Source organism: Methylorubrum salsuginis (genome assembly GCF_900114375.1).
Taxonomy (GTDB): Bacteria; Pseudomonadota; Alphaproteobacteria; order Rhizobiales; family Beijerinckiaceae; genus Methylobacterium; species Methylobacterium salsuginis.
Genome location: NZ_FOSV01000017.1, coordinates 1 through 55,561 on the forward strand (window position 1 = coordinate 1; position 55,561 = coordinate 55,561).

Genomic DNA, 55,561 nt, shown 5'->3' on the forward strand with positions numbered 1-55,561 from the left:
CCGACCCTCGATGCCATCCCGCCGCTGAGCACGGGCCGGCGCGGTCGACCGCGCCGACGCCCCGACAAGCTGCACGCCGACAAGGCCTACGAGGCCAAGGCGCGCCGCCAGGAGTGTCGGGCGCGTGGGATCGTCCCACGCATCGCCCGCAAAGGCATCGAGAGCAGCCAAAAGCTCGGCCGCCACCGCTGGGTCGTGGAGCGCACTCACGCTTGGTTCAACCGCTTCCGCCGCCTGCCCGTCCGCTACGAGCGCCGCGCCGACATCTACGACGCCTTCACCACCCTCGCAGCCAGCCTCATCACCCTCAACCAGATCAGACGGTTCTGTTAGGCGCTCTTATATCGAATCGCTAAGATTGTCTGGTTCGTCAGGCAGATGTGCGATCTTGCGCAAAGATCTCCGTTATCCCCTCTCTCGACCGCAGGGGGACGAACCCGTCTTCGAAGCCGGGGCACAAGTGCCATGTCGAGCGCATGACGGACGGTAGGACAATCGACGAGGCGGCTTTAATTCAATCATCATGACCGGCGAGGAATGGTTGGCGCCCGCGCGAATGTCCGACGCCGACTGGTCATGCACGAACCGCCTCCGTTCCCGCTCGACGATCCGTATCCCGGCAATGACCGCACCGGCCGCCGGGAGGGCGCCTCCGAGAGCGGGCGAGCCGCCCCGCTCTGGCTTCTGCTCGTGGGACGTGCCGAGGTGCGCCGACACTGGCACCTGCTTCTGGCCATGGGAAGCATCGGCGTCGTCCTCGGTATCCTGACGCTGATCGACTCCCTCGACGGCGCGCTCCACGTCCCGGAGCGCTGGTTCGGCCTGCTGCTTCTGATCGAGGGTGGGGCCTCGCTCATCGTCGCGACGACCGCCCTCGGCGCCGCCCGCCGCCTGCGCCTGCTCAAGGGCGCGGTGTTGCTGGCGTTGGCCGTGCTGATCGTGGCGGCGACGCGCCACAGCACCTTCCTGCTCGCCATGATCTTCGGCACCGTCTTCCTGATCGACGGCGCGATCCGGATCGTCATCGCCGGCGTGCTGAAATTCTCCGGATGGCGGATGTCGGCCGCGCTCGGGGCCTTCGGCGTCGCGTTCGGCGTGTTCCACCTCCAGCCCTGGCCGACATGGTATGCCGGAACGGTGGGGTACTGCCTCGCGACGTTCCTGATCCTCGCGGGGGTGCGTGTCGCGCTGACCGGCGTGCTGATCCGGCGGATGTCCGTGGGTCCGGAAACGGCGTTCGCCGCGACGGGGTCCGACAGCCTGACGGTCTATGTCTGGACTCCGACCGGGCGGGCCACGACGCCGGCCCGGCAGCGACTGATCCGCCGCTACGTCGCCTCCGTCAACGCCCGCGGGATCTTCTCGACGGGGCACGCGGCGCTGGCCCAGGGCGACGACCTCTATCTCAGCCATTATCCGGCCGTGGAGATCGATCGCTCGGCGGGGAACCTGCGCACGACCCTGCGGGCCGGGCCGGAGAACGACGTGCCCGGCCGCTTCCTGCCGTCCTATGCCTTCGAGGCGGACGATTGGTGCGAGGCGACCGTCGCGGTCACGCTCACCGGCATCGACGCCGCCCGATTGCGGGCGTTCTGCGACGCGTATCGACGCGATTCCACCTACAACTTCACCGGCCGCAACTGCTCCACCACCGTCGCGAGCGCCCTCGACGCGGCGGTGGAGGGCGCCTTCGCCCGCGGCGGAACGCCGTGGCGGCGCCTCGCCAAGGCGATGACGACCCCTGAGTTCTGGGCCGCGGCGCTCCTGCGCAACCGGGCTGCCGCCATGACGTGGACGCCGGGCCTGGTGCTCGATTACAGCCGCGCGCTCAGCGCGCTGCTCGATCCCGTCGCGCCGGTGCCGGCCATCGCATGGGCGGACGTCCGGCGACGGCTCCTCGGGCGCGGGCGGGGCCGCGCGATCACCGTCTTGACCCGGCTCGTGCGGCGGCGCCCTTCACCGTGCCCGGAGACGCGAGAGGCATAATATCGATCGGCGACGATCCTGATCCATCGCCGATTGCCCCCGCGACGGTGGGGCGGCGGGCGTCCGTCGGACGCGCGGAACAGGACCATCGGTCCGGTTCCGTGCCGCTCGGCATAAGTGTCTCTCACAAAAGTCCCGCTGCGCCGTCGCGCCCGGAGAGGACACCGACCGTGAACGGGCGTCTTGTGAGGCACTCGAAGCGGCTTCCCCGAGGCCGCGTCGCATGACCCGTCAGGGTCGGACGGTCGTGAGGGCGTCGGCGATCGCCTGCATCACCGCCAGCGTCTCGGCCTCGTCCTGCTCGGCGCCGTGATCGCTGAGCTTCACGATGACCGTGCGGGTCTCGCGGTTCACGTAGACGTATTGGCCGTAGACGCCGATCGCCGAGATATCGCCGTCATCCCCGCCGGGGGCGTGCCACCATTGGGCCGAGTAGTGCCAGCCGTCCACGGCGCGTCGGGCCGGGGTCGTGATCCGCTCGATCCAGCGGGCGGGCACGATGCGGGCGCCGCCCGCGCGGCCCTGATCCGCCACGAGGAGACCGAGGCGGGCGAAGTCCCGCGCCGTCGCATTGATGCAGCAGAACGCCTTCTCGACGCCGCCGGGGCGGTCGAGATTCCACGTCGCCTCGGCTTGCGCGCCCATCGGCTTCCAGATCCGCTCCGAGAGCAGCTCCGCCAACGGCTTGCCCTCGACGCGGGCCAGGATCAGGCCGAGCACCTCGGTGTCGATGCTGCGGTAGCGGCCCTCGCTGCCCGGCTTGAACGCCAGCCGCGCATGGTCGCGCACGAAGGCCGTGATGTCCCGCGTCAGGTACATGCCGGCCGTTCCGGTCAGCGGCTGCCGCGGATCGTAGTTCTCCGGCACGTCGAGCCCGCTCGTCATGTCGAGCAGGTTGCGCACCGTGATCTGTCCGAACACCGCCGGATTGCGCAGTTCGGGCAGGAGGTCGGCCACGCGGTCGGTCTCGGCGAGTTTGCCGCGGGCGATGGCCGAACCGACCAGCAGGGAGACGATGGACTTGCCCACCGACCAGGACGGGAACGCCGTCGCCGGGCCGGTGCCGGGCCGGTGCCATTCGTGGACCAGGACATCGTCCTGCACCACGAGGAAGGCATTGGTGTGCGTCGCCGCCAGCATCGTGGCGAGCGGCACCGTCTGCCCCTTCCACGGGACCTGATCGAGGATCGGGCGGGGCTCGAACGGCAGGGGGCGGGCCCGCGCGGGCGCCGCCACTTTCCGGCTCGCGAACCAGCCGCCGACGGCCGAGGGCTCGATCACGGCCAAAGCCGCGAGGGTGACGGGATTGGGCAGCCCGATCACGGCGGTGGCGCCCCAGGCGCCGCCCGCGGCGAGCGCCGTACCGATCGCGGCGACCGCGATCCGACGGCGCGCGGGCGACTTGCGGGGCGACGGCGCGCGGATCGACGGTTCGGGAAGCGTGGACGCCGCGGACATGGCCACAGGGTGTCGCCCAGGAGGTTGAAGATTCCCTTGCCGCCCTGGGGGCGCGGCGTGGGGCAAACCCTCAAGACATTCCCGGTAGACAAGCGTCGGCCCGCCCGTCGGTCGGGACGCGCGCTCCGGCAAGGACGTCACTGGTGACCCTGCATCCGCTCATGATCCTCGGCTTCGCCATCTGCGCCGAGGTGACGGCCACACTGGCCCTCAAAGCCGCCGACGGCCTGACGCGGCCGGGCCCGACCGTGATCGTGATCCTCGGCTACGGCACCGCTCTCTGGCTCATGTCCAACAGCATGGACATGCTGCCGATCGGCGTCGTCTACGCGATCTGGGCGGGGGTCGGGATGGTCGGCGCGGCGCTCGGCGGCGCCTGGCTCTACGGAGAACCGATCAACACGACGCTGCTGGTCGGCATCGGGGTCGTCGCGCTGGGCGTAACGATCCTCGCGGTCGGGCAGGGCCAGCACTGAAGCGGACCGAGATGGCTGTCGTGAGCGAAAGAGCTCCTGACCGGACGCAGCCACCAAAAGGGTAGCCGCCCTGCTCATGGCCGCGACACGCGAGGTCAGTGTTCAATCCGCCGACCTGCTCCGGTTGGAACGGATCGAGGTGCACCGCAACCGTCGGGGTCTTGCGAGCTGTGCGGTGATGATCGCCTCGAACGTTCCGGCCGGGTTGATCGCGGCCCTGCCGTTCCGCGCGGCCACGACGATCTTACTGGTGCTTGGACTTCTCCGAATGCGCCTGATAGTTGAGCCGGGGGCCACCTGCCGGACTAACCCAGACTCATAAAAATAAAAATTCCGAACACCCAAGGCTATCAAAAGAATCTGGGCGCAAAGAAAAGATCGATCTGGAAACGGGTTCGATAAGGTGAGCCCATCGCACCCCGTTCGTCAAGCTTGATTGGCGTGCGGAAGACGGTAACCTGGGTCGTCAACAGCTTCGGTCACCGGACGATCGGCTTTTCTCACGCATGACCTTGACGGCGGCCCAGATCCTCGACCTCGCGCCCGACGCGTCGAGCCGCAAGGCCGGCCAGGATCAGGCCAAGCCTGCCAAGTGGGGCGGGCTCGGCCGGGCCGGAACGGTGATCTGGGGCGAGATCAAGGGCAGCGGCGCGAGCCCCTACCGCACGGTGGCGGATCTGGCCGGGCCGGCCTCCAAATGCACCTGTCCGAGCCGGAAATTCCCCTGCAAGCACGCGCTCGGCCTGATGCTGGTCGATGCCGCCGCGCCGCTTGCCGAGGCCGAGCCGCCCGACTGGGTGGCGGCCTGGACCAAGGGCCGCGAGAGCCGCGCCGCGGCGGCGGAGACCCGCAGCGCCGAGCCGGCCAAGCCCGTGGACGAGAAGGCGCAGGCCAAGCGCCGGCAGGCGCGCGAGGACCGCGTCGCGGGTGCGCTGGACGACCTCGCGCTCTGGCTCGGCGACCTGATGCGCCGCGGGATCGCGAGCACGCGGGCCGAGCCCTACGCCTGCTGGGACCGCGTCGCCGGGCGCCTCGTGGACGGTCAGGCCCCCGGCCTCGCCCGAAGGGTGCGGGCCCTGCCCGGCCTCGCCGTGGGCGCCGCTGCCCCCGGCGCGCCCCGGCCGGAGGAGGCGATGGCCCTCGCCCTCGGCCGGATCGGTCTCCTGGTGCGGGCGGCGCGGCGCATCGACCGGCTCGCCCCCGAGCAGGCCGCCGCCGTGCGAGCCGCCATCGGCTACCCGGTCGGGGCCGAGGCGATGGCGGAGCAGCCGGATCGCGCCGAGGATTGGGCCGTGCTCGCCCACACGGTCGAGGAGGAGGACCGGCTCACCGCCCGCACGATCTGGCTCGCCGGGCGCGAGAGCGGGGCGCTGGCGCAGGTGATCGATTACGGCGCGGCCGGATCGCCCCTGCCGCCGGTCCCGGCCGCGGGGCAGGATTTCGCCGGATCGCTCGCCTTCCATCCCGGCGCGCCGCCGCTGCGCGCCGTGCTGCGGGAGGGCCGGGCGGCGCCGTCGCCCCCCGGCCCGCTGCCCGGAGGCACCCGCGTGGCGGAGGCGCTCGACGGCTATGCCGCGGCGCTGGCGCTCGCGCCCTGGCTCGAATCCTGGCCGCTGCGCCTTTCCGGCATCCGCTTCGGGCACCTGCCGGAACACGGCGCGGGCGCACCCGCCTTCGGTGTCGGCGACGCCACCGGCTGCCTCGCCCTGCGCGGCGATCCACGCCTGCCGGCCCTCGTCGCGGTGGCCGGCGGCGCACCCGTCGATCTGTTCGGCCTCTACGATGGCTTCGGCCTCGCCCCCTTGGCGCTGGTCGCGGAGGGCCGTCTCTACGCGGTGCCGGCCCAGGACCCGCGGCCCGTGCTGATGCGGGCGGCCTGATGACGGAGCCGTCGGCCGGCCGGGGTTGGGACGCGGCACTCGCCGCCGCGCTGATCGGGGCCGAGCGCGCCCCGCCGCCATCCGGGAACGGTGCGCTCGCCGACCTCGATCCCGGCGGCGAGGCGGGCCCGCGGCTGCTGGCGCGGCTCGCCGCCCATGGGCTGCACCACCTCGCCGGAACGGGACGCGCGGCCGGAGCCCTGACCCCGCTGCCGCCGCGGATGGCACACGGCCCCGAATGCCCTCCGGCCGCGGCGACGCGGCTCGCCCTGCTGCTCGCCGCCGGCCCGTCGCGGTCCCGGCTGGCGGAATGGTGCGACCTTGCCGCCGCCTCCGGCGTGCGCGCCCCCGTGTGGCTGCTACCGGCGCTGGCGCCCCATCGGCCGGACATCGCCTCGGTCGAGACCATTGCCGGCGCGGAACTCGACTGGCTCGCCCAGGCCTGCGGCGGCACGGCCGGGACCGCGCCCGCGCCGGAGGATTGGCAGGAGGGGACGCCGCAGGAGCGCCGCGCCGCCTTCGTCGCCTTCCGCGCGCGCGATCCGGACGGGGCCCGCGCCGCCCTGGAGGCGGGCTTCAAGGCCGAGAAGGCGCAGATGCGCGAGACGCTGGTCTACGCTCTCGAAACGGGCCTGGGCCTCGCCGATGCCGACTTCCTGGAAACCTGCCTCGACGACCGCGCCGCGGGCGTGCGCAGCGCGGCCCAACGCCTGCTGCCGCACCTGCCCGGTTCGCTCTTCGCCTCGCGCATGGCGGTGCGGGCCAAGACCGCGCTGAGCGTCGAGAGCAAGCCGCGCAGGTCGGGCGAACCGGCGCTGACCCTCGCGGTGACGCTGCCCGAGGAATCGCCGACGCTCGCCCGCGACGGCGTAACCCCCAACGCCTACGAGCAGCGCGGCGGCGGGGCGCGGGCCGGGATGCTGCGCGAGATCCTCGCCGCCGCCCCGCTCTCGGCTTTCGCCGAGCACCCGCCGGCCGTGTGGATCGAGCTGGCACTGCGCTGCGACTTCTCGGAACCGGTCTTCGAGGGACTGTTCCGCACCATCGCCCGCGAGCGCGACCCGGATTGGCTGCGCGACACCGCCGCCGTCCTGGCGCAGGCCTATGCCGGCCGGATCGAGGGCGTGCGCCGCACGAAGCCGCTGCGGGATCTCTGGGCCCGCGCCGTCACCCTGCTGCCGCCGGCCGATTGGGACGCCACCGTCCGCGAGGCGATCCGGGCGGGCGGGAACGACGTCGTCCTGGCCTTCCTCGGCACCGGCCCCGCCGCCCTGTCCGAGGGCGTGAGCGCGGCCGTGCTCGACTGGCTCGCCCAGGTGTCCCGCGGCTCGCCGTCCGACCGGCACCAACTCGCCAAATCCTGGCTGCTCGACCGGCTCGGCGAGCGGCTCGAACCGAGCGAGGACGCCGCGGCCGCCGCCGCCGCCATCCTGGCGCGCCTGCCGGAGGATGCCGGCGAACGCCGCCTCGGCGAGCAATTCCCCCGGCTCGTCGAGACGCTCGAGCTGCGCGCCGCGATGAGACGTGAGTTCTCGAGCATCGTCCTGGATATCGGATCCAAGACGATGCTCTAAGTTTCTGTGCCGCATCGTCTTTTTCCGAAAGCCGGTTCCCACCTTTCGGGAGGATGCTCTTGCGGCGCGAATTCGCCTGACCCTCCACCGCACGGGAGATCACCCAAGGATGACGACGAACAAGGGAGCGCAGCTGCGCCGGGCCGCGGAGGATGCCTTCGCCGAGGAGATCGAGGCCCTGCACGCCGCCGACGACCGGCCGCGCCCGCCGAACTGGCAGCTCTCGCCGCAGGCCGTCGTCACCTATCTCCTGGGCGGGCGCCTCGCCTCGGGCTTCGAGGTCACCCCCAAATACATCGGCGAGCGGCGGCTGATGGAGATCGCGGTCGCCACGCTGGCCACCGACCGGGCGCTGCTGCTGCTCGGCGTGCCCGGCACCGCCAAGAGCTGGGTCAGCGAGCATCTGGCGGCGGCCATCTGCGGCACCTCGCGCCTGATCGTGCAGGGCACCGCCGGCACGAGCGAGGAGGCGATCCGCTACGGCTGGAACTACGCGCTGCTCCTCGCCAAGGGCCCGAGCCGGGAGGCGGTGGTCGGCTCGCCGATCCTGCGGGCGATGAGCGAGGGCCGCATCGCCCGCGTCGAGGAATTGACCCGCATCCCCTCCGAGACGCAAGACAGCTTCATCACCATCCTCTCGGAAAAGACCCTGCCGATCCCCGAGCTGAACGAGGAGGTGCCGGCCCGGAAGGGCTTCAACCTGATCGCCACGGCCAACAACCGGGACCGCGGCGTCAACGAGCTGTCGAGCGCGCTCAAGCGGCGCTTCAACACCGTGGTGCTGCCTCCGCCGGCCACCATCGAGGCCGAGATCGCCATCGTCGAGAGCCGGGTCGCCGCACTGGGCCGCGCCTTCGAGATCCCGGCCGAGCCGCCGGGGGCCGACCAGATCCGCCGCGTCGTCACGATCTTTCGCGAATTGCGCGAGGGCGTGACGGTCGATGGGAAGAGCAAGGTCAAGCAGCCTTCGGGCACGCTCTCGACCGCGGAGGCGATCAGCGTCGTCGGCAGCGGGCTGGCGCTCGCGGCGCATTTCGGCGACGGCCGGCTCTCGGCCCACGATCTGGTCTCGGGGATCAGCGGCGCCGTGGTGAAGGACCCGGTGCAGGACGCCATCGTCTGGCGCGAATATCTCGAGACGGTGGTGAAGGAGCGCGACGGCTGGAAGGACCTTTATCGGGCCGCCCGCGAGAGGGCGTGAGCCCGATGCCCGACATCCGCCTGTTCGGCATCCGCCATCACGGCCCCGGCTCGGCCCGCTCGCTGCGGGCCGCCCTCGACGCCTTCGCGCCGGACTGCCTGCTGATCGAGGGCCCGCCGGAGGCCGAGGCGCTGATCCCGCTCGTCGCGCACGAGGCCATGGCGCCCCCCGTCGCGCTCCTCGTCTACCGGCCGGAGCAGCCGCGCGACTGCGCCTTCTTCCCGTTCGCGGCCTTCTCGCCGGAATGGGTGGCGATGCGCCATGGGCTGGCCGCGGGCGTCACCGTGCGCTTCATCGACCTGCCGCAGGCGATCCAGTTGGCGGAAGTCCCGCCCCCGGCGGAGGCGGCCCCGGAAGGTCCCCTCGACGCCGTGCCGGAGGCCATGGCCGAGGAGGCGACCGCCGGGGCGCCCCATGAGGCGCTCCCCGAGGCACGCCACGCCGCGATCCGGCGCGATCCCCTCGGTGAGTTGGCTGAGGTGGCGGGTTATCCCGACGGCGAGCGCTGGTGGGACGCCCTGATCGAGAGCCGCGCGGGCGAGGATGGCGACGTGTTCGCCGCGATCCACGAGGCGATGGCCGCTTTGCGCGAGGGCGCCGGGCCGGACCCCGACGAGCCGGAGCGCGAGGAGGCCCGCGAAGCCCATATGCGCGGCGCCATCCGCAAGGCCGCCAAGGAGGGGTTCGAGCGCCTCGCGGTCGTCTGCGGCGCGTGGCACGTGCCGGCGCTGGCCCGGCACGATGCGCGCGGGCAATCCTCCGTGGATGCCGCGACCCTCAAGAATCTGCCGAAAACCAAGGTCGCCTGCGCCTGGGCGCCCTGGTCCTACGAGCGGCTCGCCACGGCGAGCGGCTACCGTGCGGGCGTGCTCTCGCCCGAATGGTACGACACCCTGTGGCACCACGAGGACAAGGTCGCCGCCCGCTGGCTCGCCCGCGCGGCGGCGCTGCTGCGCGCGGCCGACCTCGACGCGTCGCCGGCCTCGGTGATCGAGGCGGCCCGCCTCGCCGAGGCGCTGGCGGCGTTCCGCGGACGCGCGCGCCCGTCGCTCGAAGACCTCGACGAGGCGGCGCAGGCGACGCTGTGCTTCGCCGACGCCGCGCCGATGGCGCTGATCCGGCGCAAGCTCGTCATCGGCGAGCGCCTCGGCGCGACCCCGCCGGACAGCCCCTCGACGCCGGTCGAGGCCGACTTCGCCGCCCAGTGCAAGCGCCTGCGGCTCAAGCCCGGCGCGGATGCTGGCGAGATGACCCTCGATCTGCGCAAGGAGAACGACCTCGCCCGCAGCCACCTTCTCAACCGGCTGGCGCTCATCGGCATTCCCTGGGGCACGCGGCGGGAGGCGCGAGGGCGCGGCACCTTCAAGGAGGCGTGGTTTCTGAGCTGGCAGCCCGATTGGGTGGTCGAGCTCGTGGCCGCGTCGGCGCTGGGCGGCACGGTGGCCGAGGCCGCCGCGGGCCGGGTGCGGGAGCGGGCGCGGGCGGCGACCCGCGTCGCCGAACTCTCGGGCCTGATCGGCACGCTGCTGGATGCCGACCTCGCCGACGCCACCGCGGACGTGATCCGGGCGCTCGACGCCCGCGCCGCCGTCTCGGCCGACGTGTTCGATCTGATGGACGCCCTGCCGCCGCTGGCCGAACTCGCCCGCTACGGTTCGGTGCGCTCGACTGAGACCGCCCCCGTCCTCGCGGTCGTGCGCGGGCTGGTGCCCCGCGTGGCCGCCGGCCTCACGGCCAACTGCCAGAGCCTCGACGACGATGCGGCCGCAGCGGCCAGGACGCGCATCGTCGCCGTCTCGGGCGCCGTCGCGCTGCTGGAGGAACCCGAACTGAAACAGGCGTGGCAGGAGGCTTTGCGCGGATTGGCCGACCAGGAGCACGTCCATGGCCGCGTCGTCGGCCGCGCCGTGCGCCTGCTGTTCGACGACGGCGCTATCGCGGCGGAGGAGGCCGGCGACCGCCTGCGCCGCGCGCTGTCGCGGGCCGCCGGGGCGCTCGCCGCCGCGGCCTGGATCGAGGGCTTTCTGGAGGAGGGCGGCCCGGCGCTGATCCACGGCCAGGGCTTGCTCGGGATCGTCGATGACTGGCTCGGCGGCCTCGACGACGCCCTGTTCACCGAGTTGCTGCCGCTGGTGCGGCGCACCTTCGCCAGCATGGAGAAGGCCGAGCGCCGGGCGATCGGCGAGGCTTTGGCCCGCCCTGGCGGCGCCGGCCTCGCCGCGGACGAGCCCGGCCGAACCTTCGACGCGGAGCGTGCGGCCAAGGTGCTGCCGATCCTGCGCCTGCTCCTCTCCCCGGACGCCGGAGACGCCGCATGAGCGCCATCACGGACGCCGAACGCCTGCGCCGCTGGCGCCTCGTGCTGGGCGGGGAGGCCGCCGACGGCACCGGCTGCGCCCTGTCGGAGCAGGACCGCCGCCTCGACCGGGCGCTCGGCGCCCTCTACGATTCCGACCGCAAGGGGGGCCTCGGTGCCTCGGCGCCGTCCGTGCCGCGCTGGCTCGGCGACATCCGCGAATACTTCCCGGCCTCCGTGGTGCAGGTGATGCAGCGCGACGCCTTCGAGCGGCTCGACCTCAAGCGGATGCTGACCGAGCCGGAGATGCTGGAGGCGATCCAGCCCGACGTATCGCTGGTCTCGACCCTGATCTCGATGCGGGCGCTGCTGGGCGGTCGCACCAAGGAGACCGCCCGGCTCGTCGTGCGCCGGGTGGTGGACGAATTGATGCGCAAGCTCGAGGAGCCGCTCAAGCAGGCGGTCACCGGCGCCATCGACCGGGCCAGCATCAACCGCCGCCCGCGCCATGCCGAGATCGACTGGAACCGCACCATCCGGGCGAACCTGCGCCACTATCAGGCGGAATACCGGACCGTCATCCCCGAGACCCGGCTCGGCCACGGCCGCAGGAGCCGCGGCTCGCTCAAGGACGTGATCCTGTGCATCGACCAATCCGGCTCGATGGCGCGCTCGGTGGTCTATTCGAGCATCTTCGGGGCCGTGATGGCCTCGCTCCCTGCGGTCTCGACGCGGCTCGTGGTGTTCGACACCGAGGTGGTGGACCTCTCCGACCAGCTCGACGATCCGGTCGAGGTGCTGTTCTCGGTCCAGCTCGGCGGCGGCACCGACATCAACCGCGCGGTCGGCTATTGCGAGGCCCGCATCACCCGGCCCGAGGACACGGTGCTGGTGCTGATCTCCGACCTCTACGAGGGCGGCGTCGAGGCGGGCCTGCTCGCCCGGGCGCAACGCCTCGTCGCCTCGGGCGTGCAGGTTGTGGCGCTGCTGGCGCTTTCCGACGAGGGCGCCCCCTCCTACGACCGGGCGCTCGCCGCCCGCCTCGCGGCGCTGGGCGTGCCCGCCTTCGCCTGCACGCCGGACCTGTTTCCGGACCTGATGGCGGCCACGATCCGCAAGATGGACCTCAACCAGTGGGCGGCGGCATCCGGGATCAGCGCCGTGGCGGCCGACGGCTGATATTTTGCAGCATCGGCCCGAGTGGGATTGCCCGGCTTCCGGGCCGATGGGTCGCTGTTGCCTGAAGGATCGTCCGGGATTTCGGATCCGGGGCGACCCTTCAGCTCCCCCGCGGCGCGAACAGGATCACCGCCATTCCGACCAGGCAGATCACGCCGCCGGCCAGATCGAACCGGTCGGGGCGGTGCCCCTCGACCAGCCACAGCCAGAGGATCGAGGCCGCGACGTAGACCCCGCCATAGGCCGCGTAGGCGCGGCCGGCGGCCTCGCTCTCGACGAGGGTGAGCAGGAACGCGAACAGGGCGAGCGAGGCGAGGCCGGGAAGAACCCACCAGACCGAGCGGCCGAGCCGCATCCAGGCCCAGAAGGCGAAGCAGCCGCCGATCTCGGCGAGTGCGGCGGCGGAAAAGGCGAGGAGCGTACGGGTCATCGCCCCGGCTTGCACCGAGGCGGAGGCGAGGCCAAGCCGGCGTCAGGCATCGTCCTCGGGGGCGAACACCTCGCCGCGCTCGGCCAGGCGCACGTTGCCCTCGTCGGCCCGGAGCTGGCGCGCCGCGCGATACGCGACGGCGGCCCGGTGCAGCCGCGCCTCGTCCGGATCGGCCGGCTCGGGGGCGGAGGGGTCGGCCCGGTCGGCCAGCGCCTCCACCGCGCGGTCGAGAGCTGCCCGCTCGTCGCCGTCGAATCCGGCCGGATCGCCGAACCCGAGCCGGCGCGCGGCGAGCCCGGCCAGGACCTGCCGCTTCGTCTCCCAATCCGCCATGGCGCTCCCTCCGGTCAGCGACCTCTGCCGGACTCAGCGCGCGGGTGCGGGCGCGGTTCCGTTGGCATGAAACCCGTGTTGTGCAACCCGTGTTTCGGGACCCGCTGCGGCGCCTCGCCGGTTGCCCGGCATGACCGACATCCTCGAACGTAGGCCGGACGCCCGCCCAAGGCCGGCACGGCTGTGGCGCCCGCGCCGGGTGCTCGTCACTCCGGCCGCGCTGGAGCACGCCCATGGGCGCGCCATGGCCGAACGGGCGGACGCCGAGGGGCTGCCGGTCGAGCGTCTGGCGAGCAACCGCCTCACGGCGCAGAAGGGCGATCCGCGCCGGGTCTATGCCGAGGCCAAGGCGACGTTGGCCATCGTCGTGGCCCCGCCCTCGAAGCTCAAGCTCCAGCCGATCCCGCCGAGCGCCGACTGGCGCTTCGACCTCGCAGAGGGCTGCCCGGCGCATTGCCAGTACTGCTACCTCGCCGGCTCGCTCTCCGGCCCGCCGGTGACCCGCGCCTACGCCAATCTCGACGCGATCCTGGCCAACTTGCGCGACTATGTCGGCCGCGGCGGCGTCACCAGCGCTTCGCCCGAGCGGGCCGCGGAGGGCACCACCTTCGAGGCCTCCTGCTACACCGATCCGCTCGGCATCGAGCATCTCACCGGCTCGCTCTCGGCGGCGATCCGGCATTTCGGCGCCTGGGACGCCCCGGTGCAGCTGCGCTTCACCACCAAGTTCGCGGCCGTGGCCCCGCTGCTCGACCTGCCGCATCGCGGGCGCACCCGCATCCGCTTCTCGGTCAACGCCGCGCCCGCCGCCCGTTACGAGGGCGGGACCGCGCCGCTTCACGAGCGCCTCGCCGCGATGGGCGCCGTGGCGGAAGCGGGCTACCCCGTCGGCCTCACCCTCGCGCCGATCCTGCCGGTGGAGGGCTGGCGCGGGGCCTACGACGCCCTGCTCACGGAAGCCGCCGACGCCCTCGCTCGCGTGCCGGCGCCGGACCTGACCGTCGAACTCATCACCCACCGTTTCACGCCGGGCTCGAAGACGGTGCTGGAGGGCTGGTATCCGGGCTCCGACCTGCCGATGCGGGAGGCCGAGCGCAGCCGCAAATTCACGAAGTTCGGCTCGGTGAAATACGTGCTGCCGGCGGACACGATGCGGGAGATGCGGGGGTATTTCTACGAGCGCATCGGCGAACGGCTGCCGTTCGCCAAGATCTTGTATTGGACGTGAGAGCCGGCGTTTCCGCCTCACCCCTTCATCCGCGCGTGCCCCGTGGGACACAGGTCGAGCAGCGGGCAAGCATCGCAGGCCGGGCTGTGGTGGAAGCACACCTTCTGCCCGTGCAGCATCAGCACTTCGTGGTTGTCGTAGAGCGCCTGCGCCGACCAGTCGTCCGGAAGCTGGGCCCGCAGGATCGGATGGCTCGGGCCGACATCGACGCTCCGGCCGATCAGCCCGGTGCGCTGCGCCACCCGGTGATGATGGCTGTCGACGGGAAGGGCCGGCATCCGCAGGGTGCTGAACGAGAGCACCGCCGCGCTGGTCTTCGGGCCGATGCCGGGGATCGCCTGGAGCCACGCGCGGGCCTCGTCCACGCGCATCTCGGCGAGAAAACCGAGGTCGAGCGCGCCGTTCCTCTCACGCACCGCCGCCAGCACCGCCTTGATGCGCGGCGCCTTCAGCTCCGGCCAGGTGACGCCCCGGATCGTCGCCTCGATCTCGGTCGCATCCGCGGCCTCGACCGCGGCCCAATCCGGCCAGCGCGCCCGCAAGGCCTTGAAGGCCCGCCCGGACTCGGCGTTGCGGGTGCGGTGGGACAGGAGCGAGGAGATCAGCTCGGAGAGCGGATCGAGGCTGTGGAAGTAGGGGATCGGGCAGCCATAGACGCCGCAGAGCCGGCGGTGGATGTCGAGCGCCTTCTCCTTCAGCGCCGCGCTCGGCGCGGGCGGTTCCGTGCGGCGGGCGCGGCGGGGAGCGGGGATGTCGAGTCCGGGCAGCATCGGCATATGAGCCGAATCCGCCAGCGGACTCCCCGGTTCCTGCGACCTTACTTCGCCTGCTCCTTCGTCGTCTCCTTGGGCAGCGCGTAGATGTTGATGTCGAGCTTCTCGTCCGAGCCGCCCTTGAGGTCGCTGACATATTCCTCGACGAAACGGTCCTGCACGTCGATCTCCTTCACTTCGAGATAGGCCGTCAGGGTCTCGTAGGTGCCGTCGATCTCCTCGTAGGTGCCGGTGTGCCGGTAGCGCAGCGCCTTGCCGGAGGGCGTCGAGCCGAACTTCACCCCGTCGACTTCGGCCCCGCCCGCGGGCGCCGCCTCGATCGGGATCATCGCCTCGTACTGGAAACCGTCCTCCTCGGTCTTGGTGAAGACGGCGAGCGGGCGCCCGGCCGGCTTCACACCCGCCTTGGCGAGCGCCGCCTCGATCCGCTTGAACGACTCGGTGAGGCTCGCCACCGCCTCGTCCCATTTGGTCTGCCCCGAGACGATGGCGGTGGGCTTGGCCGGCAGCGTCACCTCGTCGACGTCGTTGGCTTCGGTGGGCGCCGGCACCAGTGTCGGCAAGGCCGAGGCGCCGGGCTTGGCGACGGGGGCCGGATCGGACCCGCCGGGATCGCGCACGGGCGCCTGTTCGGGGGCGGGCATCGCCGTGCCGGGGCCGGATTTCGACGGGTCGGGCGCCGTCGTGACCGGAAGCGGGTCGGTCTCGGCGGGGGAGGGGGCGTTGGTGGGAGGCGGGGCGTTCTGGGCCAGGGCGGCGAGCGGGCCGAGAAGCAGGAGGCCGGCGGCAACGAGGGCGGGACGGGTCAAGGCGCGAGGCTCCATCGGGTCCGCGGCATGAGGCGGGGTCGCGCTTTAACGTTAGGGCCGAACGCGGGGTTTCGCGAGGGTGCAGACCGGCCGCGCGCATCGATCCCGCGACGCGGACGCCGGATTGGGCTATGGGGCGGCCCAACTCCTCTCATCCGCAAAGAGGTCGCATGAGCCCTCTCGCAGACCGCCGCTTCCTGAAGATGCACGGTGCGGGCAACGCCATCGTGGTGTTGGACCTGCGCGGCACCGCTCTCCGCGTCACCGCGGCGGAAGCCCGCGCCATCGGGGCCGATCCGCGCTCGCGCTTCGACCAGTTGATGGTCGTGCACGATCCCGTGAGCCCCGGCACCGACGCGTTCATGCGCATCTACAACACCGACGGCTCGGAATCGGGCGCCTGCGGCAACGGCACCCGCTGCGTCGCCTACGCGCTCCACGACGACCCGGCCATGGCGCGCCCGGCCGAGGGCGGGCGGCTGACGCTGGAAACCAAGGCCGGACGGGTGGCGGTGAACCGTGTCGGCGAACTCTCCTTCACCGTGGACATGGGCCAGCCGCGGCTGAAATGGGACGAGATCCCCCTGGCCGAGCCGTTCCCCGACACGCGGCGCATCGAGTTGCAGCTGGGGCCGATCGACGATCCGGTGCTGCACTCGCCGGCCGCCGTCAGCATGGGCAACCCGCACGCGATCTTCTTCGTCGAGCGCGACCCCGACACGTTCGATCTCGGCCGCATCGGCCCGCTGCTCGAGGCGCATCCGATCTTCCCCGAGCGCGCCAACATCTCCATCGCCCAGGTGACCGGCCGCGACACCATCAAGCTCCGGGTCTGGGAGCGGGGCGCCGGGCTGACGCTCGCCTGCGGCACCGCCGCCTGCGCCACCGTCGTCGCCGCCGCGCGCCTGCGGATGATCGGGCGCGCCGCCCGCGTGGCGCTGCCGGGCGGCGAATTGTCGATCGAGTGGCGGGCCGACGACCACGTGCTGATGACCGGGCCGGTCTTCCTCGAAGGGGAGGGCACCTTCGCGCCCGAGATTTTTGCCGGGGCTTCCGCCGGATGAGCGTCGAGACGCTGACCTTCGGCTGCCGGCTCAACACCGTCGAATCCGAGGTGATGCGCGCCCGCGCCGAGGCGAGGGCCGCCGACCGCGACCTCGTGCTGGTCAACACCTGCGCGGTAACGACGGAAGCCGGGCGGCAGGCCCGCAAGGCGATCCGCCGGCTCGCCCGCACGCGGCCGGGCGCCGAGATCGTGGTGACGGGCTGCGGCGCCGAGGTCGAGCGCGAGTCTTACGCGGCGATGCCGGAAGTGGCGCGCCTCGTCGGCAACGCGGTGAAGCTGAAGCCCGAAAGCTGGGGCGAGGCCGCCGACATCATGGCGGCTCGGGCCGCGGACTCCACCGCCATCGACCGGATGGCCGGGCATACCCGGGCCTTCGTGCCGGTGCAGAACGGCTGCGACCACCGCTGCACCTTCTGCGTCATCCCGTTCGGGCGCGGGAATTCCCGCTCGGTGCCGTTGGCCGATGCGGTGGCGCAGGTGCGCCGCATCGTCGAATATGGCGGGCGCGAGGTGGTGCTGACCGGCGTCGATCTCACGGCTTACGGCCGCGATCAGGACGCCGACCTCACCCTCGGGCGCCTCGTTCGGGCGATCCTGCGGGAGGTGCCCGATCTCGCGCGGCTGCGCCTGTCCTCGATCGATTCGGTCGAGGCCGATCCCGACCTGATCGCGGCGTTCGCCGAGGAGCCGCGGCTGATGCCGCATGTCCACCTCTCGCTCCAGGCCGGCGACGACCTGATCCTCAAGCGGATGAAGCGCCGCCATTCCCGCGCCGACGCGATCCGCTTCTGCGAGGACCTCCGCCGGCTTCGCCCCGGCCTCGTCTTCGGGGCCGATCTGATCGCCGGGTTTCCGACCGAAACGGACGATCAGTTCACGCGCTCCCTCGACCTCGTGGCGGAATGCGGGCTGACGCATCTGCACGTCTTCCCCTACTCGCCCCGCCCCGGCACCCCGGCCGCCCGGATGCCGCCTGTCGAGCCGGACGCCATCCGCAGCCGCGCCGCCCGGCTGCGCGAGGCCGGGGCGGCGGCGTTGGCGCGCCATCTCGATGGGGCGGTCGGCCAGACCCGGCTCGTGCTGACGGAGCGGGGCGGGATGGGGCGGACGGAGGATTTTTCGGGGGTGCGGTTCGCGAGCGAGGTGGCGCCCGGGGAAATCCGCGAGGCAAACATCACCGGTCACGACGGCCAAGTGCTGATCGCGGCGTAAACGCTGCGATTCCTTCTCCCCTCTGCGGGAGAAGGTGGCCCCCGAAGGGGGTCGGATGAGGGGAGACCCCGTATCAGGATCGGGCAGTGAGCCGGAGGGCGGGCGCCTCGTTCGGCACCGTCGCTCCCCTCACCCGCCCGCTCCGCGGGCACCCTCTCCCGCGGAGGGGAGAGGGTTGTTCTCGGCACCGTCCGGCGCGAGGCCACAGGCCGACAAGCCGTCCAGCATATGCCCCGGCGCGGGCGCACTCACCGCAATCGCCGCCCGCTTCGGATAGAGCGGCAAGCTCAACCCCCGCGCATGGAGCTGCAACACGCCGTCCCGCCCGGCGCCGCCGTAGATCGCGTCGCCGACGATCGGCCAGCCCATCTCCGAGCAATGGACGCGCAGCTGATGCGTGCGCCCGGTCACCGGCCGCAGCTCCATCCAGGCGCGCCCCTCGGCGCGGCCGAGCACGCGGAAATGCGTCAGCGAGGGCAGGCCCGCCGGGTCGGCCTTCATCCACCAGCTGCGCGGATCGTCGGAACGGCGGGCGAGCGGCAGGTCGATCTGCCCCTCGTCGGGCGGCGAACCCTCCACCAGCGCCCAATAGGTCTTTTCGACCTTCCCATCCGCGAACAGCCGGTTCAGCCGGGCCAGCGCCTTGGCGTGGCGCCCGAGCACGAGGCAGCCCGAGGTGTCGCGGTCGAGCCGGTGGGCGGCCTCCGGGCGGCGCGGCAGGCCGAAGCGCAGCGCGTCGAGTGTGTCGGTGAGCGTCGGCCCGCCTTTCGGCCCCGGATGCACCGGCAGACCCGCCGGCTTGTCGATGACGAGCATCAAGGCATCGCGGTAGAGGAGGGAAAGCCCTATCTGCGGGTCGACGCTGCGGTTCGGTGCCTCGGGAATCATGCCCCTGGGCTAGAGTGCCGGACCTTCGTGAGCAAGGTTTTCGAGGATGAGCGACGACGAGAAGCCCGGCTGGTTCGGGCGCCTGTTCGGGCGGAAGGGCCCGGAGCCCAAGCCGTCCGAGGAGGCGGTGGTGCCGGAGCCGACCTCGCCGGCCTCCGAATCCGAGGGCGTGCCGGACTTCGCCACCGGCGCCGACGACGTCAGCCACGTGCCGCCGCCGGTGAGCGAGCCCTCGCCCGAGGATCCGGACAAGAACCGCATCCCCGACGAGATCGAGGGTGCCGACCTCCAGCCCGAGCCGCAGCCGCCGGTGGAGGACGTGGCGTTCGAGGAACCGCAGGAGGAGACACAGGAACTCGCGCCCGAGCCGGAGCCCGAACCGGCCCCCGAGCCCCTGCCCGCCGCTGCGGAGAAGCGCGGCTGGTGGTCCCGCGTCACCGGCGGCGAGGCGCCGCCCGCCGAGCCGACGGCTCCGGCGGAAGCCGACATCCAGCCGGTCGACGCCGCCGCCGCGCTCGCGAGCGACGCGGTTCAGGGCGCGGTCGAGGGCAGCGAGAAGCGGGGCTGGTGGTCGCGCCTCACGGGGGGCCTCAAGCGCACCTCCTCGGCCCTATCCGACCGGGTGACCGGCCTCTTCACCAAGCGCAAGCTCGACGCCACCACCCTCGAAGACCTCGAAGACGCGCTGATCCAGGCCGATTTCGGTGTCGAGACCGCGACCCGGATGGCCGAGGCGGTCGGCAAGGGCCGCTACGAGAAGGGCATCTCCCCGGACGAGGTGCGGGCGATCCTGGCGAGCGAGATCGAGCGGGCGCTGGAGCCGGTGGCGGTGCCGATCACGCTCGATCCGGCGAAAAAGCCCTACGTGATCCTGACCGTCGGGGTGAACGGCGCCGGCAAGACCACGACCATCGGCAAGCTCGCCCTCAAGTTCAAGGCGGAGGGCCGCAGCGTGATGCTGGCGGCGGGCGACACGTTCCGCGCCGCCGCCATCGAGCAGCTTCGGGTCTGGGGCGAGCGCACGAACGTGCCGGTGATCAGCCGGGCGCAGGGCTCGGACGCCGCCGGCCTCGCCTTCGACGCCTTCAAGGAGGCCCGCGAGGCCGGCACCGACGTGCTGCTGATCGACACCGCCGGCCGGCTCCAGAATAAGGCCGGGCTGATGGCCGAGCTGGAGAAGATCGTGCGGGTGATCCGCAAGCTCGATGCGGAGGCGCCGCACGCGACGCTGCTGGTGCTCGACGCCACGGTGGGGCAGAACGCGCTCAGTCAGGTCGAGCTGTTCTCGCAGGCCGCGCCGGTGTCGGGCCTGGTGATGACCAAGCTCGACGGCACGGCGCGCGGCGGCATCCTCGTGGCGCTCGCCGCCAAGTTCGGCCTGCCGGTGCATTTCATCGGCGTCGGCGAGGGCGTGGAGGATCTGGAGCCGTTCGCGGCCCGGGACTTCGCCCGCGCCATCACCGGCCTGCCCAGGGAGGAGCGCGCATGATCACCGACCGCACGACCGATCGGACCGGCATGCCCGTGGAAAGCGTGCCCCCGCGCCGCCACCTGCCGCCGCTGCTGAAGCTCGCCCTGGAGATGGGCCCGCTCGTCGTGTTCTTCCTCGGCAACGCCTATGCCGAGCGCTTCGGCGTGCATCCCGAGAGCAAGCTGTTCGTCGCGACCGGGGTGTTCATTGGTGCCACGATCCTGTCGCTCGGCATTCACTTCGCCCTGCTGCGGCGGCTGCCGATCATGCCGCTCGTCTCCGGCGTGGTCGTGCTGGTGTTCGGCGGCCTGACGCTGGCCCTGCAGGACAAGACCTTCATCATGATGAAGCCGACCATCGTGAACACGCTGTTCGGTCTCGTCCTGCTCGGCGGCCTCGCCTTCGGCAAGCCCCTGCTCTCCGTCGTCCTCGACAGCATGTTCGCCCTCACCGACGAGGGCTGGCGCAAGCTGACCTTCCGCTGGGGCCTGTTCTTCCTCGCGCTCGCCGCCCTCAACGAGATCGTCTGGCGCACGCAGACGGAAGATTTCTGGGTGAACTTCAAGGTGTTCGGCATCATGCCGCTCACCATTGTGTTCGCGCTCGCGCAGACGCCGCTGCTGCTGCGGCATGAGAAGAAGGATGGGGCGAAGGGGTCCTGAACGGAAGGCGCTACGGCGTCCGGCCGATCGCACCGGCGCCCGCGCAACCCCTCGCCCTTCTGCGGGGAGAGGGAGCTCAGCAGGCACCAGTGTGACCGTCAGCCGATCCGCCGCGGCATCCGGAACGGCAGCATGAACTGCACCGCCGGATTGCGAAAACGCCCGAGCGACAGGCTCTCATGGACCGGCCGCACCGCCTCGCCGTCGAGCGTCGAGGCCAGGAGCGAGCGGGCGTAGAACGGCGTATCTTCGAAAGTCTCGACCACGCTCGCCCGCCCGTCGTCGCTGCGGGTCGGGCGCGGCATCTTCCAGAAGCGCGTCTTGGGCAGTTCGGCCGCGAGCGGCGGGCGCATGTCGCGGCGGCTGCCGTCGGCATCGAAGCGCAGCGTCAGGTTCTGGCCGCTGCCGTCCTTGCGGCGCACGTCGTAGAGGATCGCCGAGCCGCGTTTCAGGGAGGCCCGACACCACGTCCAGTCGGCGAACGAATCCTCGAGCCGCCCGTCGCCGTCGTTGGTGTCGAAGTAGCCGTTGCCGCGCCACCCCAGCTCGGGGGCGGTGAAGGCGGCTTCGACCTCGCAGGACGGGGCCATCGGCCACCAGCGGTGCAGGCCGTGGGAATCGAGGGTGAAGGGCTGGGCCGTGATTCCCCGCGGGCGCACCCGCACCGTGCCCCGTAAGCGCCGCGGGATCGGCGCGCCGCGCTCGTCGAGGCGGATCGTCAGTACGCTGCCGTCCCAGTCGAGGGAGGACGGGCCGATGGCGATGGAGGTGGCGTCGCGGGAGAGCGAGCGGGCGTTGCGCTCGGTCATGGTGAAGCGCTTGTCGGCGCCGTAGAGCACGACGTTGACGGCGCAGTGATTGAACGGATCCTGCTTCGCGTTCAGGAAGTAATAGGGCGAAAACACGCTGCCGATGAAGGCGATGACGGTGAGCCCGTGGCGCCCGTCCTCGCTCAGCGCATCGACGTACCACCAGACATAGCCGCCCCGCGCCACGTCGGCGTCGAAGCGAGGTCCGCGATCAGTGCCGCCGCCGCGAGCCGGCCGGATTGCGCCGCCATCGGCACCCCCGGCCCCGGATGCACGCTCCCCCCCGCCAGATAGAGCCCCGGCACCTTCGTCCGCGCCCCCGGTCGCTTGAACGTCGCCGTCCACCCGTGCGAGGCCCGGCCGTAAAGCGCCCCCCCGGTCCCCGGAAACAGGGCTCCGAAGTCCTCCGGCGTCGTCACCGCGGCCGGCGAGACCGGCTCCAGCGTCAGCCCGCAGGCCGCGAGTCTCTTCGTCCAGCTCGTCTCGCATGCGGCGATCTCCTGAGGGGTGAAGCGGCGCTCGCCGTCGGCGGGCGCGTTGACGAGGACGAGCAGCCGCTCGGGACCGTCGGGGCCGGCGCCGGCATCGTCCCGGTCCTGCGCGCAGACATAGATCGTGGGGTCCGGCGGCAGGCGCCGCCCACGCAGGATCGCGTCGAACTCGGCGCGATAATCGGCGGAAAAGAACACGCTGTGATGCGCGAGTGTGAAGCCGCGCGCCCGGGCGTTTAGGCAGAAGGTCACCGCCGAGAGCGAGCGCTCGCGGGCCGGCACCCGGTCGCCCTCTCGCGCCGCGTCCGGCCCGAAGAGCCCCGCGCCGAGCGCCGCCACGTCGCCGCCCGCGATCACCGCCTCCGCCGCGATCCGCTCGCCATCGGCGAGTTGCACCCCCGCGATCCGGCCGTTTTCGGTGACGATGCGGGCGACATGAGCCCCCGTGCGGATTCGCGCGCCGCGCCGCTCGGCGAGGTCGGCCACCGCGCGGGCGAGCCGACTCAAGCCGCCCTCGAGGGTCCAGACGCCGGCCTGCTCGACATGGGCGACCAGCATCAGCGTCGCGGGGGCTGCGAAGGGCGAGGCGCCGCAATAGGTGGCGTAGCGCCCGAACAGCTGGCGCAGCCGCGGATCGCGAAAGTACTCGCCCAGCGCCGACCACAGGGTCGCGAAGGGCCGGATACGCCAGAGATCACCGATGCCGGTGAGCCCGACGCGCTTGCCCAGTTCGACCGGGTTCGGCCGGTCCGAGCGGATGAACGGCCCCTCCAGCGTACGGTAGACTTCCGCGGCCCGCGCGCAGAAGCGGCGATAGCCGTCGGCCTCGCGGGGTCCGGCGAAGGCGGCGATGGCCGCGGCCGAGGCGTCGATATCGGCGAATAGGTCGAGCCGTTCGTTCGCCGTCCAGGCGTGGCGCGCCAGCACGGACGCCGCGCGCAGCCGCACCTCCGATTCGAGCGAGGCGCCGGCCTGCGAAAAAAGCTCCTCGAACACCCAGCGCATGGTGAAGACGGTGGGGCCCGCCTCGATCGCCGCTTCACCGACGGGCAGCGCCCGCATCTTGCCGCCCACCGTCGCGGCACGCTCCAGCACCGTCACGTCGAACCCGCGCGCGGCGAGCGTCAGGGCCGCGGAGAGTCCGCCGATGCCGGCGCCGACGACGATGACGCGCTTCTCCGCCACGAAACCCTCATGTCTGCCGGGTTGAGCGTTGATCCCGGAAACGGAAAGTGTCAATCTGGAATGACAGAACAAGAGACAACATGACTTGACATAGGGAGAGAGCGCCATGGATGTCGGAAGGCGGATCGAAACGGCGCTCGATGTGGCGGTCTCGCATCTGGAAGCGCCCGGCGCGCCGCCGCAGCTGGCGGAGGCGATCCGATACGCGGTCTTCCCCGGCGGCCACCGCATCCGCCCGCGCCTGTGCCTCGCCGTGGCGCTCGCCTGCGGCGACGACGATCCGGCGGCCTCCGACGCGGCGGCCGCCGCGATCGAGCTCCTTCATTGCGCCAGCCTCGTCCACGACGACCTGCCCTGCTTCGACGATGCGCCGATGCGCCGCCAGAAGCCCTCGGTCCACGCCGCCTTCGGCGTGCCGCTGGCGGTGCTGACCGGCGACGCGCTGATCGTCGCCGCCTTCGAGACGCTGGCCCGCGGCGCCGCCCGCCGGCCGGAACGGCTCGCGGCCCTGGTCGGCCTCGTGGCGCGGGCCGCGGGCTCCCCCGTCGGCATCGTCGCCGGACAGGCCTGGGAATCCGAGGCGCATGTCGATCTGAGCGCCTACCAGCAGGCCAAGACCGGTGCGCTGTTCGCCGCCGCCACCGTGGCCGGTGCGGCGGCCGCGGGCGCCGCGCCGCTGCCGTGGCGCCTGCTCGGCGAATGCCTCGGCGAGGCTTACCAAGTCGCCGACGACCTGCGCGACGTCGCCTGCCGCCAGGAGGAGATCGGCAAGCCCGCCGGGCGCGACGCCACCCTCGGGCGCCCCAACGCCGCGGCCTTGCTCGGCATGGGCGGCGCCCTGGACCGGCTCAAGCGCCTCACCCGCGAGGCCATGGAGGTGATTCCGGTCTGCCCCGGCCTGGAGACGATCCGCGCCGAGATCGAGGCGCAGAGCCGGTTGTTCCTGCCGGCCTCGCTGCGCCCGGCGCTCGCCTGAGAAGGCTCGATGCCCGCCGCAACGACGCAGTCCGAGCGGCCGGCAGCGGCGCCCGTCCGCCGCGGCTGGCGCGAGCGCTGGCTCGCCTTCCGCAACGGCACGGTGGCAAGCCCGGCCTTCCAGCGCTGGGCCGCCGGCTTCCCGCTCACCCGCGGCATCGCCCGGCGCAACACCCGCGCCCTGTTCGATCTCTGTGCCGGCTTCGTCTATGCGCAAGTGCTGTTCGCCTGCGTGCGGCTCGACCTATTTCGGTTGCTGCAGCCCGGCCCGCTCGCGCCCGAAGTCATCGCCCGGCGCCTCGACCTGCCCCCCGAGCGCGCCCTCACGCTGCTGAAGGCCGCCGCCTCCCTCGACCTGCTGACCCGCCTGCCCGACGGCCGCTTCGGCCTCGCCGATCTGGGGGCCGCAATGATCGGCAACCCGTCGATCGCGGCCATGGTCGAGCACCATTCCATGCTCTACGCCGACCTCGCCGACCCGGTCGCGCTGCTGCGGGACAAGCCCGACCGCACCCGGCTTTCGGCCTACTGGCCCTATGCCGGGGGCGGGGCCGAGGTCGCCGCCGATTCGGTCGCCGCCTATAGCGGGCTGATGGCCGCCTCGCAGGCCATGATCGCGGGCGACGTGCTCGACGCGCTGCTGCTCTCCGACCGCGCCTGCCTCATGGACATCGGCGGCGGGGAGGGCGTTTTTCTTTTCGAGGCTGCCCGGCGCCATCCGCACCTGACGCTGAAGCTCCTCGATCTGCCGCCGGTCGCCGAGCGGGCCCGCGCCCGATTCGAATCGGCCGGGTTCGGATCCCGCGTCACCTGCCATGGTGGCAGCTTTCGCGAGGGCATCCTGCCGAACGGCGCCGATGCGATCTCGCTGGTGCGCGTCGTCCACGACCACGACGATTCGGTCGTCGAGCCGCTTTTGCGCGCGGTCCATGCCGCCCTCCCGCCCGGCGGCCTCGTCGCCATCGCCGAACCGATGGCCGGCACGTCGGGCGCCGAACCCATCGGCGACGCCTATTTCGGCTTCTACCTCATGGCGATGGGCAGCGGACGGCCCCGCACGGCCGCCGAACTCTCGGCGATGCTCCTTGAGGCCGGCTTCACCGACATCCGCGAACGCCCGACCCGCCGGCCGCTCCTGGCAAAACTGATCACGGCAAAGCGCACCTAGCAGTGTAAACTCTGCTTGACGCTTTTTGGTGTCAGTCTAGGATGACACAAGGCGCACCACCGACCGGTGGAGTCGCGACAACCAGGGCGGAGGCGAGGACATGGAGGCTTTGGCCGTCGTCCTTGAACGACCGGAGCACTTGGCGCTCAGCCGCCTGGCGCTGACCCCTGCCGCCGCGGGCGACGCGGTGGTCGCCGTCTCCTGGAGCGGCATCAGCACCGGCACCGAGCGCCTGCTCTGGTCGGGCCGGATGCCGACCTTCCCCGGCATGGGCTACCCCCTCGTCCCCGGCTACGAATCCGTCGGCACCGTCGTCGCGGCCGGGCCCGAATGCGGGGTCGCGGTCGGGCAGACCGTGTTCGTGCCCGGTGCCCGCTGCTTCGGCGAGGTGCGCGGCCTGTTCGGCGGCGCCGCCTCCCATCTCGTGGTCCCGGCAGCCCGCCTCGTGCCGGTCGATGCCGGTCTCGGCGACCAAGCCTGCCTGATTGCGCTCGCGGCCACCGCCTACCACGCTTTGTCCGGCGTCACGCCGGGTTCGGCCAGCCTCATCGTCGGCCACGGCGTGCTCGGGCGGCTGCTCGCCCGTCTGACCGTGCTGGCGGGCGGCCAACCGGTGGTGTGGGAGCGCGATCCCGTCCGCCGGGACGGCCGCTTCGGCTATCCGGTGATCGCCCCCGAGGACGACACCACCCACGACTACGCCACCATCACCGATGTCAGCGGCAGCGCCGGCCTCCTCGACACGCTGATCGGCCGGCTCGCGCCGCAGGGCGAGATCGTGCTGGCGGGCTTCTACGAGGCGCCGCTCTCCTTCGCCTTCCCGCCCGCCTTCCTGCGCGAGGCCCGCCTCCGAGTCTCGGCCGAGTGGAGGCCGGACGATCTCGCCGCGGTGACGGCGCTGGTGCGCAGCGGCGGCCTGTCGCTCGACGGGCTGATCACCCATCGCCTCCCCGCGACCCAGGCCGAGGAGGCCTATCGCACCGCCTTCACCGACCCGGCCTGCCTCAAGATGATCCTCGACTGGAGGGCCTGCGCATGAACGTCCAGCTCAACAAGGCGTCGCTGAACGCCGCGGAAAAGCTGCGTGAGGAGGCGGCCCATGAGCCGGATCCGGTCGCCACGGGCCCGGTCAAGCGCGAGACGCAGATCATCGCGATCTACGGCAAGGGCGGTATCGGCAAGTCGTTCACGCTGGCCAACCTCAGCTACATGATGGCCCAGCAGGGCAAGAAGGTGCTGCTGATCGGCTGCGACCCGAAGAGCGACACCACCTCGCTGCTGTTCGGCGGCCGGGCCTGCCCGACCATCATCGAGACCTCGACGCGGAAGAAGCTCGCGGGCGAGCAGGTCGCCATCGGCGACGTCTGCTTCAAGCGCGACGGCGTCTACGCCATGGAACTCGGCGGCCCCGAGGTCGGGCGCGGCTGCGGCGGGCGCGGGATCATCCACGGCTTCGAGCTGCTCGAAAAGCTCGGCTTCCACGAATGGGGCTTCGACTTCGTCCTGCTCGACTTCCTCGGCGACGTGGTCTGCGGCGGCTTCGGCCTGCCGATCGCCCGCGACATGTGCCAGAAGGTCATCGTCGTCGGCTCGAACGACCTGCAATCGCTCTACGTCGCCAACAACGTCTGCTCGGCGGTCGAATATTTCCGCAAGATGGGCGGCAATGTCGGCGTCGGCGGCCTCGTCATCAACAAGGACGACGGCACCGGCGAGGCGCAGGCCTTCGCCCAGGCGGCGGGCATCCCGGTCCTGGCCTCGATCCCGGCCAACGAGGACATCCGCCGCAAGAGCGCGAATTACGAGATCATCGGCAAGCCCGACGGGCAGTGGGGTTCGCTCTTCGCCGCGCTGGCGCAGAACGTGGCGGACGCCGCGCCCCACCGCCCGACCCCGCTCTCGCAGGACGGCCTGCTCGGCCTGTTCTCCAGCGAGACCACGGGGCGCGACTACGTGCTGGAGCCCGCCACCATCGAGGACATGTGCGGGGTCTCGACCCTGGTGAAGCCGTCCCTCGAAGTCGTCTACGACGAGGTCTGAGGCATGGCCGTCTCCCTCGACATCGGCGCCTTGCGCGCCCGCAAGCCGGCGGAACCGGTCAACCTCGAGGCCACCAAGGCTGACGGCCTCGGCTGCCACGCCGGCAAGGACGCGATGCGGGCGGCTGCCGAGGCCGCCGGGATGTCCGAGACGCTGGAGCGGCTGCGTCAGGATTATCCGGCGGGCCCCCACGACCAGCCGCAGAGCATGTGCCCGGCCTTCGGCAGCTTGCGCGTGGGCTTACGCATGCGCCGCACCGCGACGATCCTCTCAGGGAGCGCCTGCTGCGTCTACGGGCTGACCTTCACCTCGCATTTCTACGGGGCGCGCCGGAGCGTCGGCTACGTGCCGTTCAATTCCGAGACGCTCGTCACCGGCAAGCTGTTCGAGGACATCCGCGAGGCGGTCCATGCCTCGGCGAGACCTGAGGAATGCGACGCCGTCGTCGTCATCAACCTCTGCGTCCCGACCGCCTCGGGGGTGCCGCTGCGCCTGCTCCCGAAGGAAATCGACGGGGTGCGCATCATCGGCATCGACGTGCCGGGCTTCGGCGTGCCGACCCATGCAGAGGCCAAGGACGTGCTGGCCGGCGCGATGCTGAAATTCGCCCGCTCGGAGGCCGAGCAGGGTCCGGTCCAGGCGCCTCGCGGCGGTCGCTCCGAACGCCCGAGCGTCGCTCTGCTCGGCGAGATGTTCCCGGCCGATCCGGTGGTGATCGGCGCGCTGCTCGAACCGCTCGGCCTCTCCGCCGGCCCCGTGGTGCCGACGCGCGAATGGCGCGAACTCTACGCCGCCCTCGACGCCACCGCGGTCGCGGCGATCCATCCGTTCTACACCGCGAGCATCCGCGAGTTCGAGGCGGCCGGGCGGCCCGTCATCGGCTCCGCCCCGGTGGGTCACGACGGCACCGCTGAATGGCTCTCCGCCATCGGCAACGCCTGCGACGTGCCCTCGGAAAAAATTGCGGCGGCGCAGAACCGGATTCTCCCCGCGATCCGCGGTGCGCTGTCGGCCATGCCGATCAAGGGCCGCATCACGCTGTCGGGCTACGAGGGCTCGGAGCTTCTGGTCGCCCGCCTCCTGATCGAGAGCGGCGCCGAGGTGCCTTACGTCGGCACCGCCTGCCCGCGCACGCCCTGGTCCGAGCCGGACCGGGTCTGGCTGGAGGAGCGCGGCGTCACGATCCGCTACCGCGCCTCGCTCGAGGACGATCTTGCCGCCTTCCATGAATTCCGGCCGGACCTCGCCGTCGGCACCACGCCGGTGGTGCAGCACGCCAAGGAGCGCGGCACGCCGGCGCTCTACTTCACCAACCTGATCTCGGCCCGGCCCCTGATGGGGGCCGCGGGCGCCGGCTCGCTCGCCCGCGTGATCAACGCCGCGCTCGCCAACAAGCCCCGTTTCGATGCCATGCGCGACTTCTTCGAGGGTGTCGGCACGGGCCATGCCGCCGGCATCTGGCAGGAGATTCCCAAGCTCAAGGCCGCGCCGAAGGCGGCGGCTCCCCTCAAACCGATCGGGGAGATGGCCTGATGCTCGTCCTCGATCACGACCGCGCCGGCGGCTACTGGGGCGCCGTCTACGTCTTCACCGCGATCAAGGGGCTCCAAGTCGTCATCGACGGTCCCGTCGGCTGCGAGAACCTGCCGGTCACCTCGGTGCTGCACTACACCGACGCGCTGCCGCCGCACGAACTCCCCATCGTCGTCACGGGGCTGGCGGAAGAGGAACTCGGCCGCCACGGCACCGAGGGCGCGATGAACCGGGCCCATGCCACGCTCGATCCGGGCCAGCCCAGCGTCGTCGTCACCGGCTCCATCGCCGAGATGATCGGCGGCGGCGTCACCCCCGAGGGCACCGGCCTCCAGCGCTTCCTGCCGCGCACCATCGACGAGGACCAGTGGCAGGCGGCCGATCGGGCGATGTCCTGGCTCTGGCAGGAATACGGCGCCAAGCGCTTCGCCAAGAAGGGCATCCCGGCCCGCCCCGAGCGCAAGGCCGGCGAGAAGCCGCGCGTCAACATCATCGGCCCGGCCTACGGCACCTTCAACATGGCGTCCGATCTCGCCGAGATCCGTCGCCTGGTCGAGGGGCTCGGCGCCGAGATCAACCTGACCTTCCCGCTCGGCTCGCATCTCGCCGACGTGCCCAAGCTCGTGAACGCGGATGCCAATATCTGCCTTTACCGCGAGTTCGGGCGCCTGCTCTGCGAGAGCCTGGAACGGCCCTACCTCCAGGCGCCGATCGGCGTCCTGTCGACCACCAAGTTCCTGCGCTCGCTCGGGGCAATCCTCGGGCTCGATCCCGAGCCGTTCATCGAGCGCGAGCGCCACACCACGATCAAGCCAGTCTGGGATCTCTGGCGCTCGGTGACACAGGACTTCTTCGGGACCGCGAGCTTCGGCATCGTCGCCACCGAGACCTATGCCCGCGGCGTCCGGCACTTCCTCGAAGAGGAGATGGGGCTGCCCTGCCACTTCGCGTTCGCGCGCAGCGCCGGACAGAAGCCCGACAACGCCGCGGTGCGTGACGCCATCAAGGCCAACCCACCGCTCGTGCTGTTCGGCTCGTTCAACGAACGGATGTACCTCGCCGAGGCCGGCGGGCGGGCGGCCTACGTGCCGGCCTCCTTCCCCGGCGCGATCATCCGGCGGCACACCGGCACGCCGTTCATGGGCTACGCGGGCGCGACCTACCTCGTCCAGGAAGTCTGCAACGCCCTGTTCGACATGCTCTTCCACATCCTGCCGCTCGCCCGCGACATGGATGCGGTCGAGGCGACGCCCGCCCGCACCCACCGCGAGCTGCCCTGGGATTCGGCCGCACGGGAAAAGCTCGAAGCGCTGGTCGAGGCGCAGCCGGTGCTGGTGCGGATCTCCGCGGCCAAGCGCCTGCGCGACGCCGCCGAGCGCGCCGCCCGCCGCGCCGCGGCCGAGCGGGTGGCCCCCGCCCATGTCGAGCGGGCGCAGGCCGACCTCACCGTGGGGGCCGCCGCATGAGCGCGACCGCCACGTCCCCCCTTCACCGTCCGGCCCGCGTGAGCGGCGGACCCATCGCGGAGAGCCACTCCATGCAACGCTCCCTGACCGCACCGTCCCGCCACACCAGCGAGGCGATCCAGTTCCGGATCATCCTGGCGGCGACCTACCCGTTCTTCCTCGCCGCCGCCCTGGCGCAGCGGGTGCTCCCCGGGCGCGCCCCGACGCGGCGCGGCCTGCCCGTGATGCGCCGGTCGGTCTTCGGCGAGGCCAAGGCCATGGCGGTCTCGGCCATTCCCTTCGCCTTCATGGGCTGACCTTCCAGCCCGAGGCGAACTCACCTTCCGTGCGGTGTCACGGGGGATCCTACGCCGCGATTGTCATCGAGTTGCGGCGTCACCCGCTGCGTCCCCGAAAAGGGCGCGGCCCAACCAGCGGAGGTTCAATCGATGGCCAGCGGAATGACCACTGAAAGACCGAGCAGCCTCTCAGGGCTGACGGAACCGGAAGCCAAGGAGTTCCACGCGATCTTCCTGACGAGCTTCATCATCTTCACGGCGATTGCCGTGGTCGCCCACATCCTCGTCTGGCTGTGGCGCCCCTGGCTTCCCGGGCCGAAGGGCTACGCCATGCTCGACGGCGTGCAGCAGGCCGCCCACGGCCTCGTTTCGATGATCAGCTGAGGAGGATCGCATGCACAAGGTTTGGCTTCTGTTCGATCCGCGCCGCACGCTGGTGGCGCTCTTCACCTTCCTGTTCATCCTGGCGCTGCTGATCCACTTCATCCTGCTCAGCACCGACCGGTTCAACTGGCTGGAAGGCCCGAAGGACGCCAAGGCGGCCGCCGCCCATAGCCTCGTCCTCCCGTCGATGCCGGGCTGACGCGCGAACACCCCGCCGCGGGCCGGTCCCGACCCGCCCGCGGCATTCCCTCTCCGACCCCCCGGGAGGAACCGGCCCATGGCGATGCTGAGTTTCGAGCGAAAATACCGGGTCCGCGGCGGCACCTTGCTCGGCGGCGACCTGTTCGACTTCTGGCTGGGGCCGTTCTACGTCGGCTTCTTCGGGGTCACGACGATGTTCTTCACGGTGCTCGGCACCGCGCTGGTGATCTACGGCGCGGCGATCGGCCCGACCTGGAACATCTGGCAGATCAACATCGCCCCGCCGGACCTGAAATACGGGCTGGCGCTGGCGCCCCTGAAGGAGGGGGGCCTGTGGCAGATCATCACCTTCTGCGCGGTCGGGGCGTTCTCGTCCTGGGCCCTGCGCGAGGTCGAGATCTGCCGCAAGCTCGGCATCGGCTACCACGTGCCGTTCGCCTTCTCCGTGGCGATCTTCGCCTACGTGACGCTGGTGGTGATCCGCCCGTTCCTGATGGGCGCCTGGGGCTACGGCTTCCCCTATGGCATCCTCAGTCACCTCGATTGGGTGTCGAACACCGGATACCAGTACCTGCACTTCCACTATAACCCGGCGCATATGCTCGCGGTGAGCTTCTTCTTCACCACGACCTTCGCGCTGGCGCTGCACGGCTCGCTGATCCTGTCCTCGACGAACCCGCCGAAAGGCGAGACCGTCAAGACGCCGGAGCATGAGGACACCTACTTCCGCGACACGATCGGCTACTCGATCGGCACGCTCGGCATCCACCGGCTCGGCCTGTTCCTGGCGCTGTCGGCGGGCTTCTGGAGCGCGGTCTGCATCGTCATCAGCGGGCCGTTCTGGACGCAGGGCTGGCCCGAATGGTGGGGCTGGTGGCTCAACCTGCCGATCTGGCGCTGAAACCCGGCGTAACGAACCAAGACTGACATCCGCGGCCGGCGCCCCCGCCGACCGCGCCCCCGGTAACGATCGATCGACGGGCACGAGGATCCACCTCGGGCGACCGTAGGTCCAGGGAGGGAGAATCCGTGGCCTACTACCAGAATATCTTCACCGCGGTGCAGGTGCGCCCGCGCGAGCCGGAGCACGGTATCCCGGTCGCGGTCGACAACCGCGTCGGCAAGCCGTTCAACAGCTACCTGTTCGGGCTCCTCGGCAATTCGCAGGTCGGGCCGATCTACGGCGGCTATCTCGGGGCTTTGTCGCTGACCTGCGGCCTGATCGCCTTCGAGATCATCGGCCTCAACATGCTGGCTTCCGTGAACTGGGACCCGATCCAGTTCGTGCGCCAGCTCCCCTGGCTGGCCCTGGAGCCGCCGCTCCCCAAATACGGCCTCAAGGTGCTGCCGCCCCTCAACGAGGGCGGATGGTGGCTGATCGCCGGCTTCTTCCTCACCGCCTCGGTGCTGCTGTGGTGGGTGCGCATGTACCGCCGCGCCAAGGCGCTGGGGCTCGGCTCGCACACCGCCTGGGCCTTCGCCGCGGCGATCTGGCTCTACCTCGTCCTCGGCTTCATCCGGCCGCTGATGATGGGTTCGTGGAGCGAGGCGGTGCCCTTCGGCATCTTCCCGCACCTCGATTGGACCGCCGCCTTCTCGCTGCGCTACGGCAACCTGTTCTACAACCCGTTCCACATGCTCTCGATCGCGTTCCTGTACGGATCGACGCTGCTCTTCGCCATGCACGGCGCCACCATCCTGGCGACCAGCCGCTACGGCGCGGAGCGTGAGATCGACCAGATCGTGGACCGCGGAACGGCCACCGAGCGCGCCGCCCTGTTCTGGCGCTGGACCATGGGCTTCAACGCCACGATGGAATCGATCCACCGCTGGGCGTGGTGGTTCGCGGTGCTCACCACGATCACCGGCGGCATCGGCATCCTGCTCACCGGCACGGTCGTCGACAACTGGTACCTCTGGGCGGTCAAGCACGGTGTCGCGCCGGCCTACCCGCAGGTCTACGGGCCGATCACCGATCCGCTCAGCACGCCGGGAGCGACGCCATGAAGACACTTCTCGTCGTCGCGGCGGCGGTCGTCGCCACCTTCCTCACCATCGCCCAGTTCGGCACCGCCGGCTGGACGAGGCCCCCGATCCTGGCCCAGCAGCACGGCTTCCGCGGCACGGGCATGGACCAGATCCAGACCAAGGCGGGGGCGGCCGCGCTCAAGGCCGCCAACGTCGCCCCCGATCCGGCCGAGCCGGTCGAGCAGGGCACCGACAAGGCCGGCGCGACCTATCAGAACGTCCAGGTGCTGAAGGACGTCAGCGTCGAGGAATTCAACCGCCTGATGACCTCGATGACCGAGTGGGTGGCGCCCGAGCAGGGCTGCACCTACTGCCACAACACCGAGAACATGGCCGACGACAGCCTTTATCAAAAGAAGGTCGCCCGGCGCATGATCCAGATGGTGCAGCACATCAACACCACCTGGAAGGAAAAGCATGTCGGCGAGGCGGGTGTGACCTGCTACACCTGTCACCGCGGACAGCCGGTGCCGAAGAACGTCTGGTTCGACAATCCGGGGCCGAACTACAAGACCGCGTTCACGCCGCGCAACAACGGCCAGAACCTGGCCTCGCCCTCGGTCGGCCTCGCCTCGCTGCCCTACAACACCTTCGCCGAGTTCTTCGCCAAGAAGGACGTCGATCAGAACCTGATCCGCGTCAACGCCACGACGGCCCTGCCCGAGAGCAAGGGCAAGCCGATCCAGGACGCGGAGCGGACCTACGGCCTGATGATGCACATGTCGTCGGCGCTCGGCGTCAACTGCACCTACTGCCACAACACCCGGGCGATCTCGAACTGGTCGCAGAGCACGCCTCAGCGGACTCTCGCCTGGCACGCGATCCGGATGGTGCGGGACCTCAACGGCGACTACATCGAGCCACTGACCTCGACCTTCCCGCCCAACCGCCTCGGTCCGACCGGCGACGCGCCGAAGCTGAACTGCGCCACCTGCCACAACGGCCAGAACAAGCCGCTCGCCGGAGCCCACGTGGTCGAGACCTATCCGGAGCTGACCCAGGTGACGGCCGAGGCCGGCGCAGCTCCGCCCCAGGAACCGGCTCCGGCCAAGGAACCGACTCCGGCCCCGGCCCCCGCTCCGAATTAGCGGAACCCGGTCGCCCGCAGGGATCCGAACAACATCGCCGCCGGCCCGAACCCTCGGGCCGGCGGTTTTCGTCGTTCACCCCGTCGCCGCGGTTCCCGAGGCGATCCGGCGTGACCTTTTTGTCGCGACGGCCTTCCGTGAGGCCGATCACGGACGACGCGTCGCGGTCAGGACATCTTCATGAAAGGCAGCCATGCGATAACGCGTGGAAGGCATCCCGTTCCGGCGGGCCGCCGAGGCTTCGACCACACCGAGGCTGTAGACCAATATTCATGCGAGCGCCAGCATCGCCGCAACGGATCAATACGACGATGAACCGCCGCGCCCGAAGCCAGATCAAGAGAAGATCCGCAGCGGCGAGGCGATTTTCTGTCGTTCGGCCTGGCGTAGAGCGCATATCGAGCCGTCGATGGCGAGATGCCGGCAATAGCTTCGCAGTTTGTGTGCGAGACATGCTGATATTCCGCTTAAATTTGGACACGATTGGTCCTATGAACGCGGATTGGTCGCAGTCTCCGAACGGAGCCGATCAGGACGGCGGCCGTAGGGTCGCCGGAAGGTGGGGGGCAGGGCGGTGAGCAGAGGGCGCGACAGGAACGAGATCGCTGCGGCACTGGGACAGTGCAAGGCGGCCTTCATCGGCGTCGCCGTGATGAGCGGCCTCGTCAACATCCTCTACCTCACCGGCTCGTTCTACATGCTCGAGGTCTACGACCGGGTCATCCCGAGCCGGTCCGTGCCGACCCTGATCGGCCTCAGCGTGCTGGCGCTGGTCCTCTACGGCTTCCAGGGCGTGCTGGAGGCGATCCGCTCGCGCATCCTGGCGCGCATCGGCGCCGCCCTCGACGAATCCCTGAGCGGCCGGGTGTTCGACATCGTCGTGCGCGCGCCGCTCAAGGGCGCGGTGCCCGGCGACGGCCTGCTTCCGCTGCGCGACCTCGACCAGATCCGCTCGTTCCTGTCGGGCACCGGCCCCTCGGCCTTCTTCGATCTGCCGTGGATGCCGATCTATGTCGGCATCTGCTTCCTGTTCCATCCCTATATCGGTGTCGCGGCGATTATCGGCACGGCGATCCTGGCCGGGCTTACCTTCCTGACCGACCGGGCCACCAAGACGCCGACCCAGGCCGCCACCGGCCACGGGCTGCGCCGCAACGGGCTCGCCGAATCCGGCCGGCGCAACGCGGAGGTACTCGCCGCCATGGGCATGCAGCAGCGGCTGGCGGCCCGCTGGGCCTTGGCCAACCGCGACTACATGCAATCGCACCAGAGCGTGGCGGATGTCGGCGGCGGCTTCGGCGCCGGCTCCAAGGTGTTCCGCATGGCGCTGCAATCGGGCGTGCTCGCGCTCGGCGCGTGGCTGGTGATCCACAACGAGGCAACCCCCGGCATCATCATCGCGGGGTCCATCCTCGTGTCCCGCGCCCTGGCGCCGGCCGAACTCGCCATCGCCAACTGGAAAGGCTTCGTCGCCGCCCGCCAGAGCTGGCGGCGCCTGTCGGAGCTGTTCGCCAAGCTGCCGGCCTCCGAGCAGCCGCATGCGCTCCCGGCCCCGAGCCAGGTCATCTCGGTGGAGGGCGTCAGCATCGCCCCGCCCGGCACGCCGCGCGTGGTGGTGCAGGACGTCACCTTCACCCTGAAGGCCGGCCAGGGCGTCGGCGTCATCGGCCCCTCGGCCTCGGGCAAGTCCTCGCTGGTGCGTGCCATGGTCGGCGTCTGGCCGCCGGTGCGCGGCAAGGTCCGCATCGACGGCGCGGCCCTCGACCAATGGTCGAGCGACGATCTCGGCCGGCATGTCGGCTTCCTGCCCCAGGAGGTGGAGCTGTTCGCCGGAACGGTGGCCGAGAACATCGCCCGGTTCGAGCCGAACCCGCCCTCCGAGCTCGTCATCGCCGCGGCCCGTGCGGCCGGCGTCCACGATCTGATCCTGCGCCTGCCGGAGGGGTACGACAGCCGCATCGGCGAGGGCGGGGCCGGCCTCTCCGCCGGCCAGCGCCAGCGCATCGGCCTCGCCCGCGCGCTCTACCGCGATCCCTTCCTCGTGGTGCTCGACGAACCCAACGCCAACCTCGACAGCGAGGGCGAGAACGCCCTGACCCAGGCGATCCTGGGCGTGCGCCAGCGCGGCGGCGTCTGCGTCGTCGTCGCCCACCGGCCGAGCGCGCTGGCCGCCGTCGACCTGATCCTGATGATGGCCGACGGGCGCGCCCAGGCCTTCGGGCCGAAGGACGAGGTGCTGAAGCGCGTGCTGCGCCCGGCTCCCGCGCCGGTGGCGGCCCCGCCCGCCGCGCAAGCCGTCGCCAACGCCCGGCAGGAGAGCGCCTGATGTCCACGAGCCTCGCCCCCATCGCGGGCCTCAGCCCCGCTCTGCCGCGGCCCACCGCCCACGGCTCGATCCGCCGTCATCTCGCCGTGGCGCTCGGGCTGGCCGTCGTCCTCGTCTTCGGCATCGGCGGCTGGGCCACCTTCACCCACGTCTCGGCCGCCGTGATCGCGCCCGGCCAGCTCGTGGCCGAGACCGACATCAAGAAGGTCCAGCACCCCACCGGCGGCGTCGTCGGCCAACTCCTCGTGCGCGAGGGCCAGAGGGTCTCGGCGGGCGACGTGCTGATCCGCCTCGACGAGACCCAGACGCGGGCCAATCTCGACATCGTCCTCAAGGCGATGGACGAACTCGCCGCGCGGCGCGCCCGCGACGAGGCCGAACGCGACGGCCACAAGACGATCCAGTTCCCCGACGAGCTGGTCTCGCGGATCGACAGCGACCCCTCGGTCGCCCGGCTCATCGACGGCGAATCGCGCCTGTTCGCCTCGCGCGTCGCCGGCCGCGAGGGCCAGAAGGCGCAGCTGCGCGAGCGCGTCGATCAGCTCCGCCAGGAGATTTCCGGCCTCACCGAGCAGGCGGCGGCCAAGGACCGGGAGATCGTCCTGATCGGCCAGGAACTGAAGGGCGTGCGCGAACTCTATTCCAAGAACCTCGTGCCGCTGTCGCGCGTCACGGCGCTGGAGCGCGACGGCGCGCGGATCGAAGGCGAGCGCGGCCAGCTCATCGCCTCGACCGCCTCGGCCCGCGGCAAGATCGCCGAGACCGAGTTGCAGATCTTCCAGATCGATCAGGAGATGCGCACCGAGGTCGGCAAGGATCTGGCCGAGATTCGCGGCAAGTGGTCGGAGCTGCGCGAGAAGCGCATCGCGGCCGAAGATCAGCTCAAGCGCATCGAGATGCGCGCGCCGCAGGACGGCTACGTCCACCAGATGACCGTGCACACCATCGGCGGCCTCGTGACGCCGAGCGAGCCGGCCATGCTGATCGTGCCGGCCGCCGACCAGCTCCTCGTCGAGGTGCGGGTGCAGCCGCAGGACATCGACAATGTCCGCGTCGGCCAGAAGGCCAACCTGCGCTTCTCCGCCTTCAACATGCGCACCACCCCGGAGATCGACGGCGTCGTCGTGCGGGTCTCGGCGGACGTGACGACCGATCCGAAGACCGGGATGAGCTTCTACACGGCGCGCATCCGCATCGCCGACGACGACAAGAACCACCTCAAGGGGCTGCGGCTCGTGCCCGGCATGCCGGTGGAGTCCTACACGCAGGTCGGCGAGCGCTCGGTGCTGTCCTATCTGACGAAGCCGCTGACCGACCAGCTGGCGAAAGCGTGGCGCGAGCGGTAGCCGCGACACCTTGCCTGCGGAGGCCGTTGTCTGGTAAGGCGGCGGCCTTCCCGCGATGTCATGAACCGCCATCGCCGGAGTGCCGCTTGCGGCGCTCCGTTCCGAGAAACACTTTCTGACAACAGGCGGCCGGTCTCGATCCGCGCCGACGTGAGACCGATGAAGATTCGCAACTCCCTCAAGTCCCTCCGCGGCCGTCACCGCGACAACCAGCTCGTCCGCCGCAAGGGCCGGGTCTACGTCATCAACAAGACCCAGAAGCGCTTCAAGGCCCGCCAGGGCTGATAAGCTGACACGCTGGCGCCCGAGCAGGGCGCGGCGTGCGGGCGCGTTGACGCTCCTTGTGACCGGGTGGATGTTGGCTTCATGCCGCGCCGCCCGTTTCCGTTTCTGATCCTCTTCCTCGCCCTGGCCGGGACGAATGCCGTCGCCGCCCCGGCCCCCGAGCCGGGCGGGCGCGAGCAGCCGGACAAGGAGCGCAAGGCGCCGCCGCCGGTCAGCCTCGACGACCTCTACAAGCGGCTCAAGGACTCGGACGACGAGGCAGAATCGAAGGCCGTCGCCACCCTCATCGAGCGCCGCCTCGGTCGCTCCGGCAGCGCCACCGCCGACCTCCTCTCCGACCGCGCCCGCCAAGCCATGGCCGGCAACGAGCTGCCGCTCGCCGTCGAGCTGATGGACCGGGCCGTCGCCCTGGAGCCCAACTGGGCCGAGGGCTGGAGCCGGCGCGCGACCCTGTTCTGGCGCCTCTCCGACACGCAGAACGCCATCGCCGACCTGCAGCGCGCCCTGGTGCTCGAGCCGCGCCATTTCGAGGCCTGGGCGGCCTTGGGCAAGCTCTACCTCGCCGCAGACGACAAGGGCCGCGCTATGGACGCGTTCCGCCGGGCGGAGGCGCTCTACCCGCGCTGGGACATCCTCAAGAAGGCGATCGACCGGCTGAAGCCCGACGTGGACGGCCGCGACCTCTGATTCCGGCCGTGCCCGACCTTCTCCGCTTCGCCGCCGGCTTCCTCGCGCTCGCCGCCGGCCTCGTCGTCCTGGCGCTCGGGGCCGCCGCCGCGGCGACCCTGTTGATCGCGGCCCGCGTCGAGGCGCGCTATCCGCCGGCCGAAACCCGCGTCGCCGTCGCGGGTGGACGAATCGCCTATCTCGAAGACGGGCCGCGGGAGAATGCGCGGGGCACGGTCGTGCTGCTGCACGGCGCCTCGGCCAACGCCTACGATCCGATGGAGGGCGTCGGGCGCGGCCTCGCGCGCGCGGGCTTCCGCGTCGTCTCCTTCGACCGGCCGGGCTACGGCAACAGCGACCGGATCGCGGGCGGGGAGGCCGCGACGCCCGCCTTCCAGGCGCGGGCGCTGCACGAGGCGATCGACCGGCTCGGGCTCGGGCCGGTGATCCTCATGGGCCATTCGTGGTCCGGCGCGCTGGCGCTGCGCATGGCCCTCGACCGACCGGAGCGGACGGCGGGCCTCGTGCTGCTCGCGCCCGTGGCGATGCCGTTCCCGCCCACTGCGCTGCCCTGGTGGGCCGGGCTCGCCCTGAAGCCGCCGGTGACGTGGCTGCTGACGCGGACGATCGCGGTGCCGTTGGGGCTCTACTACCTGCCCGGCGTCGCTCAAGGAGTGTTCCGGCCGGAGCCGCCGGTCGAGGATTATGTCGGACGAAGCCGCGCGCCGCTGATCCTCCGGCCGGGTCCGGCGCTTGCCAACATCCAGGATCTCGCCGGCCTGCCGGCGGCTTTGGCCGAGCAGGCGCCGCGTTACGGCAGCCTTCGCGTGCCGACGGTGATCGTGTCGGGGGAGGGCGATCCGGTCGTGGTGACCGGCAAGCAGGCCGAACCACTGAGCCGGGCGATTCCGGAGGCGCGCCTCGTCACCCTGAAGGGCGCCGGCCACATGATCACCTACACCGCGCCCGACGCCATCGTGCGGGAGACGGAAAGCCTGCTCGCTCGGCTGCCCGGCCGCTCGTGAGACCGGCTCGCCTCTTCCCCGCCGCTTCGGCCAGGCGCCTCGTGCCGGGCCTCGGATCCGGCATGAGGCGCTCGCTCACTGTGCCGCATCGGCTTTTTCGGAAAGCCGGCGGCCACCTTTCGGACCGGCACTCTCGCCGGTGAAGACCAGTCCCCGCTGGATCGCGCCTGCGCCGAACTTTTCCCGCACCCGGTCGAGGGCGGCCTCGCGGCGGGCCAGCCGCTCGATGTCTTGGTCGGCGAGATCGCCGCGGTCGGCATGGAGACCGGCGCAGAGGTCGCCGCCGCCGATGCCGATCAGCCGGAACGGGGTGCCGTCGCAGGCCGCGCGCAGCATCGGCTCGCCGGCGCGAAACAGGCTCTCGGCGAGTTGCGTCGGGGGAAGGCCACCGCGGGTGCGGGTGCGCAGGCGGAAGCGCGCGTCCTTCAGCTTCAGGGTGACGCTGCCGGCCGCCAGTTCCGACCGCTTCAGCCTGGCCGAGACCCGCTCGCACAACCGCCACAGTATCGGCCGCAGCTCGTCGAAGCGGGCGATGTCGGCGGCGAACGTGGTCTCGGCCGAGACGCTCTTGGCCTCACGGGTCGGGCGCACGGGGCGCCCGTCCCGGCCCTCGGCCAGGGCCATGAGGCGCAGCGCGTCGCGCCCGAGCGCCCCCTGCAACCGCTCCGCCCCGACCCGCGTCAGGTCGCCGACCCGGTGGACGTTGAGCCCGGCCAGCCGGTTGCGCGCGCTCTCGCCGATGCCGGGCAGGATGCCGACCGGGCGCTCCGACAGGAACGCGACGGCATCCTCGCCGGCGATGATCGAGAAGCCGCGGGGCTTGTCGAGGTCCGAGGCGATCTTGGCCAGGAACTTGTTCACCGAGAGCCCGACCGAGACCGTGATGCCGATCTCGGCCTCGACCCGCGCGGCGAAGCGGGCCAGCGTCAGGGCCGGGCTCGCACCGTGCAGGCGTTCGGTGCCCGAGAGGTCGAGGAAGGCCTCGTCGATCGAAACCGGCTCGACCAGCGGCGTCAGCGCCAGCATCATCGCCCGCACCTCGCGGCCGACGCGGGCGTACTTTTCCATATCGGGCTTGATGACGACGGCGTCGGGACAGCGCTTCAACGCCTCGAACATCGGCATGGCCGAGCATACGCCGGAGATGCGGGCGAGGTAGCAGGCGGTCGCCACCACGCCGCGCTTGCCGCCGCCGACGATCAGCGGACGATCGCGCAGGGATGGGTCGTCGCGCTTCTCGACCGCGGCGTAGAAGGCGTCGCAATCGACATGGGCGATGGTCAGCCGGTCGCGGGCCGGATGATCGACGAGCCGCGGCGAGCCGCAGGCGCGGCAGCGGCGGGCACCCTCGCTTTGCGTCGTCAGGCAATCGCGGCAGAAGGGGGACACGGAACCTCCGCCACCAGCCCGCGGCTTCGAGAAGACAGTACGAATGACGAACGCGGCGGACCAGGGGCAACCGGGCGGCGAGGCGCCCCGTCCTCCGAAAATTCTCGTTCTCGGGGGCACCACCGAGGCGAGTGCGCTGGTCAGAAGGCTGGCCAGGCGGCCGGATCTCGACATCACCCTGTCGCTCGCCGGGCGCACGGCCGCGCCGCGGGCCGAGCCGGTGCCGACGCGCATCGGCGGCTTCGGCGGGGTGGACGGGCTGACGGCCTGGATCGCGGCCCACGGCGTCGCCGCGGTGATCGACGCGACCCATCCCTTCGCCGCCCGCATCTCCGCCAACGCTGCCACGGCGTGCCGCGCGGGCGCCGTGCCGCTCCTGGCGATCCGTCGCCCCTGCTGGGTGCGGCAGCCGGGGGATGCGTGGACCGAGGTGGAGAGCGTCGCGGCCTGCGTCCCGGCTCTGGGCGACATCCCGAAACGGGTTTTCCTGACGATCGGGCGGCAGGAACTCCCGGCCTTCGCGGCAGCGCCGCAGCATTCCTACGTCGTGCGCACCATCGAGCCGGTCGCCGACGCGCTGCCGGTTCCCACCGTCACCGCGTTGCGCGCCCGCGGGCCGTTCTCACTGGACGACGAGATGCGGCTGATGCGGGAGGCCCGGATCGACGTGCTGGTGACGAAGAATTCCGGGGGGACGGCGACCTATCCGAAGATCGAGGCGGCGCGCCGGCTGCGGCTGCCGGTCGTCATCGTGCAGCCACCGGTGCTGCCGGATGTGCCGTCGGCGACGGATGCGGAGGGAGCGGTGGAATGGCTCGAAGAGCGTTTTTCGCGCTCGGCGCCGCGCCCGGCCCGGGCCGTCGATGAACGCGAAATCTCGGGCTCCGGTTCGGCGTAGGCAGCCGGGTTTCGGGCCGGGCGGCGACCGGGAGAGCGCCCGGCCGGAATCGAAGGGCCGCTTTGGCCGGGACGGAACGTCGATCGTAATGCGCGATCCCCGCGCGGTCGCGGGGATCGTTCAACCGTCAGGTGATTCGTGCCACGCCGATGCGACGGCGTGGGCGAAATCCCGCGATCAGTTCTTGAGCGAGCCCGTCGTGGTCACCGCCGCCTGAGACTTGGCGGATGCGGTCGCCGCCTTCGGCGCGGCCTCGTGAGCCGGCTTGGGCTTCGTGGCTGCCGCCGCCGGCTTGCGCGGGGCAGAATCGGGTTCGGCCGCCGCCTTGTCCTTCTTGGCGCCGAGGTTGCCCAGCACCTTGTGGTAGGCGGTGGCATCCCCCTCGGCGTCGGCCACGGTGATGCGGGCCGCTTTGGCGCCCGGCTTCGTCTCGTCCTTGGCCGGGGCCTGCACGGCCACCACCGTCACGGGCTTCTCGCTCGCCTTGCGGGCGGCGGCGGCCTTGGTCGGGCCGGGCGCGTCGGCGGGGGCGGCGGCGACGAGGATCGGCTTGCCCTTGGCGTCGATCTCGATCTCGCTCGGGCCGAGCGCGAGGCTCTCGGGCCGGCTCACCTCGCCGAGATGGTGGCGGCCGTAATCCTTGGCCGTGTAGGCCAGCTCCTTGTCCTTCTCCTTCTCGGAATCGGTCAGGCTGGCGAAGGTGGTGGTCGGCGCCGGTTGCGGGCGGAAGACCGGGTTCTGGCCGCCGTCCTCGTAGACCACGCGGGTGGCCGGCGTGCCCTTGGCGATCAGCTCGGCGACCTCGCGGTTGTCGCGGTCGCGCTTCTCGGCCACCAGGGTGTCGATCCGCGGGGTGCAGTTGCCCGCCGCCACGTCCGACCCGCCGAACACGTATTTGGTGCCGCAGGCGGCGACCCGCGGCTCGTCCTTGAGGGCCTCGAAATAGTCCGAGCCCTCCTTGAGGTTCTTCCAGAACGGGGCGTTCGGATCGTTGCGGAACTTGGCGATGTTCGCCGCCGTCATCCGGAACGGATAGGCCTGGAACTGGAACGCGCGCTGGCCGCCGTTGAACGCCTCGCGGGCGATGGCGTAGATCTCCGCCATCGACGCGTCGGTCATGGCAAAGCACCCGGCCGACGAGCAGGTGCCGTGGACCATGATGTAATTGCCGGTGCCGCCCTTGGCGCGATCGACAGCATTGGGATAGCCGACGTCGAACGACAGGTAATAGCTGGAATTCGGGTTCATCTGACCCGGCGTGATCGTGTAGAAGCCCTCGGGCGCCTGCCGGTCACCCTGCTTGTTCTTGGGGCCGAGCTGGCCCGACCAGCGGCAGATCGGGAAGGTCTTGAGCAGCGCGTACTGGCCGGTGCCGGTGCGCTTCCAGACCTCCATCTCCGATTCCTTCTTGAAGGCGCGGATCAGGATCGGGTCGGATTGGCTCATGCCCTTGGTCTGCATGAGCGAGAGGGTCTGCGGCGGAATCGGCGTCAGGCTGCGGGTCGAGGCGCCGCCGAGCATGGCGCTGTCGTTGCAGGCACCGAGAGAGAGCGCGAGGCTCGTCGCCAGAGCGGCGGCAGCCGCCGCCAACGGACGCACAGCCATGGGGAACCCGTCCTCGAATACATTCGTCCGCCGGACTTCAGCCCGTTGACGGACGCCACTCCCCGTAACCCATAGACCGGGTAAACTTACCCGGACCTTACCACAAGGCATCGCCGCATTTGGTCGGCCAGTGTGGCCCGCGGGTTACGGTTCCCGAGGAAGTCGCGCCCGCTCCCGCACCAGGGCGGTCACGAAGGCGTCATCGGCGGGGTCGGCGAAGCGGATTCCGGTGGAGGGCGAGCGGGTCTCGACCTTCAGCCAGTCGAAGCCGTCCTCCCTGGCTCGCTCGACGATCGAGGGATGCACCGCGCCGGGAGCGAGTTCCAGCACCGTCAGGTGGTTTTGCGCACGCCGGGCGGCGAGCAGCTTGCGAATCGCGGGGAAAACCTCATCGGCCGTGGGAACCGTCGTCATCAAGTAGAAGCGGTTTCGCGTCCCCGGTGCATCGAGCGCCGTGCGCAGGCGCCGGACGCCGGCCTGGAGGAAGCGGAAATCGTCGTCGCTCGCGGCCGGGTCGTGGTGGTTGAACACGAACGGGATCGCATGTCGCTCGCGGTAGAGCCGATGCCCGCAGCGCGTCTCGTCCGGTGCCATGCGCTCGTCCGGCGGCGTGCTCTCGTACTGGGTGCGGTCGAGAAGCGCCGAGAAATCGTCCGCGAGGCAGTCACGGACCATGCCGGGCGCGGAGAAGATCCAGTCGAACGGCCCGGACCACGTGCGCAGCCCCTCGGCCTTGAGGATCTGCGCCATGTGGCAGTGGCTGCCCAGCGACACGTGGTTGAGCGCGCCCGGCTCGCGGGTGTCGCGGAGCTGCAGGCGATGGGGCAAGCGTTTCCGCAGACGCCCCAGCAACCGGGCGAGGGGGAGGGGCGCCACGGCCCCGCCTCAGAGCTTGCGGCCGATCTCCAGGAACTTCTGAGCGCGCCGGTCGCGGATCTCGTCCGGGCCGAGACCGTCGAATTCCGCCAGCGCCCGGGCGAGCGCGTCGCCGACCGCGGCAAGCGCCGCCTCGCGGTCGCGGTGGGCGCCGCCGGTCGCTTCGGGCACGATGCCGTCGACGATGCCCAACCGCAGGAGATCCTGGGCGGTGATCTTCATGGCGGTGGCGGCCTCATGCGCCCGGCCCTGGTCGCGCCACAGGATCGAGGCGGCGCCCTCGGGCGAGATCACGCTGTAGATCGCGTGTTCCAGCATCAGCACCTTGTTGGCGGTGGCGATGGCGATGGCCCCGCCCGATCCGCCCTCGCCGATGACGATCGCCACGTTCGGGACGCCGAGCGCGAGGCAGGCCTCGGTGGAGCGGGCGATGGCCTCGGCCTGCCCGCGCTCCTCGGCCTCGATGCCGGGGAAGGCGCCGGCGGTGTCGACGAAGGCCAGCACCGGCAGGCCGAAGCGGTCGGCGGTCTCCATCAGGCGCACCGCCTTGCGGTAGCCCTCGGGCCGGGCCATGCCGAAGTTGTGGCGCAGGCGCGCTTCCGTGGTCGCGCCCTTCTCCTGGCCGAGCACCAGCACCGGTCGGCCGCGGAAGCGTCCGAACCCGCCGATGATGGCCTCGTCCTCGCCGAAGCTGCGGTCGCCGGCCAGCGGCGTAAATTCCTCGATCAGCCCGGCGCAGTAATCGACGAAGTGCGGCCGCTGCGGATGGCGGGCGACCTGCGTTTTCTGCCAGGGGGTGAGCCCGGCATAGAGGTCGGAGAGCGCCTGGGCGGCCTTGGCCTCTAAGCGACCGACCTCCTCGCTGATCGACACCGCGCCGTCGCGCTGGCCGAGGGCCCGGAGTTCTTCGAGCTTGGCTTCGAGTTCCGCGACGGGCTTTTCGAAGTCGAGATAGGAGCGCGTCGCCGCCATCGAATGTCGGTCCAGTCCAATTCGGGTCCGCAGGCCCCCCGGCGCGGTGGGGGGTGATGTCGGGAAAGCGGGCGCGGGTGTCAACCGTGGCGACCCGATGGGCCGCGTTCACTGCCTTCCTATCACCCGCAACGACCGTCATTCCGGGGCCGCGCGAGCGGAACCCGGAATCCCGACCGGGCGCCACGTCGCCGCTTGAGCCGGGGATCCCGCATCACGGGCGGATTCCGGGATCTCGCCTTCGGCGACCCCGGGAATGACGACGGGAGTGGGCTGTCATGACCGTACCGGCGGCTCTCGTTCGACTTCGCCCCCGCCTTCGGGCATGTCCGTGCCGGACTGCCCGCGCGGCGCGCAACGGAGAGACGTTTCCATGAGCCTCACAGGGAAAACCGCCGTCGTCACCGGCTCCACCAGCGGCATCGGCCTCGCCATCGCGCGAGGGTTCGCCAAGGAAGGTGCCAACGTCGTCCTCAACGGTTTCGGCAAGCCCGAGGAGATCGAGGCGGCCCGCACCAAGATCGAGAGCGAGTTCGGCGTGAAAGCGGCCTATTCGCCCGCCGACCTGACCAAGCCCGCCGAGATCGGCGGATTGATCGACCTCGCCGTCGAGACCTTCGGCAGCGTCGATATCCTCGTCAACAACGCGGGCGTGCAGTTCGTCTCGCCGATCGAGGAATTCCCGCTGGAGAAGTGGGACCAGATCATCGCGCTCAACCTGTCCTCGGCGTTCCACACCATGCGGGCGGCGATCCCCCACATGAAGACCAAGGGCTGGGGCCGGATCATCAATACGGCCTCGGCGCATTCGCTCGTCGCCTCGCCCTACAAGTCGGCCTATGTCGCGGCCAAGCACGGGATCAGTGGGCTCACCAAGTCGGCGGCGCTCGAACTCGCGACCTTCGGCATCACGGTCAATTGCATCTCGCCGGGCTATGTCTGGACGCCCCTGGTCGAGAGCCAGATCCCCGACACGATGAAGGCGCGCGGCCTCACCAAGGAGCAGGTGATCGAGGACGTGCTCCTGAAGGCGCAGCCGACCAAGGAATTCGTCACCGTCGATCAGGTGGCCGCGCTCGCGGTGTTCCTGTGCGGCGACGGCGCCAGCCAGATCACCGGCGCCAACCTCGCCATGGATGGCGGCTGGACCGCGCAGTAGCTCTTTCGGACTTTTCAGGGCCGGCGCCTTCACCGCGCCGGCCCCTTGCTCTCGGCCTCAGCGGCGCGAATTGTTCACGAGCAGGGCGAGGCCGTAGCCGACCGCGCCCGCGATCAGCAGGGCCAGGAACGGGTTCTCGCCGACCTGGCTCTGCACCCGCTCGCGCCCGTCGCGCAGATACGTGCCGCCGTGGCGCGAGACGCGGTCGTAGGCGTCGCTGGCATAGTCACCGAGATCGTCGGCGACGTCGCGCACGGTGTCCTTGGCCTGCCCGTAGAGGCGCTGGGCCTTGCCTTCCGCCTCGCGGTAGCGGCCCTCAAGCGAGTCCCGGTCCGAGCCGACGGCGTCGCCGACCACGCCCTGCGCCCGCCCGCCCAGATCCTTGGCGGCGCCGACGATGCGATCCGTGTCAACCATGGTGGAACTCCTCTTGTCTCGCTCAGGCCACCGCGCCAAGCGGCGTGGCCGGTCTCGGACGGGAGAACGCTCAGGCCGCCGGGATCGGTCCCGCGATGCAGCGTAAAAACCGCCGGAGCGGAGGGCCGGCTTGACGTGGGCGCGTGCCAGGACGACCTCAGCGACATCTCACCCCACCGAAGGCCAGCCCATGTCCGAGATCGATCCCGCCACGCAGACCGAATTGGAGGCGGCGGTGTTCCGCCGGCTCGTCGCGCATCTGCGCAACCGCACCGACGTGCAGAACATCGACTTGATGAATCTGGCGGGCTTCTGCCGGAACTGCCTGTCGAATTGGCTCAAGGACGCCGCCGACGAGCGGGGGCTCGCCCTCACCAAGGACCAGAGTCGCGAGCACGTCTACGGCATGCCCTACGAGGAGTGGAAGCGGACGCACCAGACCGAGGCGAGCCCCGACCAGCAGGCGCGGTTCGCGGCCGAGCAGGCAAAGGGTCACTGATCGACCTCGAAGGCCGACACTGCGGACGCGGCCGGATTTCTCTCGGCCCGCCCGCGAAGGATGCTCGATCCTACGACGCCATCGGCGGCGCAAGCGCCGGCTCCTCGCGCCAGCGCGCCGGCGCGGCGCCTGCGGGCGCATACGGCAGAAACCCCTCGACGATGCTTTTGGGGATATCGAGCGGCCGGTAGGTCCGCGTGTCCACGAACATCAGGCTCTGCTCGCCGCGCCCCAGCAGCCCCTGCGCCGCGCTGTGGATCTCATGCTCCAGCGTCACGAACTTGCGGTTGGCGTGCTTCACCCGGATGCGCACCGTCAGCGCCTCGAACTCCCGCGCCTCGCGGCGGAAATCGTGCTGGAACGACTTCGTCAGGATGTAGAACTCGGTCGAGGCGAGATCGAAATCCGGGACGCAATGCCGGAAGAACAATTCGCGCGCCTTGCCGACCCAGCGGACGTAGTTGGCAAAATAGATGTTCCCGACCGAGTTGGTGTCGTCGTAGGTCGGCGTCAGGCGGATCACGAAGTCGCGGCCCTCGAAGCCCTCGGCGCCGCCGAGGTGGTCGTTGACGACGCGGATCACCGTGGCCGTGGGCTCGGGCGCCGGGGCCGGAACCGCCGGGGCGGGCGCGCTCCAGCCGAGATATTGCGCTAGCATCGGCAGGGCGCCGATGAGCGGCACCAGGGCGGCCAGCGTCAGGAGCGCGGCGTTGGGGGTGACGTAGCCGGCCACCGCCAGGAGCGCCGCGGTGGCGCCCAGCAGCGCGCACAATACCGGATCGTAGGCCCGCTGGGCGCCGAGCACCTCCAGCAGCAGGCAGGCGGCAGCACCCGCGAGCAGGGTGGCGAAGGGCAGCATCAGGTAGATCATCGACAGGTTCGCCGCCGCGACCGCCGCGGCGAGGGCCCCCGCGGCGAGGACGATCCAGAGCGGCGAGGCGACGAGGCTCGCGGGCACGAAGGTGAGCAGCACCGACTGGCTGCGCGCCGTCAGCCCGGTCATCGACCAGCGCAGGGCCGCGTAGGCGCTGTCGATGGTGGAGAGAGCGGCGATCGCCGCCCAGAGGGCGAAGGCGAGCCCGGCTCCGTCGAGACCGGTTCGCAGAACGGCGGCGGCCACCGCCGGCTGGAACCCGGCGAGGCCATCGGCGGTCGTCACGGCTCCGGCCGGCCCCGCCGCGGAGGCGATCAGCGCGTTGAGGGTGAGGAGCCCGAGGAAGAGGACGGCGCCGACTCCGTAGGCGAGCCGCACCGATCCGCCGCCGCGCCGGATCTCCACCACCCGCTGCCAATGCTGGAGATCGGTCCAGGGTCCGAGCAGGAATCCGACCAGCGTCGGGGCGACGAGGCCGAAGAAACGCTCGTCGGCGACGAAGAGCGGCGTCGGTCCAGCGGGCGCCGCCATACCGAGCCCGGTCCAGGCGACGAATCCCGCGCCGATCCCGAGCGCCAGCAACCCGGCATGGACCCAGCGCAGGCGGCGCAAGGTCAGCGCGTGCCCGAGAATCGCCGCGACCAGCACGAGGCCGACGATGGCGCCGGCCGCCCGCTCGCCGAACAAGGGCGCGCCGACATACCGGAACAGCGCGAACAGGGTGATGGCCACCGCGAAGAGCTGCGCCAGCAGGAACAGCCCGGCATAGGCGCCTTCCGCCCGGCGCAGGATCGCCGCCGGATCGCGGCGCCGATCCCCCAGCACCCAGCCGAACAGGAACAGCCCGAGGGCGTTCGGCAGGGCGAAGGCGGCAAAGCCCGCCCAGCCATGGGCCAGCACCACGTGGACCGCGTAGAAGAAGCCGAGCCCCCACAACCAGGAGAGAGCCACGGTCGGCGACCAGGAGAGGGATTCCGAGAGGTTCGAGCGCATCGCCGCCTATCCGCGACCCGGTCCGCGGCCCGGGACATCACAAGACTAGGCGCGGATCGACGCGCTCGATACGCAGCAAACCGCATGCCTCACAAGAATTTCAGTGGTTGTTGCCAAATTCTTTCATCCACAATCACCCGCCATAGATCTTAAATATTCCCAATATTTTCTCGATGTTGAGCCCATATAAGGCAAGTTGCCCGATATGCGACCGCGTGTTGCCTTGGCCGAGCGACACGTTGGGCATGTTTCAGGAACGGAGAAATGTCTCGCCTCGATTTGAGCAAGCCCCCTCGGCATCCCGTGGGACAGGTCGTCACCGAGGGTTGCGCCTGTCGATCCGAGGCGTCGTCCCCGACAGATCAGTCGTAGCCCTATCGGATACGGTACACGCAGTGCGTTCATCGGAACATCGCGGAGCTGTTTTTTCGCGACGACCGGTCATCGGCGGGCGGATCCTGCGATGTGTCTTCGGCTCGATTGTCCTTGTCGCGTCGTGCACCCGCCTGGCGTCGTCCGATGCGGCATCGCCTCGGGCGGGTCCACGGCCGAGCCATGCATCGCCCCGCGCACCGACGCTTGCCTCGCGCAAGCCATTGCCGTCACCATCGAACCGGGCTCGGAGGCCGGCATGGTCACGCACGACGTCGTCATCGTGGGAGGAAGCGTCGCAGGTTGCGCCGCCGCCATGCTGTTTGCCCGCGAAGGCCTGACCGTCGCGCTGGTGGAGCGCAGCCCGGATCCGGACGCCTACAAGCGGCTCTGCACCCACTACATCCAGGCGAGCGCCCTGCCGGTGCTGGAGCGGCTCGGCCTGACCCGGGCGATCGAGGCCAGCGGCGGCGTCCGCAACCGGCTCGACCTGCACACACGCTGGGGCTGGATCCGCGAGGGCGAGGCGGCACCGGGGCATCCGACCCACGGCTACAACCTGCGCCGCATCCGGCTCGACCCGCTGATCCGCGCGCACGCCGCCGCCACGCCCGGCATCGAGTGGCTGCCCGGCCACGCCGCGACCGGGCTCGGGATCGAGGACGGGCGGGTGGCCTCGCTCACGGTCCGCGACGGCCAGGGCGTCGAGCGGATCCTACGCGGGCACCTCCATGTCGGGGCGGACGGGCGCGCCTCGCCGGTGGCGCGCTGGGCCGGGCTGACCGCCCGCGAGACGCCCAACGCCCGGTTCTTCTACTACGCCGCCTATCGCGGCCTCGATCCGAACGGCGGGCGCTCGCGGATGTGGATGGGGGAGGAGGGCATCGGCTACACCTTCCCCAACGAGGACGGCATCACGGTCGCCGCGGCGACGCTGCCGAAGGCGCAGCTTCCCGCCTTCAAGGCCGACCCGGAGGCCGCGCTCGCCCGCACCCTCGCGGCCTTGCCGGAGGGGCCGAACCTCGCGGCGGCCGAGCGCGTCGGCCCGGTGATGGGCTTCGTCGACATGCCGAACCTGCGCCGTCCCCCGGCCCGGCCCGGCCTCGCGCTTCTCGGCGACGCGGCGCTCTCGGTCGATCCGGTCTGGGGCACCGGCTGCGCCTTCGCCCTCCAATCGGCGGCTTGGCTGGTCGAAGCCAGCGCCGAGACGATCCTGTCGCACGGCTCGATCGACCACGCCCTCAAGGCCTACGCCCGGCGCCACCGCCGGGAGCTGGCGGGCCACGCATGGCACATCGCGAGCTACGCCCGCGGACGCCGCTGGTGGCTGCCCGAACGCCTGATGCTGGAGGCCGCCGCCCGCGATCCGGCGCAGGCGGCCCGGCTGTTCGCCTATGCGGGCCGCAGCCTCGGCCTCACCGATTTCCTGTCGCCTCCGGCGCTGGCGCGGGCTGCCGCGACGGTGCTGCGCACCCGCTTCGCGGGCGGGCGGCCCCGGCTCGACCCACGGGTGGAGACGGCCTGAAGCCCCATCGCCCTCCGGCGCGACCGCCCGCATCCGCTCCGAGAACAGATCCGCCTCCGCCGTCTCCGCCCCCATGTCGGCGACCGGGCCTGTGGCGGCGGCAAGGGCGCAGGCCGTAGGCCTCGCGGAACGAGCGGCTGAAGGCGGCGCTGTCGGGGAAGCCATAGGCAGACGGCAGTACCCGGCCTCCCGCCGAATTGTGGGCGGGGTGCCGCGGCACCCCGTTCCTCCGGGTGACCCTGTCCGGGCCTGCCTGGGCGCGATGGGTCGCGCCGGAGGGGTCGGTCGCAGCCGCCGGAACGCAACGGTGGACCTGATCCGAGGGGACGGGCGGACGCGCTCCGCACGTCGGGCCCGCATCCGCCTACGGCACCGCCGTCACCCGATCCGTCATCGCCGCATCCGCCGGCGTCCCCTTCCGCACGCGCGAAAACGCTTCCCCGGCCTGCCGGGCCAGGGTTTCGAGCCGCGCCAGCGTCGTTGGATCGAACAGGACCATGGCGCACCAATAGGCGCCGAGCGCCGCCACCGGCTCCGGTGCACCGATCGGAACCATGACGAGGCTGCAGATCGCCTTGTTGGCGTAGGCCGGTCGCGGCACGCGGGGGTCGGCGGCGATGTCGGGGATCACGACGGTCTCGCCGTGGAGCATCGCCCATCCCGAGACGCAATCGTCGAGGGGAAAGCGGGAACCGCGCCAGAGCGGTTCGATCGAATCTTCGGCCGCATAGAAGCAGGATGGCCCGTCGCGCAGGACGATCGCGGCACCGTCGGACCCTGCGATGCGCCGGGCCGTCAGCCGCAGGATTTCGACCACTTCGTCGACGGATCGCGCCTCCGCCAGCATCGCGGCGGTGCGCTCCAGCTGGGGGTCGGCCTTGGGATACACATCCACCATGGCACCCAGTACCTTGCCGGCCGGCAGCCGTACAGACGACGGCACGCCGTCGGAACACGCCGACCCGGAGGATGGTTGCCGCCGCCGCGATCGTCGGGGCGGCGCCGATGCGTCATCGCAAGGCCGTGCCCTCCCGATCACGCCGCCATGACCGGCCCGAACCGGCGTGGACCGGTTCGGGAGCGATCAGCGCCGCTTGCGCGTCGAGCCCGTGGAGAGCGTCTGCGCCTGGGCCATGGCGTCGGCCCGGTCGGCCTCGCTCGCCGAGGCCCAGGCCTTGTCGTAGAGATCGACGATCCAGGCGTCCGACGCGCCCTGCACGCCGGCCCGCGCCAGCGCAAGCCAGCTCAGGCCCTTCACCGTTTGGCGCGGCATGCCGGTGCCGTTGACCAGGAGGTCGCCCAGCAGCGCCTGCGCCGGGCGGTGGCCCTTCTCGGCGGCGAGGTTGAACCAGCGCGCGGCCTTGCGCGGATCCTGCTCGACGCCGGTGCCTTCGAGGTAGAGCCGGGCGAGATTGTACTGCGCGTTCGGGTCGCCGAAATACGAGGCGGCGTAGTTGAACATCTCGTAGGCGCGCTCGGGGTTCGAGCGCACGTAGGTGCCCTTGATCCCCTCCAGGAAGTAGGTGCCGAGCGCGTTGAAGGCGCTGGCCAGCACGCCGGAATTCGGCGTGTCGGGGGCGTCGTCGGTGGTGTCGTCGGCGATGCGCGAAAAGTACTCGAACGCCTTGAGGTCGTCCTGGGGCACGCCGTCGCCCGCCGCGTACATGCGGCCGAGCTTCCACAAAGCCAGGGTCTGGCCCTGATCGGCGGCGTATTCCAGCGCCCGCACGGCGCCCTGCTTGTCGCCCGCGTTGTAGTCGCGCACGCCCGAGCGGAGGGCGTCGCGGCCCGACCGAAAGCCTTTCTCGGGCACGGGGGTGCGCGCGGCCGCGTCGAGCGCCGTCGTCGGCTCGTTGGCGGCGAGCATCAGCGTGAAGCCCAGGAAGCCGGCGAGCAGGGCCGTGCGGAGCCGACCCGGATCGGCCCCGGCCGGCCACGCGGGCCGGTATGGGACAGTCCTAGATGTCGGCATAGATGTGCGTCTCCTGGGCGCCGCCCGGATGCGTGACGGCGCCGTTGACCGCGGGGCCCACGGTCTGCGCGTATTTCCAGAGATAGCCGGAAGTCGCGGTGTTGCCCCGCGGCGTCCATTCCGAGCGGCGCTGGGCCAGTTCCTCGTCGGAGAGCGCCACGTCCAGCGTGCCCTTGATCGCGTCGAGCGTGATCATGTCGCCGTCGCGAAGCAAGCCGATCGGCCCGCCGATGGCGGCCTCGGGGCCGACATGGCCGACGCAGAAGCCGCGGGTCGCGCCGGAGAAGCGCCCGTCGGTGATGAGCGCCACCGTGTCGCCCATCCCCTGGCCGTAGAGAGCCGCGGTGGTCGAGAGCATCTCGCGCATGCCGGGGCCCCCCTTCGGGCCCTCGTAGCGGATGACCAGAACCTCGCCCGGCTTGTAGGTGCGGTTCTGCACGGCCTCGAAGCAGGCTTCCTCGCCATCGAACACGCGGGCCGGGCCGGTGAACATCTGCTTTTCAGCAGACATGCCCGCGACCTTCACGATCGCGCCCTCCGGGGCGAGGTTGCCGCGCAAACCCACCACGCCGCCGGTGACGGTGATCGGCCGGTCGGCCGGGCGCACCACATCCTGATCCGGATTCCAGGCGACCTTGGCGAGGTTTTCCGCGATGGTCCGGCCGGTGACGGTGAGGCAGTCGCCGTGCAGGTAGCCGTGGTCGAGCAGCGTCTTCATCAGAAGCGGAATGCCGCCGACCTCGAACATGTCCTTGGCGACGTAGCGCCCGCCCGGCTTGAGGTCGGCGATGTACGGCGTCTTGCGGAAGATCTCGGCCACGTCGAACAGCGTGAACTCGATGCCGCATTCATGCGCGATCGCCGGCAGGTGCAAAGCCGCGTTGGTCGAGCCGCCGGAGGCCGCCACCGTCGCGGCGGCGTTCTCCAGCGCCTTGCGGGTGACGATGTCGCGCGGGCGGATGTTCTTGGCGATCAGCTCCATGACCTTCTCGCCGGCTGCGGCGCAGAATTGGTCGCGAATCTCGTACGGCGCCGGGGCGCCCGCAGAGTAGGGCAGGGCGAGGCCGATGGCCTCCGAGACGGTCGCCATGGTGTTGGCGGTGAATTGCGCGCCGCAGGCACCCGCGGAGGGGCAGGCGACCCGCTCCAGCTCGTCGAGGTCGTCGAGGCTCATGTCGCCGACGGCGACCTTGCCGACGGCCTCGAACAGGTCCTGCACGGTGACGGGACGGCCGCGGAACGAGCCGGGCAGGATCGAGCCGCCGTAGATGAAGATCGACGGCACGTTGAGGCGCACCATCGCCATCATCATGCCGGGCAGGGACTTGTCGCAGCCGGCGAGACCCACGAGGGCGTCGTAGGAATGGCCGCGGATCGTCAGCTCGACCGAATCGGCGATGACCTCGCGCGAGGGCAGCGAGGCGCGCATGCCGCCATGGCCCATGGCGATGCCGTCGGTGACCGTGATGGTGCAGAACTCGCGCGGCGTGCCCTTGGCGGCGGCCACGCCCTTCTTCACCGCCTGCGCCTGGCGCATCAGCGAAATGTTGCAGGGCGCCGCCTCGTTCCAGCAGGAGGCCACGCCGACGAGCGGCTGATGGATCTGCTCGGTGGTGAGGCCCATGGCGTAGAGATACGAGCGGTGCGGTGCCCGCTCGGGCCCCTCCGTCACGTGCCGGCTCGGCAGCTTCGACTTGTCGGTCTGACGCGCGTCCATCGCTGATCTCGTGCCCCGGTCCCGCTACGCATCCGAGGCCGCTGACCCCCGGAGGGGGCTTCGCGAAAGCGCCGTTC

At 71.1% G+C, this 55,561-nt stretch carries 51 protein-coding genes; 34 read left to right on the forward strand and 17 right to left on the reverse strand.

Annotated elements, in window-relative coordinates:
• Both BM140_RS17910 and BM140_RS17915 read left to right on the forward strand, forming a co-directional pair.
• Positions 1–333 (forward strand): transposase (locus BM140_RS17910; RefSeq protein WP_165616490.1); only part of this gene is annotated, 333 nt, incomplete at its 5' end.
• Between the two features lie 243 nt (positions 334–576).
• Positions 577–1,986, forward strand: coding sequence for an HdeD family acid-resistance protein (locus BM140_RS17915; RefSeq protein ID WP_244535482.1), 1,410 nt, complete (start codon positions 577–579; stop codon positions 1,984–1,986).
• 231 nt (positions 1,987–2,217) lie between these two features.
• Here BM140_RS17915 and BM140_RS17920 read toward each other — a convergent pair whose 3' ends face one another.
• Entirely contained in the window at positions 2,218–3,444 is a 1,227-nt protein-coding gene (locus BM140_RS17920; RefSeq protein WP_091949529.1) for a serine hydrolase domain-containing protein, read from the reverse strand.
• A 143-nt stretch (positions 3,445–3,587) separates the two neighbouring features.
• Between BM140_RS17920 and BM140_RS17925 the strand changes: the two genes are divergently transcribed.
• The 6 genes from BM140_RS17925 to BM140_RS17955 all read left to right on the forward strand — a co-directional run bounded on the left by BM140_RS17925 (position 3,588) and on the right by BM140_RS17955 (position 12,050).
• Positions 3,588–3,920 (forward strand): DMT family transporter, encoded by a 333-nt coding sequence (locus BM140_RS17925; protein ID WP_244535483.1) that lies wholly within the window; start codon positions 3,588–3,590, stop codon positions 3,918–3,920.
• A 506-nt stretch (positions 3,921–4,426) separates the two neighbouring features.
• Positions 4,427–5,800, forward strand: coding sequence for an SWIM zinc finger family protein (locus tag BM140_RS17935; RefSeq protein WP_091949535.1), 1,374 nt, complete (start codon positions 4,427–4,429; stop codon positions 5,798–5,800).
• Positions 5,800–7,374, forward strand: a complete 1,575-nt coding sequence (locus BM140_RS17940) for a DUF5691 domain-containing protein (protein ID WP_091949538.1) — start codon at positions 5,800–5,802, stop codon at positions 7,372–7,374. Before BM140_RS17935 ends, BM140_RS17940 begins: the two co-directional genes overlap by 1 nt.
• A gap of 109 nt (positions 7,375–7,483) precedes the next feature.
• Positions 7,484–8,575 (forward strand): ATP-binding protein, encoded by a 1,092-nt coding sequence (locus tag BM140_RS17945; RefSeq protein ID WP_091949542.1) that lies wholly within the window; start codon positions 7,484–7,486, stop codon positions 8,573–8,575.
• 5 nt (positions 8,576–8,580) lie between these two features.
• Positions 8,581–10,893 (forward strand): DUF5682 family protein, encoded by a 2,313-nt coding sequence (locus BM140_RS17950; RefSeq protein ID WP_091949545.1) that lies wholly within the window; start codon positions 8,581–8,583, stop codon positions 10,891–10,893.
• Positions 10,890–12,050: a VWA domain-containing protein gene (locus BM140_RS17955; RefSeq protein ID WP_091949548.1), complete on the forward strand. Its 1,161-nt coding sequence runs from the start codon at positions 10,890–10,892 to the stop codon at positions 12,048–12,050. Before BM140_RS17950 ends, BM140_RS17955 begins: the two co-directional genes overlap by 4 nt.
• Positions 12,051–12,150: 100 nt before the next feature.
• Here the strand turns inward: BM140_RS17955 and BM140_RS17960 are convergent, their stop codons facing one another.
• Entirely contained in the window at positions 12,151–12,480 is a 330-nt protein-coding gene (locus BM140_RS17960; protein WP_091949551.1) for a YnfA family protein, read from the reverse strand.
• 42 nt (positions 12,481–12,522) lie between these two features.
• A complete protein-coding gene (locus tag BM140_RS17965; RefSeq protein WP_091949555.1) occupies positions 12,523–12,813 on the reverse strand; it encodes a hypothetical protein in 291 nt (96 codons plus the stop codon).
• A gap of 130 nt (positions 12,814–12,943) precedes the next feature.
• Between BM140_RS17965 and BM140_RS17970 the strand changes: the two genes are divergently transcribed.
• Positions 12,944–14,041, forward strand: coding sequence for an SPL family radical SAM protein (locus BM140_RS17970; RefSeq protein ID WP_091949559.1), 1,098 nt, complete (start codon positions 12,944–12,946; stop codon positions 14,039–14,041).
• 17 nt (positions 14,042–14,058) lie between these two features.
• On the opposite strand, the gene BM140_RS17975 is transcribed toward BM140_RS17970, so the two are convergent.
• Together BM140_RS17975 and BM140_RS17980 are read right to left on the reverse strand one after the other, a co-directional pair.
• Positions 14,059–14,817, reverse strand: a complete 759-nt coding sequence (locus tag BM140_RS17975) for an endonuclease III domain-containing protein (protein ID WP_091949563.1) — start codon at positions 14,815–14,817, stop codon at positions 14,059–14,061.
• A 41-nt stretch (positions 14,818–14,858) separates the two neighbouring features.
• Complete coding sequence (locus BM140_RS17980; protein WP_091949566.1) at positions 14,859–15,623, reverse strand: GyrI-like domain-containing protein; 765 nt, start codon at positions 15,621–15,623, stop codon at positions 14,859–14,861.
• Between the two features lie 170 nt (positions 15,624–15,793).
• On the opposite strand from BM140_RS17980, the gene dapF reads away from it, so the two are divergent.
• Together dapF and mtaB are read left to right on the forward strand one after the other, a co-directional pair.
• Positions 15,794–16,687, forward strand: a complete 894-nt coding sequence (dapF, locus tag BM140_RS17985; protein ID WP_091949569.1) for a diaminopimelate epimerase — start codon at positions 15,794–15,796, stop codon at positions 16,685–16,687.
• Positions 16,684–17,901, forward strand: coding sequence for a tRNA (N(6)-L-threonylcarbamoyladenosine(37)-C(2))-methylthiotransferase MtaB (gene mtaB / locus BM140_RS17990; protein ID WP_091949571.1), 1,218 nt, complete (start codon positions 16,684–16,686; stop codon positions 17,899–17,901). Before dapF ends, mtaB begins: the two co-directional genes overlap by 4 nt.
• Before the next feature lie 129 nt (positions 17,902–18,030).
• On the opposite strand, the gene BM140_RS18000 is transcribed toward mtaB, so the two are convergent.
• Entirely contained in the window at positions 18,031–18,717 is a 687-nt protein-coding gene (locus tag BM140_RS18000) for an RluA family pseudouridine synthase (protein WP_342030032.1), read from the reverse strand.
• A 118-nt stretch (positions 18,718–18,835) separates the two neighbouring features.
• Between BM140_RS18000 and ftsY the strand changes: the two genes are divergently transcribed.
• Positions 18,836–20,278 (forward strand): signal recognition particle-docking protein FtsY, encoded by a 1,443-nt coding sequence (gene ftsY / locus BM140_RS18005; protein ID WP_091949577.1) that lies wholly within the window; start codon positions 18,836–18,838, stop codon positions 20,276–20,278.
• A 29-nt stretch (positions 20,279–20,307) separates the two neighbouring features.
• Complete coding sequence (locus tag BM140_RS18010) at positions 20,308–20,922, forward strand: septation protein A (RefSeq protein ID WP_091949803.1); 615 nt, start codon at positions 20,308–20,310, stop codon at positions 20,920–20,922.
• A gap of 98 nt (positions 20,923–21,020) precedes the next feature.
• Here BM140_RS18010 and BM140_RS18015 read toward each other — a convergent pair whose 3' ends face one another.
• Both BM140_RS18015 and crtD read right to left on the reverse strand, forming a co-directional pair.
• Positions 21,021–21,917, reverse strand: coding sequence for a carotenoid 1,2-hydratase (locus BM140_RS18015; protein WP_207549478.1), 897 nt, complete (start codon positions 21,915–21,917; stop codon positions 21,021–21,023).
• Positions 21,875–23,407, reverse strand: a complete 1,533-nt coding sequence (gene crtD, locus BM140_RS18020) for a 1-hydroxycarotenoid 3,4-desaturase CrtD (RefSeq protein WP_091949580.1) — start codon at positions 23,405–23,407, stop codon at positions 21,875–21,877. Before crtD ends, BM140_RS18015 begins: the two co-directional genes overlap by 43 nt.
• A 106-nt stretch (positions 23,408–23,513) precedes the next feature.
• On the opposite strand from crtD, the gene BM140_RS18025 reads away from it, so the two are divergent.
• The 17 genes from BM140_RS18025 (at position 23,514) to BM140_RS18105 (ending at position 40,216) form a co-directional block, all read left to right on the forward strand.
• The gene (locus BM140_RS18025) at positions 23,514–24,383 is read left to right on the forward strand and encodes a polyprenyl synthetase family protein (protein ID WP_091949583.1); all 870 of its coding nucleotides are present in this window, start codon (positions 23,514–23,516) and stop codon (positions 24,381–24,383) included.
• Between the two features lie 9 nt (positions 24,384–24,392).
• Positions 24,393–25,550 carry a methyltransferase gene (locus tag BM140_RS18030; RefSeq protein WP_091949586.1) on the forward strand — a complete coding sequence of 386 codons (1,158 nt, stop codon included), beginning with the start codon at positions 24,393–24,395 and terminating at the stop codon, positions 25,548–25,550.
• 100 nt (positions 25,551–25,650) lie between these two features.
• Positions 25,651–26,589, forward strand: coding sequence for a chlorophyll synthesis pathway protein BchC (bchC, locus tag BM140_RS18035; protein WP_091949589.1), 939 nt, complete (start codon positions 25,651–25,653; stop codon positions 26,587–26,589).
• Positions 26,586–27,590 (forward strand): chlorophyllide a reductase iron protein subunit X, encoded by a 1,005-nt coding sequence (locus BM140_RS18040; RefSeq protein WP_091949592.1) that lies wholly within the window; start codon positions 26,586–26,588, stop codon positions 27,588–27,590. The genes bchC and BM140_RS18040 overlap by 4 nt, the downstream gene beginning before the upstream one ends.
• A gap of 3 nt (positions 27,591–27,593) precedes the next feature.
• Entirely contained in the window at positions 27,594–29,123 is a 1,530-nt protein-coding gene (gene bchY / locus BM140_RS18045; protein WP_091949595.1) for a chlorophyllide a reductase subunit Y, read from the forward strand.
• Entirely contained in the window at positions 29,123–30,589 is a 1,467-nt protein-coding gene (gene bchZ, locus BM140_RS18050; RefSeq protein ID WP_091949598.1) for a chlorophyllide a reductase subunit Z, read from the forward strand. Before bchY ends, bchZ begins: the two co-directional genes overlap by 1 nt.
• Positions 30,590–30,660: 71 nt before the next feature.
• Entirely contained in the window at positions 30,661–30,885 is a 225-nt protein-coding gene (locus BM140_RS18055; protein ID WP_091949601.1) for a hypothetical protein, read from the forward strand.
• Between the two features lie 132 nt (positions 30,886–31,017).
• Positions 31,018–31,251 carry a light-harvesting antenna LH1, beta subunit gene (gene pufB, locus BM140_RS18060; RefSeq protein WP_091949605.1) on the forward strand — a complete coding sequence of 78 codons (234 nt, stop codon included), beginning with the start codon at positions 31,018–31,020 and terminating at the stop codon, positions 31,249–31,251.
• Positions 31,252–31,261: 10 nt separating this feature from the next.
• Positions 31,262–31,450, forward strand: a complete 189-nt coding sequence (gene pufA, locus BM140_RS18065; protein WP_056242949.1) for a light-harvesting antenna LH1, alpha subunit — start codon at positions 31,262–31,264, stop codon at positions 31,448–31,450.
• 78 nt (positions 31,451–31,528) lie between these two features.
• A complete protein-coding gene (gene pufL, locus BM140_RS18070; RefSeq protein WP_091949608.1) occupies positions 31,529–32,353 on the forward strand; it encodes a photosynthetic reaction center subunit L in 825 nt (274 codons plus the stop codon).
• Between the two features lie 128 nt (positions 32,354–32,481).
• Positions 32,482–33,459 (forward strand): photosynthetic reaction center subunit M, encoded by a 978-nt coding sequence (gene pufM / locus BM140_RS18075; RefSeq protein ID WP_091949611.1) that lies wholly within the window; start codon positions 32,482–32,484, stop codon positions 33,457–33,459.
• Positions 33,456–34,568: a photosynthetic reaction center cytochrome PufC gene (pufC, locus tag BM140_RS18080; protein ID WP_091949614.1), complete on the forward strand. Its 1,113-nt coding sequence runs from the start codon at positions 33,456–33,458 to the stop codon at positions 34,566–34,568. Before pufM ends, pufC begins: the two co-directional genes overlap by 4 nt.
• A 574-nt stretch (positions 34,569–35,142) precedes the next feature.
• Positions 35,143–36,894 (forward strand): type I secretion system permease/ATPase, encoded by a 1,752-nt coding sequence (locus BM140_RS18085; RefSeq protein ID WP_091949617.1) that lies wholly within the window; start codon positions 35,143–35,145, stop codon positions 36,892–36,894.
• Positions 36,894–38,240 carry an HlyD family type I secretion periplasmic adaptor subunit gene (locus BM140_RS18090; RefSeq protein ID WP_091949620.1) on the forward strand — a complete coding sequence of 449 codons (1,347 nt, stop codon included), beginning with the start codon at positions 36,894–36,896 and terminating at the stop codon, positions 38,238–38,240. The genes BM140_RS18085 and BM140_RS18090 overlap by 1 nt, the downstream gene beginning before the upstream one ends.
• A gap of 159 nt (positions 38,241–38,399) precedes the next feature.
• Complete coding sequence (gene ykgO / locus BM140_RS18095) at positions 38,400–38,525, forward strand: type B 50S ribosomal protein L36 (protein WP_003601867.1); 126 nt, start codon at positions 38,400–38,402, stop codon at positions 38,523–38,525.
• An 81-nt stretch (positions 38,526–38,606) separates the two neighbouring features.
• On the forward strand, positions 38,607–39,212 hold the full coding sequence (locus tag BM140_RS18100) for a tetratricopeptide repeat protein (protein WP_091949623.1): 606 nt from the start codon (positions 38,607–38,609) through the stop codon (positions 39,210–39,212).
• A gap of 8 nt (positions 39,213–39,220) precedes the next feature.
• Complete coding sequence (locus tag BM140_RS18105; RefSeq protein ID WP_244535484.1) at positions 39,221–40,216, forward strand: alpha/beta fold hydrolase; 996 nt, start codon at positions 39,221–39,223, stop codon at positions 40,214–40,216.
• Between the two features lie 75 nt (positions 40,217–40,291).
• Here the strand turns inward: BM140_RS18105 and BM140_RS18110 are convergent, their stop codons facing one another.
• Entirely contained in the window at positions 40,292–41,605 is a 1,314-nt protein-coding gene (locus BM140_RS18110) for a DNA polymerase IV (RefSeq protein WP_091949629.1), read from the reverse strand.
• 43 nt (positions 41,606–41,648) lie between these two features.
• On the opposite strand from BM140_RS18110, the gene BM140_RS18115 reads away from it, so the two are divergent.
• Positions 41,649–42,503: a cobalt-precorrin-6A reductase gene (locus tag BM140_RS18115; RefSeq protein WP_091949632.1), complete on the forward strand. Its 855-nt coding sequence runs from the start codon at positions 41,649–41,651 to the stop codon at positions 42,501–42,503.
• Between the two features lie 177 nt (positions 42,504–42,680).
• Here the strand turns inward: BM140_RS18115 and BM140_RS18120 are convergent, their stop codons facing one another.
• The 3 genes from BM140_RS18120 to BM140_RS18130 form a co-directional block, all read right to left on the reverse strand.
• Positions 42,681–44,108, reverse strand: coding sequence for a L,D-transpeptidase family protein (locus BM140_RS18120; protein WP_091949635.1), 1,428 nt, complete (start codon positions 44,106–44,108; stop codon positions 42,681–42,683).
• Positions 44,109–44,252: 144 nt separating this feature from the next.
• Entirely contained in the window at positions 44,253–44,936 is a 684-nt protein-coding gene (locus BM140_RS18125; RefSeq protein ID WP_244535485.1) for a DUF1796 family putative cysteine peptidase, read from the reverse strand.
• 57 nt (positions 44,937–44,993) lie between these two features.
• Complete coding sequence (locus tag BM140_RS18130) at positions 44,994–45,956, reverse strand: acetyl-CoA carboxylase carboxyltransferase subunit alpha (protein ID WP_091949637.1); 963 nt, start codon at positions 45,954–45,956, stop codon at positions 44,994–44,996.
• A gap of 373 nt (positions 45,957–46,329) precedes the next feature.
• Between BM140_RS18130 and BM140_RS18135 the strand changes: the two genes are divergently transcribed.
• Positions 46,330–47,115, forward strand: coding sequence for a 3-hydroxybutyrate dehydrogenase (locus BM140_RS18135; protein ID WP_091949640.1), 786 nt, complete (start codon positions 46,330–46,332; stop codon positions 47,113–47,115).
• A 57-nt stretch (positions 47,116–47,172) separates the two neighbouring features.
• Here BM140_RS18135 and BM140_RS18140 read toward each other — a convergent pair whose 3' ends face one another.
• On the reverse strand, positions 47,173–47,532 hold the full coding sequence (locus BM140_RS18140; protein WP_091949643.1) for a CsbD family protein: 360 nt from the start codon (positions 47,530–47,532) through the stop codon (positions 47,173–47,175).
• A gap of 190 nt (positions 47,533–47,722) precedes the next feature.
• Between BM140_RS18140 and BM140_RS18145 the strand changes: the two genes are divergently transcribed.
• Entirely contained in the window at positions 47,723–48,031 is a 309-nt protein-coding gene (locus BM140_RS18145) for a DUF1244 domain-containing protein (RefSeq protein ID WP_091949646.1), read from the forward strand.
• A 70-nt stretch (positions 48,032–48,101) separates the two neighbouring features.
• Here BM140_RS18145 and BM140_RS18150 read toward each other — a convergent pair whose 3' ends face one another.
• Complete coding sequence (locus BM140_RS18150; RefSeq protein ID WP_091949648.1) at positions 48,102–49,898, reverse strand: thioesterase family protein; 1,797 nt, start codon at positions 49,896–49,898, stop codon at positions 48,102–48,104.
• A 631-nt stretch (positions 49,899–50,529) separates the two neighbouring features.
• Here BM140_RS18150 and BM140_RS18155 point away from each other — a divergent pair.
• Positions 50,530–51,795 (forward strand): NAD(P)/FAD-dependent oxidoreductase, encoded by a 1,266-nt coding sequence (locus BM140_RS18155; RefSeq protein WP_091949809.1) that lies wholly within the window; start codon positions 50,530–50,532, stop codon positions 51,793–51,795.
• A gap of 364 nt (positions 51,796–52,159) precedes the next feature.
• Here BM140_RS18155 and BM140_RS18160 read toward each other — a convergent pair whose 3' ends face one another.
• From BM140_RS18160 to ilvD, 3 genes are all read right to left on the reverse strand, one after another.
• Positions 52,160–52,693, reverse strand: coding sequence for a GAF domain-containing protein (locus BM140_RS18160; protein ID WP_091949651.1), 534 nt, complete (start codon positions 52,691–52,693; stop codon positions 52,160–52,162).
• A 186-nt stretch (positions 52,694–52,879) separates the two neighbouring features.
• Positions 52,880–53,767 (reverse strand): tetratricopeptide repeat protein, encoded by an 888-nt coding sequence (locus BM140_RS18165; protein ID WP_091949654.1) that lies wholly within the window; start codon positions 53,765–53,767, stop codon positions 52,880–52,882.
• Entirely contained in the window at positions 53,754–55,484 is a 1,731-nt protein-coding gene (ilvD, locus tag BM140_RS18170; RefSeq protein WP_091949658.1) for a dihydroxy-acid dehydratase, read from the reverse strand. Before ilvD ends, BM140_RS18165 begins: the two co-directional genes overlap by 14 nt.
• Positions 55,485–55,561 lie beyond the last annotated feature (77 nt).

What these genes read in the sequence shown, in the direction of transcription:
- BM140_RS17915 (WP_244535482.1), top strand. Translation starts at nt 577, where the DNA reads ATGCACGAACCGCCTCCGTTCCCGCTCGACGATCCGTATCCCGGCAAT.
- BM140_RS17920 (WP_091949529.1), bottom strand. Translation starts at nt 3,444, where the DNA reads ATGTCCGCGGCGTCCACGCTTCCCGAACCGTCGATCCGCGCGCCGTCG.
- BM140_RS17935 (WP_091949535.1), top strand. Translation starts at nt 4,427, where the DNA reads ATGACCTTGACGGCGGCCCAGATCCTCGACCTCGCGCCCGACGCGTCG.
- BM140_RS17940 (WP_091949538.1), top strand. Translation starts at nt 5,800, where the DNA reads ATGACGGAGCCGTCGGCCGGCCGGGGTTGGGACGCGGCACTCGCCGCC.
- BM140_RS17945 (WP_091949542.1), top strand. Translation starts at nt 7,484, where the DNA reads ATGACGACGAACAAGGGAGCGCAGCTGCGCCGGGCCGCGGAGGATGCC.
- BM140_RS17950 (WP_091949545.1), top strand. Translation starts at nt 8,581, where the DNA reads ATGCCCGACATCCGCCTGTTCGGCATCCGCCATCACGGCCCCGGCTCG.
- BM140_RS17955 (WP_091949548.1), top strand. Translation starts at nt 10,890, where the DNA reads ATGAGCGCCATCACGGACGCCGAACGCCTGCGCCGCTGGCGCCTCGTG.
- BM140_RS17960 (WP_091949551.1), bottom strand. Translation starts at nt 12,480, where the DNA reads ATGACCCGTACGCTCCTCGCCTTTTCCGCCGCCGCACTCGCCGAGATC.
- BM140_RS17965 (WP_091949555.1), bottom strand. Translation starts at nt 12,813, where the DNA reads ATGGCGGATTGGGAGACGAAGCGGCAGGTCCTGGCCGGGCTCGCCGCG.
- BM140_RS17970 (WP_091949559.1), top strand. Translation starts at nt 12,944, where the DNA reads ATGACCGACATCCTCGAACGTAGGCCGGACGCCCGCCCAAGGCCGGCA.
- BM140_RS17975 (WP_091949563.1), bottom strand. Translation starts at nt 14,817, where the DNA reads ATGCCGATGCTGCCCGGACTCGACATCCCCGCTCCCCGCCGCGCCCGC.
- dapF (WP_091949569.1), top strand. Translation starts at nt 15,794, where the DNA reads ATGAGCCCTCTCGCAGACCGCCGCTTCCTGAAGATGCACGGTGCGGGC.
- mtaB (WP_091949571.1), top strand. Translation starts at nt 16,684, where the DNA reads ATGAGCGTCGAGACGCTGACCTTCGGCTGCCGGCTCAACACCGTCGAA.
- BM140_RS18000 (WP_342030032.1), bottom strand. Translation starts at nt 18,717, where the DNA reads ATGCTCGTCATCGACAAGCCGGCGGGTCTGCCGGTGCATCCGGGGCCG.
- ftsY (WP_091949577.1), top strand. Translation starts at nt 18,836, where the DNA reads ATGAGCGACGACGAGAAGCCCGGCTGGTTCGGGCGCCTGTTCGGGCGG.
- BM140_RS18010 (WP_091949803.1), top strand. Translation starts at nt 20,308, where the DNA reads ATGCCCGTGGAAAGCGTGCCCCCGCGCCGCCACCTGCCGCCGCTGCTG.
- BM140_RS18025 (WP_091949583.1), top strand. Translation starts at nt 23,514, where the DNA reads ATGGATGTCGGAAGGCGGATCGAAACGGCGCTCGATGTGGCGGTCTCG.
- BM140_RS18030 (WP_091949586.1), top strand. Translation starts at nt 24,393, where the DNA reads ATGCCCGCCGCAACGACGCAGTCCGAGCGGCCGGCAGCGGCGCCCGTC.
- bchC (WP_091949589.1), top strand. Translation starts at nt 25,651, where the DNA reads ATGGAGGCTTTGGCCGTCGTCCTTGAACGACCGGAGCACTTGGCGCTC.
- BM140_RS18040 (WP_091949592.1), top strand. Translation starts at nt 26,586, where the DNA reads ATGAACGTCCAGCTCAACAAGGCGTCGCTGAACGCCGCGGAAAAGCTG.
- bchY (WP_091949595.1), top strand. Translation starts at nt 27,594, where the DNA reads ATGGCCGTCTCCCTCGACATCGGCGCCTTGCGCGCCCGCAAGCCGGCG.
- bchZ (WP_091949598.1), top strand. Translation starts at nt 29,123, where the DNA reads ATGCTCGTCCTCGATCACGACCGCGCCGGCGGCTACTGGGGCGCCGTC.
- BM140_RS18055 (WP_091949601.1), top strand. Translation starts at nt 30,661, where the DNA reads ATGCAACGCTCCCTGACCGCACCGTCCCGCCACACCAGCGAGGCGATC.
- pufB (WP_091949605.1), top strand. Translation starts at nt 31,018, where the DNA reads ATGGCCAGCGGAATGACCACTGAAAGACCGAGCAGCCTCTCAGGGCTG.
- pufA (WP_056242949.1), top strand. Translation starts at nt 31,262, where the DNA reads ATGCACAAGGTTTGGCTTCTGTTCGATCCGCGCCGCACGCTGGTGGCG.
- pufL (WP_091949608.1), top strand. Translation starts at nt 31,529, where the DNA reads ATGGCGATGCTGAGTTTCGAGCGAAAATACCGGGTCCGCGGCGGCACC.
- pufC (WP_091949614.1), top strand. Translation starts at nt 33,456, where the DNA reads ATGAAGACACTTCTCGTCGTCGCGGCGGCGGTCGTCGCCACCTTCCTC.
- BM140_RS18090 (WP_091949620.1), top strand. Translation starts at nt 36,894, where the DNA reads ATGTCCACGAGCCTCGCCCCCATCGCGGGCCTCAGCCCCGCTCTGCCG.
- ykgO (WP_003601867.1), top strand. Translation starts at nt 38,400, where the DNA reads ATGAAGATTCGCAACTCCCTCAAGTCCCTCCGCGGCCGTCACCGCGAC.
- BM140_RS18100 (WP_091949623.1), top strand. Translation starts at nt 38,607, where the DNA reads ATGCCGCGCCGCCCGTTTCCGTTTCTGATCCTCTTCCTCGCCCTGGCC.
- BM140_RS18115 (WP_091949632.1), top strand. Translation starts at nt 41,649, where the DNA reads ATGACGAACGCGGCGGACCAGGGGCAACCGGGCGGCGAGGCGCCCCGT.
- BM140_RS18120 (WP_091949635.1), bottom strand. Translation starts at nt 44,108, where the DNA reads ATGGCTGTGCGTCCGTTGGCGGCGGCTGCCGCCGCTCTGGCGACGAGC.
- BM140_RS18130 (WP_091949637.1), bottom strand. Translation starts at nt 45,956, where the DNA reads ATGGCGGCGACGCGCTCCTATCTCGACTTCGAAAAGCCCGTCGCGGAA.
- BM140_RS18135 (WP_091949640.1), top strand. Translation starts at nt 46,330, where the DNA reads ATGAGCCTCACAGGGAAAACCGCCGTCGTCACCGGCTCCACCAGCGGC.
- BM140_RS18140 (WP_091949643.1), bottom strand. Translation starts at nt 47,532, where the DNA reads ATGGTTGACACGGATCGCATCGTCGGCGCCGCCAAGGATCTGGGCGGG.
- BM140_RS18145 (WP_091949646.1), top strand. Translation starts at nt 47,723, where the DNA reads ATGTCCGAGATCGATCCCGCCACGCAGACCGAATTGGAGGCGGCGGTG.
- BM140_RS18150 (WP_091949648.1), bottom strand. Translation starts at nt 49,898, where the DNA reads ATGCGCTCGAACCTCTCGGAATCCCTCTCCTGGTCGCCGACCGTGGCT.
- BM140_RS18155 (WP_091949809.1), top strand. Translation starts at nt 50,530, where the DNA reads ATGGTCACGCACGACGTCGTCATCGTGGGAGGAAGCGTCGCAGGTTGC.
- BM140_RS18160 (WP_091949651.1), bottom strand. Translation starts at nt 52,693, where the DNA reads ATGGTGGATGTGTATCCCAAGGCCGACCCCCAGCTGGAGCGCACCGCC.
- BM140_RS18165 (WP_091949654.1), bottom strand. Translation starts at nt 53,767, where the DNA reads ATGCCGACATCTAGGACTGTCCCATACCGGCCCGCGTGGCCGGCCGGG.
- ilvD (WP_091949658.1), bottom strand. Translation starts at nt 55,484, where the DNA reads ATGGACGCGCGTCAGACCGACAAGTCGAAGCTGCCGAGCCGGCACGTG.